Source organism: Legionella clemsonensis (assembly GCF_002240035.1).
Lineage (GTDB): Bacteria > Pseudomonadota > Gammaproteobacteria > Legionellales > Legionellaceae > Tatlockia > Tatlockia clemsonensis.
In genome coordinates, this window is the sequence record NZ_CP016397.1 from 1,567,843 (window position 1) to 1,625,513 (window position 57,671).

Here is a 57,671-nt window from a genome sequence, read left to right on the forward strand (position 1 = left end):
ATAAGGAAATAAATAAATTATGCCGAGACCACTTACGGTCATTGCATATACATGCCAACTGACGTGAGTGAGCTCAGGAAGTTGAGCTAAAAAAATAAGAATTGCGAGGGCATTCACGAATCCGGTCATGACTGAACGGGAAACGAAACGCATTAAATTTCCAAGTCTCAAATAGCCAAAAATTATTTGCAAAAGTCCCGTAAGGAGTGTTGCTGCAAGTAAATATTGTAAGCCGCTAGATTTCACCAAGGTAACCATTAGCAAAGCCATGGCTCCTGTCGCTGCTGAAATCATTCCTGTTCTGCCGCCTACAATGGCGCTTGCTGTTGCTATTGCAAAAGATGCATATAAACCAACTTTAGGGTCAACGCCAGCAATAATAGAAAACGCTATAGCTTCGGGAATAAGAGCTAAAGCTACAACAATACCTGCTAATAAATCCCCTCGTAGATTGCCAAACCACTCTTGGCGTGTCGAAGAAAACCACATTTTTTATCCTTCTTAGGTAATACAGAGTAACCCAATGAGACACGGATTATTTTATTTTTAAAATTGTTTCTCGATGAGCTTTATGAAGAAATATGCCGATTAAAACTAAGGTGGCGTGAGCATGTGAGTATGGTTTGAATAAAAGATAGTCATTGTATATGAAATAAAGGCATAATCAAGCTATTTTCATACTTTCCAATCCCTCAAATCTTGAAGGGTAGGAATTTACACGTTAAAAGGAAAAATTCATTTTATCAAAATAATTGGTTAAAAATGGTAGCTAATCTCTGGGTAATATTACCCATTTAACATTCTCCTGACAATGCGAAAATGCTGGCTGGTTCATCTCTTGACTAACTTAAGCATTTTTATGGTTACTGAATTTCATTTCTTTGCAAATATGCCATATCACCTGCTGGTAGAGATTTACTTAAGCCTGCCCGCCAGCAAAATCCTTGAGTCGAGCATAATAAATAAAAATCATCGTATGGCTGCCATAGAAGCTTTATTTAAAAAAAATGATAAGGAAGCAAGACATATTCAAGCCAGGCTTTTAAAAAAGTGGGCGAAAGAGCAGACCATTAATATACCGCAAAATGACAATATAGTTTGGAATGCCATTCGCAGAAATTCCTGTAATACTATTTATCGTTGGTATGGTCTTGTCCTCCTTGCAAGAAAAAAAGGAATTAGTTTAAATCTTCCAGATCATCTCTTAACCCACTCTCTTACTGCTTGTCAAAAGCTTGAGGGGGAGCGTTCTGTTCAAAAAATAGCTTTGGATTTTCTCTCTTGTTTTGCAGTGACAGCAAACACAGAACAACTACAAATCCTTATAAATGCTGTCGCTGCTCAATCACATTGGCCTTTTAAATTTTCTATTTTGAAAAGAATTGAAGCAGTTATCCCTCAAGAAACACTGAACACTTTTGTTCAGGAGAGTATTAAATTTGTTAAAAATGACGCCTCGCCTTTAATTCCTGATGAAGAAGATTGCTTTATGAGGCACTATTTGCCCCGGGTTAATAAACAAGAGGCTTCTGAATTATTACAGTTCATTTTAAACGAAGAAGCGTGTGAAACTCATGAACAACAGTATGTGGTATTAAGAAAAAAATTGCAGGCCTTGAGCTATATTGCAAAGCAGTTAAGTCAAACCGATTTGGGTTTGGCCTTTGATTTTGTATATAAAAACCTCGACTCTACCTTGAGTATCCCAAGTTTGTATTATCCTTCCACTATTAAAGATATTGCATGGAGCATCCTCAGGACATTCATGCCTCGATTAAACCAGAAACAGCTTGCACAAGTGATAGTTAAAATTAACAGCATGCTCAATAAGGATAGTTCTTTACTTTCTCTCGTGGATGCCGCATGCATCTTGTGGAGGCTTACTAATAGAACAAATGTCCTCTCAACTCACCCCTCTTTCCCAAAGATAATTAGCAATCTTCAATTATTGGTTGATGCTAATTTTCAGGATTCGCGATTACTAACTATTTTCTTTGATATTTTGCCTTTGATTGCTTCCTATATTGATGAGGAGAGGCGACAATCAGCGCTCAAAACGATTAAGAAAGCAATAACTGGCGAAATTCTGGATTATTCCAATAGTTACCTTGTTACCGGTATCCTTGCTGCCCTTTCCTCTTTTAGTAACTATCTTAATGAAGAACAAGTGAATGAATTTTTTAGTATCGCAAAGAATTTCAGGGATTCAAATTATGAATTTGCATTAAAAATTTTTATTGCTTTAGCTAAAGTGTTGGACTCTGCAAAAATTAATGAAGTTATTGCATTAATTACAAGCAAAGAGAAGTCCAATTATATTACTGGTTTGCAATTTCAATTTTTAACCAATGCAGCTCATCAGTTGGAAAAGCAGCATCTGGAAATAGTTAAACAATTCATTTTAGAAAACTCTTCTTATCCTTTGGTAATGAGGGATGAGCATCAGATTTTCCTTCGAGCAATGGATCAAAACGATCTGCAAATAATTTTGGATAAAGCAATTAAACTTCTTGAGCCTAAGGAGGATACTCAATGTGTTTCAACATGGGATATCCGAGCAGCCTTAAGTAGGATAAATATCTTGAGTAGCTACCTCAGTAAAAAGCAAATACAACAATCTGTGGAGAAAATTAATCCTATAATCTCTCAAAACTTTAAAAAATTAGAGGGAGCAGAAATTAAGCTTTACTTAGAATATATAATGCTTGTTTTTGATAGAGGAGATTTAAAAATCCAAGCCTCAATGATACAGAACCTGCTTCATATGTACCGAAATCATGGAAGTTATTCAGTTAGAAATGCCTTAATAAATACACTGACCTGCTTCATTGTTCGGGGTAACATTAAGCAAGAAGATATTAAAGACAAACTGCCAGAGCTTGAAAACAAGTTCATCAACTGTTTCTTAAACTTGTACGATCAAATCAAACAGGCTGAGACATTACCCCAGATTAAGTTAACGCTTTAGCTCCTTCGTTTTCATATCCGTCTCTTTAAATAAAATTCTGTTTTATCTATGGGTAAAATTACCTATTAAAAAACTATTGAAGCAATGCGAAAATAGTACATATTTTAGGATTTTGGATTAAAACTTAAACGGACTCTTATGACTGCTCACTTTGCTTTTTTCGACAATATACCCGATCACGTTTTGATAAATATCTACTTCAATATGCCAGCCAATAATATTCTTAAAGCGGGTATGGCAAATAAAAGACATCATGCAGCCGCTATAGAAGCCTTGTTTAAAAAAAACGATGAGCAGGCACAAGCTATCCAATTGCTACTTTTCAAGAAATGGTTAAAGGAAAATCCTTCTGTAAGTATTCCCCGAAATGACAATACTATATGGGATGCAATTCGCAGAAATTCATGCAGCATTGATTTTCGTTGGGCTGGACTTGCTGTGCTTAGCAAAAAAAGAGGAATTGATTTAACAATTAGAGATGATTTCTTTACATTTCTTTCTAAGTATTTTTTTAATATGGATAAGCAAGCAGCTACTTATGCACTTCATCGGAAAATGGCCTTGCATTTTTTTGCTTGTTTTATTGAAATAGCAACTCCTGATCAACAGCCAATCATTTTTGGAATTCTTATTAAGGCTCTTTCCGATAGCGATAAAAGTATAGCAAGTTCGGCATGCCAAATTCTTCGAAACATAACGAAAGATTTCCTTACAACTAATTTTGATTTCTTTGCACGTCAGAGTATAGAGATAATTAAAAGCGACACATCTTTAACTGAGGCAGAACGCCATTATATAAGCTATTTTTTGCCACAACTTAATAGAGAAGACCGCTTAACTCTATTGCACTTTATTGCTGCTCAGGAAAATTCACCAGAAATACAGCAGAAACAGTTACTGGCCTGGCAGTACCTTACAGACAAAACCAATGATGAGCTCAAATTGGCCTTTGCTTTTGTGTGGAAAAGTTTAAATTCAACACAACCCATTTCTATCAAAAAACAAGCCTGGGAAACACTCTCGGTACTGCTACCTCAATTATCCAAAATACCTCTTAGGCAATCAATACTTGAAATAAACAGTATGCTTAAAACGGGCTCAACTGAATTGGTGCAACAAGTGTTAAAGACCGTATTAAAAAGGAATATACCTACTATAGCTTCTCATGCACTTTTTCATAAGATTTTGAAAACATTGCTAAATTTTATTAAGAATAATCGAGGCGGAGGAGTTGCTTCCTGTTCCCTTAATACCCTGGCTCTTGCAGCTAATCATCTCGATCAAAAAAGCCGGCAAAAGTCAATTAAAGTAATTATAGATACTATAAACACTACTCAGGAGGATAACATACGTCATGCTGCTTTTGACGCCCTTTCCTCTTTCGGCCCACATCTCGATGATGAACAGATAAGTTCACTGTTTGACCAGGCAATGAATTATGCTCGCTCGCTTGAATTTTTTGATTTTACATTGCAAATTTTCATCGCCATCATTGATAGGTTGCCCACCGAAAAAATTGCTCAGGCTATTGAAATTGTGGCGCTAAAAAATATTAGTAATTTATCAGCTATTGTTTCTTTAAAATTAATTTTTTACACCCGCTTGGCCTCAAAATTGGAAGAGCGATATTTGGACAAAATTAATCAGACTATCCTGGAAGGATTTGAGCAATACGCTCCTGATTTGGCCATTAGTGTGCTTCAAATTTTTCTTCCCAGACTGAGCCAGAATCAATACCAGCTATTCTTTGACAAGGCAATGGCTTTCTTTGACTGCAAAGAGTGCGGAAAATGGCAATCTGGCTTGAAAATTATCCATAGCATGAGTATCTATCTAAGCCCCCTGCAAATACAGCAATATCTACGGAAAGTGGGGCTTGCAATTTCTGAAGAATTGGATGCTGAAAGTACTGCATGGTATTTAAAAAATAAAGCCCTCCTTTTTGACAAGGTAAATCCAGAAATTCAGACACTAATGGTAGACACGCTGTGTCAGGCAGCTCATCATTTGGATTATCTGGTGAGAAGTACTTCAATACATGCTCTGAGCTATTTAATCGTTAGAGGCAATGTTAGTAGCAAAAACATTAAACACAAATTACCTGAACCTGAAAGTGAGTTTCTCACTTATTTTTTAAATGCCTGTGAGCAAATAAAACAAGCTGACGCATTGCCTACCATAAGTTATGGGATTTCCTATTAATCCTGCACTTGCTTAATCTTTAAGGTCATTAAATAATCTTTTAAAGAGATAAATTTTGCTTTTCTATGAGAAAACCCAATGTCCTATGTTTTATTCCCTATTTTCTGATAATTTATCTTTTATCGGGGATAACTCAGGCTGAAACTCAACCGCCTTCTCAAGGTAATTTTGCATTACCCTCAGCGCAGCAGCCTGGCCCTTTCACTTCTTTTGGCCAAAATATAATTGATAAAAATCAGCTACAGCTTTTTGTTGACTTCGATTATTTAAAAAGTGTGGATGAATACTCCGTGCAAGTACCCTTTAATGCACTTTATGGTTTATCTGATCAAGCTTCATTTTTAGTGACACTACCATGGACTGTGAACTATGTAGATAAATTTTACCACTCCTCTGGAGTCGGAGACATAAGCTTTCAAGTTGAATATGTGCTCTATGAAAAAAGCAATGCAAGCTATGACGATCAAATTACTCTTGTTAATGGTTTAACACTCCCGACAGGCTCTTTTAAAAAATCTCCCACGGATACAGGAGCAACAACTGTTTTTATAGGAACCACTTTTAGCAGAATGTCAGTAAATTGGCTCTTGTTTGCTTCTCCCGGCATATCATGGGCTACCAAAAATAAGAATATACAATTAGGTACAGAATATTTATACCAATGTGGTATAGGTAGGAATTTTCACAGTGTTCCCGGTCAATATATATTTTTTCTTTTAGGTGAATTAAATGGTACTTATACTGAAAAAAATAAGGTTAGTGGTTACTCTATTCCTGACTCCGGAGGTAATATTATTTATGCCACGCCCTCATTATGGTTTTCGACCAAACAATGGTTCATTCAGCTAGGAGTATCCTTCCCTGTTAGTCAATATTGGAATGGAGATCAAAATAAAAATAATTACGTCGCATCAGCTACGACAGGATGGACCTTTTACTGATAAGTTCACTAAGCAGAATGACGTCTACAATTATTATAAAATGCTTGTCTGGAGTTACAATGATTGAAATCATTTCTCTACCTGGAAAAGTTGACGTAGAGAATGAAAACAGGAAATATAAGTTTGGATGCTGTGAAGCCAGACATGCTCGCCCTACTCAAGAAGATGCTTTAGCCTGGTGTGTTATTGACAGAAAAAAAATAAGACATCTGACACCACAAGAGTTAGGAAAACGCTTATGGACGACTTACAAACAACTCGATGAGGAAGTGAACTATCTAGTGGAGAAAAGTGGAACCACCGCTTCTACTATTGTCTACGATGGCCAACATCATCTTTTAGTCGCCACATTGGCCGATGCAGCTTCATTTATAATCCTTTATGATAAACAAGGGCAAGTTGTAAACGTAGCCCGGTTAAACTCGGTGATTCATAAACCCAATTTGCCCGCGGAAAAAGAGCGAATAAAAAAGCTTGGTGGCTTTATTACTTACGATGGAAATGCTTATCGAGTAAATGGTGTTTTAGCTGTATCTCGAGCTATTGGTGATTATGCTATTAAAGGTAAAGTCGCTGAAAAATTAATATCCTCAAACGCTACAATAGATATTGTTAATTTAAATACTTTATTAAGTCAAAATAAGCTTGTGGATAAATTACAGGTTATTACAACTTGTGACGGTTTCACTGATGCTGCGGGTTATGAAGCAACTAAAAGTGTACAAGAAAGCTACCTTGCTAATACCTTAGCCAATCTTAATGATGGCAAGCCTGGGCAAAAAACAGAGAAAGAGATTGCAAAGTATCTGGTTCAAAAAGCAAAGCGCCACTCATGGGACAATATATCTGTAGGTGTACAATCGCTAATATCCGGGCAACCCATTCTTTTAGGGGTTTACGATGGTCATGGCGGAAATCAAACAGCACGGTTTGTAGCTCAACACGTGGCACATACTTTTCTTGACCAATGTCTTCTTTCCAGTATTGATTACGCCAACCAAAATTTAAGTACTAACAACAATGAGACGGCCTATAGAAGAGACAATGAAAAGGGTATTTAAATCATTTTGTATATAATCAGCATACGCGGCAAGCAGATATTTTCTTTCTAACTCAGGATTAAGCCCTACCAGTTCATTAAACTTGGCACGAATATCACCTGGTTTAACTTTACAACTATCCCGCTCTTCTCCTGAGAAAAACTCAGTCCGAGAGCCTCATCGGTTATCCAATCAGCAATATTCGTGAAACCATGATTACATTCTACTGAGTCAGCTAATATTGTTCCTCTATTGAGAAGAAAATTTCTGAAATTGAGGGCTTTTTTGCTCAAAATTAGATGCTTTTACCCCTGAAAGTATAGTAAATCGCTTGGGGATTTCGTTGTGGATAAAACTGCCTAACGAGTAGTGTTTATTTTCATCAACGATCTGGTTTTTCTCTAAACAATATTGCATTTTTACGTTAAAATAGAGCACTTATTATGCGGATATTAATAAAATGCCAGTTTCTCATATTTTACTTGCTCTACTAGTTGCTCTTGTGTGGGGCATTAATTTTCTTTTTGTAAAGTTAAGTCTTGAAGAAATATCCCCGTTGTTTCTCTGTACTTTAAGATTTCTATTGGCCAGTATTCCTGCCGTTTTTTTTATAAAACCTCCGGCAGTACCTTTTAAACTTGTCCTGTCTTATGGCCTGATAATGTTTGCTTTACAATTTTCCTTGCTTTTTCTTGGAATGCATGCCGGTATGACGCCTGGAATGGCCTCTTTACTAATTCAGGTACAGGTTTTCTTTAGTGTATTTTTTGCCTCCGTATTTTTAAAAGAGCAACCCAATCCCTTACAAATTCTGGGTGCTCTTGTAGCCTTCATAGGCATTGGCTTAGTCGCTTTGCATTTGGATAGTAATATTTCCGTGTTAGGTTTTATTTTAATATTAGGTTCAGCTGCAACCTGGGGAATCGGTAATTTAATTACTAAAAAAGCAACCAAAGTTAATATGATTGCTCTCGTAGTATGGGGCAGTTTTGTTGCTATTATACCAATGTTTCTCATAACACTGACCTTTGAAGGAGCTACCAGTGTGATCAACACTTACAATCACCTAACGTGGCGTGGCCTCTCTTCTTTAGCTTATATTGTTTATATTTCCACTTGGGTAGGATACGGCGTTTGGAACTGGCTGGTAAGCCGTTATCCAGTAAGTATGATAGTGCCCTTCACACTGTTAGTTCCCGTTGTTGGAATTTTAAGTTCCGTCATTATTCTTGGTGAGCCTTTTCAGCGTTGGAAACTGGCAGCCGGATTACTCGTGATAAGCGGTCTTTGTATTAATGTACTGAGTAACCGGTTATTGAATATAAAGGTAAGTCGAACAGCTATAGAATAAGACGATTTTGTCTCGCAAATTTTTTGATTTTTATTGTCTATAATTTTTAATTACTACGGAAGAAATTCTGAGTCTCTAGTTAACTGGAAGTTAATCTATTGACTCATTAGACAAGGAGCGGAAGCAACTCTAATTTTACTTGAGTTAACCGAATAGTTATGAAAATACCAGTCCAATTGAAAAATATCGGTGGCACTATTCCCGAAGGTGACATTGCCCTGCAAGTTTCCTATTTTACGAAAACTGACGAGGAGGAACTTCGTCCTCAAAGCGATTTTTATACAGCCCCCGCTTCAGGTGAAATCTCGATCAATTTAGGGTCGAATCTGGCTCGCAATAAGGAGGTGTTTTTTGGTGTTGTTTTTAAGACAAATAATATTCTTGCACAAACGACTACTCCCGCTACCCGTCTAAAGGAAAATGTCCCTGTCACTATAGAGTTTGATTACAACCCTCTTGTTTTATCCGAACCTAATCCTGAAATGATTTCACCCAAACCACAGTTTGTTTATGGACGCTTACTTGAAAAAAATGGCAAGAGAAAATTGGAAGATGTGCAAATAATTTTTGAAGCCAGTCGAGCTCCGGAAGAGCCTTTAGTTCCTATTGCCAGCGTCCGCACGGAAGCCAATGGCTATTTTTTCATTGAATACCCACAAGGAACCTTTACTGCAGCTATAGCGCGCGTCGGGTATGCAGTCAAAGAAAATCTTGTGCCTATTCGATTAGAGGTTGTTCATGTTGATGATGAAAGCACTGCCAATGTTTTTCCTAAAAACGTTATTTTAGTTGTTGAATTACTTGAAAGTGAAGAAATTGCTGACAAAGAAGATTGTGGATGTCAATCCTTAGATATGCATGAGACAAAACGAGTGCTGGAGGAGTATTCTTTTTACAGTCTTGTACGAACGACAGAACCTGAAATTTTAGGCTATGTGTTGGAAGATGACGATGACATCACATTGGATGATATTCTCACTAAACATCCCATCCGCATTTGGGAAATCATTGATCCTATTATCAAACTACCTGCCTTTAGTCATCTGTCGGCGCGGGCTCGAATAAATTTACCAGAAGTTAATGAAAGAAGTAATCGTACAGAGGTAGTCACGAGAGGCAATGGTCGTCGTGCGACTGAAACAACGGCTAATGTTTCTGATGACAATGAGTTGGTGAAAACGCTAAGAACTATAAAAATCAATCGAAATGTATTAGAAAATTTTTTACAGAAAGAAACAAGCATTACCAAAGATAATATTGTTGATCTTATTGAGATGAATGAAAGTCATCGTTTTAGGAAAATGGTAGCACATGCAGAAACAAAACCATTAGGACGCATTATTTTGAATACTGAAAACACAGTGGATTGGGATTTGGAACCTACACTGTATCAAGCTGTTTCTGTAGCACATGGTCATTTGTTGCACTTTAAGTCGGAGTGGATTGCCGATGGCTACTCTTTGGGAGACTTACTTTACAGCTTGCCCTTAGCCCCTGGGCAAAAGAAACAAATTGTTGTTTTTGATTGGGAACGACGAGAATCAGCCACCAATATTCAAGCCTTAGAATATGAGGAAAGTTTGTACAATTCACTAAGTCGCGATAGAGATATCTTTGAAATTACCAAAGGTGTTATCGAGGAAAAGATTTCTGGGAAGTCCAGTGCCACTACAGCCAGTGCAAGCGCTGGCATCGGTGGCGTTATCGGTGGCATGCTTTTTGGCGTCTCTGGCGGTGTTGGACATTCTGGGTCTAGTGCCTCACAAAATAGCCTAAGACAAACTTCTGCGAGTGATTTACAAAAAATAAGAGACAGGATTATGCAATCGGCTAATGCTGTTCGTAGTCAACGCTCTTCAGTCATACAAACAGTTTCACAGGGAGAGCGCTTTGAAGTCTCTTCCGAAACAGTAGCTAATTATAATCATTGTCATGCGGTTACTATTCAATATTTTGAAGTCTTACGCCACTTCAAAGTTCGTCAACGCTTTGCGGAAGCAAGAGAATGTCTCTTTGTTCCTCTGCTGATGAGTCAATTTGAACTGAACAAGCTACTGCGCTGGAAGGAAAGCCTTCATGCAGCACTGCTTAATCCCTCACTATCTAAGGGTTTTGAAGCAGCAGCACGCATTAAAAATAAATGGATTGACAGCAATTTTCCTGCTGGCACTTTCGCTTCTGAAAAGATTCTCAATGCCTCAGGTAACTTTCAAATTAAATTTATTATCCGTAGACCTGAAGATAAATCGGTAGAAGTTGATGACTACTCCAAGCCTATTTATGGTGGGCAAAATATGATTATTGGCTATCAGAAGAAAATGGTTGAAGACATTAATGAAGCAAATTGGCAAAGCCTGACTCCATTTCTAGGGGCCGATACACCTAAAGGTTTTTACGATCATCATTTAAAAAATGCCAAAAATAAAGACGAAGTTTTTCATCGCTTACTGGGAGAAAAAATAGCAACCTCTTTTGTTGGAGCCCTCACCTTTCATGTTGCCGATGAAACTGGTAATGAAATTTCATCAATGAATTTTGATACCACACTTACTTCTCGCTATCGCAAGGAGGGAACACTGAACGTTTCCGTGCGCTTTATGGGACCTTCTCAATTTAGTCGAGATAAGGTGCATTACATTAAAATTCGCTGCGGTACTAACAATATACTACCTGAGTTTTCATCAATAATAGTAACTTCAGGCTTTATCCGCTATAAAACAAGTCATTACGAAGGCTTTTTATGTCGTTATCAGAGTATTTATGATGATTTATCTCCCAGCGATGGAGTTACTCTCTATGCAGGACCAACTGTTGACGAACTGCGCGATCCCCGTAAAGATGATATAGCCCTAATTAATAATTTACTCGATCATCTTAACGATAATCTGGAGTATTATCATAAGGCTATCTGGCTTAGAATGTCTCCAGAAAGACGCTTCTTATTATTAGATGGAATCATTTTACCTGGTAAAGGACTAGGGCGAAGCTTAGCATCTCTTGTAGAAAATGAACTTATTGGCATCGTTGGGAACAGCCTAGTATTTCCCGTTGCCCATGGTTTAAATCTCGATCCAAATTTTGGTACAGCTGATTCATTAACAGATTACTATATGGTAGCAGCAGGTGATCCAATTAGTATTAGTATTCCAACCAAAGGAGTTTACGCAGAAGCGATGATGGGGGCTTGTAATTCCTGTGAAGAAAAAGATGAAAGTCGATTCTGGCGTTGGGAAGAATCTCCTATTCCTGATAGTCCTACCGCCATCAACCCTGTCAGTACAGAAAGTCGTCGCGCAGAACCAGGTAATTTGCAACCCGCAGCGTTTCCAAATCCTATGGTCAATATTCAAAATGCGCCGAACGCTCCTGATCCAACTGGCTTAGGTGCTACCTTATCCTTATTAGGTAAAGGTGATGCATTTAGAGATATTACCGGTCTTTCCCAAAATCAAACCAATGCACTTGAAGCGTTGAAGGCCTCTTACGACGCAACAAAGACTTTTGGACAGGAAGCGGCCAAATTGGAAGTTCAAAAAATGATGGATAAACGCTTGGATAATGCGATTAAGGCAATCAATAGTAATCCCAATTTGGATCCAAAACAAAAGATGGAGCTCACTGAAAAGGCACTGAATGCTTACCTGGGAGCAGGAGCCAATACTAACCAGCCGCCTAAAGATGCCAATGCTGACAAACTTCAAGAAGGCATTAATAAAAATTTGGATAAGGTTAGTAATAGTAAAAGTGGTGAAGTTGCAATTACCAAGCCTGATGGCACTAAAGTTAATACCAAATTTGATGGCGGTGGTACTTCTGGACCAACAATAGAGACGCGAATCGGTAAAGGTGGAATTAGTCCAATAAAACAGGAAAATAGTAATGCATGTTGGGCAACCGTAGCCACCATGATGTTGCGCTGGAAAGATGGTAAAAATTACACCATTGAAGAAGTGCTTGCTAAAGCAGGACCTCAATACCTCAATTATTACAATCAAAAAGCAGGTTTACCCTATACTGAAAAACAAAATTTTATCAGCTCGCTTGGCATGAAAGGTGAACCTCTTGCTAGCTATACCGCACAAAATTACCGCGACTGGCTCATTGAATATGGACCGCTATGGGTAACGACTGATGCTGATGAAACCAAGGGATTTTCTGCTCATGCACTCATTATCACAGGCATAAGTACTGATTTGAAATCGATAGAAATCATTGATCCAAATCAGGGTAAAAAACTGGTGCAATCCTTTGAAGAATTTTCGAATGCATTTAAAGCACTCATTACGGACAGTGATTTACAGCCCACAACACAGGTGGTTCATTTTCTTGAAAAAATAAATGCCAGTGAAGGCGCTGATCCAACTGAAGCCGATATCGTGAAAAATTTGAATGAATACAATCCCGCAAGCTCGGAAACCATCGTAATTAATATGGTAGAATTTAATACAGGTATCTCTGACATAACCAATTATAAAGATTGGAAAACAAACAGTTCAGTTGTTCATAATCGACGTAAAAACGCTTATCGTGATCCTTTTGGTATTAGGCATTTAGTGTTGCATGAAACAGCAGCGGAATCAGGTGATGGCTTTGACGATTCCAACAATGAAACCGCTCATATGTCTGTGAAGCGAGATGCCACTATCCTGCAATTTAATGATTTGGTTGAATTTGAGAATCACGGGTCCGGCATGAACACCACCAGTATTGGTATAGAATTTGTCAACCGTGGATGGCTATCATCTTCTACCAACAATGGCGGTGAAGGTATCCCTGCAAAAGAATCTTCTCTCACTGCCACCCAAAAAGAAACTTACAAGGAAGCAAATGGCTATTTATGGACATTTTGGGGATATGGTTTCAACATTTATCGTGTCCCCCCTTCTCTTGATCAACTTGAAAAAGAGGTGGAGCTTGTAAAATGGTTAACTGTCGATTTACCCACAAAATTGCAATCCATCAGCGGTATCTCCATCTACAATCTTTTCCCTTCTATTGATGATACCTGGCTGCAACTGGTGTCTTATGAAGAAGTAAAAGATGTCTGGACTTTTAAAGCTGCAGACATCCCTGCAGAGGCCGAACGCAATGACAAGAATTTTTTTGTAATGACCACAGGTTATGAATATCTAGAGCCCAATAACCTGAGTGGCAAGAGTGGTATTATTTCTCATAATGCCTTTTATAAAAATCATAATGATGGCTCCTTCCTAACATTGTATACCTGGCTTCGTCTGAAGAAAGACAAAACAAAAACAGAAGCACTAGATATCGCCAAAAAATTAATGAAAAATCACTATATTCATGTTTCTTTAACCAGTAATCAGGATAAGAAAATTATTCTGCTGAAGGTGAATGATACAAATTTAGTCTAAGCCAGGCGAGGGAACTTCGTGAAAATGAGGAGATGCTATTCCTATTACTCCATGATTTAAAAACAGTTTTATAAAGTCGAAATCTTTAAATATCAGAGATATACTGGAAACATGGATAGTAATAGGAATACATTGTTCTATGCCCAAATTGTTTCGAGAGAAAAGTCTGCTTCGGTTAAATAATCCCGAAAAACTTGATAACCTTTTTCGCATTGTTTCCCCATTAAATTGGCTAATTCTTTTAGGTTTGGCAATACTTCTCTTGATGATTGTTGCTTGGTCTATATGGGGTCGTATTGATACCAGGGTATCAGGGAATGGTATTTTAATTAGTGGTGGTCAAAAAATTTATGATGCTATTGCTGAAGATTCAGGACGTCTATTAACTGTTGACGTACAAATCGGCGAGCTGGTCAAAAAAGGCCAACAATTAGCCACACTTAAACTCCCTCTTCTTAATTTAGAATTAGAAAATAAGCAACAACTTCTTGTTACTCTACAAAGACAGCTTAATGATTTACAACAATTTATTCAAAAAGATTTTAAACTTGAGCAGGAAAGAAATGCAGCTCTACAGGCAAATTGGGCAAATGATCTGAAAAATGCCAATCTACATTTAGAATATTTGAGGAAAGCCCTTGAAGAACGCGAAAAACTAGTAGATAAAGTGATATCGAGGCAAGAATTAGCCTTATTAAAAAGTAACTATTTTAAAGAAATACAGGAGCGCGATGAAATCCAAAAGAAAATGACCGATAACCTCATCGAGTTTAAACGGCGTGCAGAAACTAATCAACAACGACTAAATGAGCTTAAAAATCGCATTCTGCAGGCTCAAATGGAGCTTGCACTTATCCAGAAAAAACTTAAAGTACATAGCATTATTGTAAGCCCTGTGGATGGCGAAGTAATTAATATCCTAGGTAAACCAGGTGAAATCGTTCAGGCAGGTAGTAAAATTATGGATATAGAGCCCTATGCAGAAACAGTAGATGCAGCTGTTTATGTACCTGCAGGGATGGGCAAAATTATTCTTCCTGGCATGGTAGCCCATGTTGTACCCAGTACTGTCAAAAAACAAGAGTATGGTAGTATTTTAGGGATTGTTGAAAATGTGGCCAGTTTCCCCAGCACCCATAGCAGCATGATGGCCGTTTTATCCAACGAAAAATTAGTAGAGGATTTTACAAAAGAAGGTCCTCAGCTCTATGTGCGTATTAATTTAATAGAAGCGAACACACCAAGTCATTTTAAATGGACTACCTCAAGAGGGCCTAATATGATTATTACAAATGGTACCCTATGCACTGCCGATATTGTTACCAAAACACAGCCCCCGATTACTTTGGTCATACCAGCGATTAAACAATTTTTAGGACTAGACTAAAGCATCATGTTATTTGACAGATTGATTAATCGAATAAAAAAAACCCCGACCATTCTACAAATAGAAGCTGTCGAATGCGGCGCTGTCGCGCTTGGCATTGTACTAGCTTACTATGGCAAATGGGTTTCCCTTGATGTGCTACGAAATGATTGTGGTGTTTCTCGAGATGGGAGTCGAGCTGACAATATCTTCCGAGCTGCTGAAAAGCATGGAATGGACGTTGAAGCTTACAGTATTGAACCAGAGGAAATCGTTTACTCTCAACTACCTGCAATTATTCATTGGGAATTTAATCATTTTGTTGTTTTAGAAGGAGCAAGCAAGCGTTCCGTTTATATTAATGATCCTGCCTATGGCTCACGTACCCTAAGCTGGGAGGAATTTGATGAAGGCTTTACAGGCGTTATTCTGGAATTAAAACCGGGTGTATCATTTATAAAAGCAGGTCATAAACCTAAAATTTTACCCAGCTTATTTAATCGTTTGCGTCATTCTCAGGCAGCAGTAAGTTTTATCGTGTTAGCTACTTTATCCCTGGCTATTCCAGGGATTGCCATTGCAGCACTTAATAAAATTTTCATCGATGAAGTGTTAGTACAACAACTCACTAACTGGCAGAGACCCGTTCTGTTGGGCTTAATCATTGCGGCAATTTTTAGCGGCCTTTTAACCTGGTATCAACGAATCATGCTTGGGCGCCTTGAAACTAAAATGGCATTGGTTAATGGTTCTGCCTTTTTCTGGCATTTATTGCGTCTCCCGATGTCTTTTTTTACTCAACGCTATCTGGGCGATATTTTTAATCGACTGCAATCCAGTGATGCCATAGCCAATTTAGTTTCCCAGCAGTTTGGCACAAATATAGTTAATTTAATGTTAGCACTGATTTATCTCCTTGTTCTATTCCTGCTTAGCCTACCGCTAACGCTTCTAGTTATATTCACTACTCTTATTAATATTGTAACCCTACTACTCATCGCCAATCGACGTGCCAGTGAAAGTCAACGTCAAACCAAAGCAATTAATGGCTTAATGAGTACTGCTGTAAGCGGACTACAATTGATAGAAACTTACAAAGCCTCAGGTGCTGAAAATGATTTTTTCCGTAAGTTTAGCGGGATGCATGCCAATCATTTACTAGCAGAACAACAATTAGGCTGGACAAGGGATTCTTCATCACTAATCCCTCTAGCGCTGGATTTACTTACCAATACCATTATTTTGGGAGTCGGTGCTTGGTTAACTATTCTTGGAGAAATGACCATTGGCACAGTGATTGGTTTTCAAATTTTGTATCGAGGTTTCATTTCCCCTATAAAAATGTTGGTGATGCTGGCTGGAAAAGTACAGGAAATTTCAGCTGATTTATTCACTATAGAAGATATTACCTCTCATCGATTGGCGCCACGTTATCTTAAGCCACAATCCCGTGAATTTCCCAAACATCATAAATTAACAGGTCATGTCGTTTTTGATAAAGTTACTTTTGGCTATAGCCCTTTAGCTAAACCTCTGTTGACTAATTTTTCATTGGAAATCAAGCCAGGAAAACGAGTAGCACTTGTTGGTAGTTCGGGAAGTGGTAAATCGACTATTGGCAAACTCTTATTAGGCCACTATGAGCCATGGACAGGTAATATATTCATTGACGATAGACCGCTGCAAAGCATCCCTAATGAAATAAAAACGCATTCAATTGCCAGTGTTGATCAAGACATTAACTTGTTTCATGCTACATTAAAAGATAATTTAACTTTATGGAATCCTACCATTGCTGACGAAGAAATTCTCAATGCCTGCAAAGCAGTTTTAATGCATGAAGCCATTGCTGGTGAGCGAGAGCAAGGCTATGAAAGTATGATGAATGAGGGAGGATCCAATTTTAGTGGTGGGCAACGACAGCGTTTGGAAATAGCACGTGCTTTACTGCAAAAACCGAGTATCCTCATATTGGATGAAGCAACTTCAGCACTCGATCCACAAATGGAACAAATTATTGACTCACATTTGCGACAATTAGGCTGCACCCTTTTAATAATCTCCCATCGACTAAGCACTATACGTGACGCAGATGAGATTATTGTGCTGGAAGAAGGCCAAGTCGTTGAGCGAGGAACACACAAAGATTTGTTAGCCATGAAAGGTGCTTATTGGCACTTATTGGCAAGTGAGGCTTAATAATGCATGAGGATAAATCAATTTTTCATTCTTCTGTTCGTGAGTTTGATTTACTTAAGCTGGATTATAACTATCTGATTATCAAAGGCAGCGTTAATCTTTTTTTGGTTCCTACAGAGGGCATCGAATCGGGTAAGCGATATCCCATAGGACGTTGGCAAGCTGGTGAGCTCTTAATTGGGTTAAAATTGAGTAAGATAAATTCAACCTGGCAACTGCTGGCTTCTTGTTCAGTTAATGCTGAACTCAATATGATTGACTGGAAAGACATTAATATTGAAGCGTTGCGTCAATGGCAGCAACATTTTATTGATTATCTGCAAGAGTACCACGTTGATTCTCCCAAGACATTACTGTTAAAAGAACAACAAAACAAATCTACAGCAGCCTTAAAATTTTATAGAAGCATCCATGAATTACTAATCCAGACGACTCATTTGATTCGGCAAACCGAAAAACACCGAGTAATCATAAGGAAAAAAATTGAAAATAGTTTACTCAAACGCGCCTATATGCAAATGCTTTCTACCTTGCAACCCCACACGATTATTGGCAAAGCGGGACGAAAAAATACTTTAACATTTTGTGTCCAACATGTAGCACAATTTTATCAGCTGACAATTCCTGAATTTCTTCACATTAAAACTATTGAAGAAATTACACAGAAAACAGGCATGCAAGTTCGCCAGGTGCAACTTGGCGGAAAATGGTGGCGCAGTGTCACCCATCCCGTTTTGCTCCAAAAACCAAATGAAACAGGTTTTTATTTAGCTCTTCCCAAATTAACTTATGGTCTGATCCTGATTAATCCACTGGAGGGAATAAGAAAAAAACTTACAGCGAAAGAGGCTCAATTTTTTGCATTAACCGCTTGGCAAATATACTGTCCACTACCGCCAAAAAAACTAAAAATTCGAGACTTAATTTCTTTTTCTTTTCAAGGCTGTCGGCGTGACCTCCTACGTTTAGTCATAGTAGGTTCTTTAGCAGCAATCCTTAGTCTTGTCCCTCCGTGGTTTACCGGTGTTTTATTTGAGCAAGTAGTTCCAGCGGGAGATTTTTCACAACTCAAGCAGATTGTTTTAGCTTTAACGGTAGCAGCTCTTTCCGCCAGTCTATTTGAACTTGTTCGTGCAATTACCGTACTTCGAATTGGAAGTAAATTAAATCTTAATCTTGAAATTGCCATTTGGGATCGACTTATCCGTCTTCCTGCTACCTTTTTTCGTGAGTTTACTAGCGGCGATTTAGCTAAAAGAGCAATGGCAGCCAGTAGCGTTCGGCAAATTATGGCTGGAGTAGTAATAAGCTCGCTTCTAAGCGGCGTTTTTTCACTCTTTAGCTTGGTCCTATTATTTTATTATGACAGAGGATTAGCTTTTACTGCCACACTCATAATTCTTCTCATTTGTATGTACACTTTGTTCATTAGCAAACGACAATTTTCCCATTACAAATCGGTCACTGCTATTAGCAGTGAGCTTTCCGGGATGGTCATTCAATTGCTCGGGGCATTGGAAAAATTCAAGCGACAGGCCGCGAAAAAACAGCGTTTTCTTTATGGGCGATAAAAAATAGCCAAATAAAAAATGAAACTTATAAGGCCAATTGGTATAATGCGTTATTATCCAGTTTAAATGCTTTATGGCTACCTTTATTATCTGTAGTCATTTTTGCCCAATTTATTAATCGTGAAAATCCTTTTGGCTTGGGTATTTTTCTGGCATTTAATGCTGCACTTGGCCAATTTGCTGCTGGCATGTTGGCAATGACTGACGCGATTAGCACGGTTATCAATAGTATTCCCATCATGAAGCACTTAACACCTATTATTGAAAATACGCCGGAAATCCATGCCGGAAAACGTGACCCAGGAACTTTAAAAGGAAAATTGGAAGTTGATCAGCTACGATTCGCCTACACTAAAGAACAAATAGTGGTTAAAAATGTATCTTTTTCTATTGAACCTGGACAATATGTTGCTGTAACAGGTCCATCAGGATCAGGAAAGTCCACTCTCCTACGTCTTCTGTTAGGCTTTGAAAAACCTGATCAGGGTAATATTTTCTTTGATGACCATGATATCAAGCAATTAAATATTCAACGAGTTCGTGAGCAATGTGGTGTTGTGCTACAAAACAGTTTTTTAATATCAGGCACGTTATTTGATAATATTGTAGGCTCTGCCCCACTAACTCAGGAAGACGCTTGGTTAGCTGCAGAAAAAGCTGGGTTGGCGGATGATATCCGGAAAATGCCCATGGGAATGCATACTGTGATTTCTGAACGTGGTGGGACATTATCCGGTGGACAACGTCAGCGTGTATTAATAGCAAGAGCTCTTGCTAAAAATCCGCGAATTTTATTTTTCGATGAGGCAACCAGCTCTCTGGATAATCTTACCCAGGCTATTGTTATTGAGAGTTTGGAGAGGTTAAATGTGACACGCCTTGTCATTGCACATCGATTGACTACAATTGAAAAAGCCGATTTAATATTAGTCATGCATCAAGGGGAAATTATTCAATCAGGCTCTTATGCTGACCTAATGAGGGAGGAGGGATTATTTCAAACCATGGCTAAACGCCAATTAGCCATTTAATTCTCTAAAAGAATGATGTACTTTGTGTTATAGTAATTTTCTGGTGTGATCACTTCCAGGAAAGAGCATTATAGTATATGTTGCATATCTTTTAAATTTAATGAAGGAATAGTAAGTTAGGCATGGATGGCTATGTATAAAACCAGAGATTTTGAATTTCCTGATGATTTAGTCCCTCATTTCAATAAAGCTAAACGAGTTGAATGGTGGTCAATTGCCTATCTTGTGTCAATTATCATTCTTGAATTTCTTGTTATGGGTAATATTCAAACCATGAAAACGGTATGGCTTGAAGACATTTTAAGTCTCACAGCGCCAATATCTTTCTTAGTGACCTCAAAAATTTTTGTACGTCCCTCAAGTGCACGTTTTCCCTATGGTTTTCACAATTCAGTAAAAATTGCTTTTTTACTTGGTTCTGCGGCATTAATGGTTATTGGCTTATTTTTATTGATTGATGGATTGCATGTTTTAATCAAACAGACACACCCTACTATCCCTTATATTACCCTTTGGGGCTACACAATCTGGGTCGGTTATCTAATCTTTTTGATTATGCTATATAAAATAGTGGCACCTTTTTTCCTGGGAAGGTTTAAAATTAAATTGGCTAAAATTTTACACGATAAAATATTATATGTGGATGGGCATACTAACCGGGCAGATTGGGTAGCGGCACTAGGGGCCATTTTTGGTGTTATTGGTATCAGTATTGGATGGTGGTGGAGTGATGCCTTAATAGCAATTTTTATTTCCTTAGGTATTATAAAAGATGGTTTTACTAACACAAAAAATGCTGCCTTTACTCTTATGGATGAAACGCCTACAGAAATTGACGGTAAAAAAGAAGATCCCATTATCAATACCACCCTGGACTACTTAAAACAGTTACCTTGGGTAAAAGAAGTAAAGCTTAGGATACGAGAAGATGGACGCGTCTATTTTGGAGAAGCCTTAGTGGTCCCTAAAACAGAAGAGAGTTTACTCATCAACATTGATAAGGCTATAAAGGAAATCCATCAATTGAGCTGGCGCATTCAAGATTTTTTAATTTGTCCTGTGGCAAAATTACCTTTATAAAAAATAAACCTTTCACCATAATAGGTAAAAAAATAACTATTGTGCTTAAAACTCAATACATTGCCCTGCATTTATAATTGGATGAGTTGTAATTATTGCAATCTTATGCCTCAACCAATTAATTGGTTACTTTTTAAAAAACGTACTCCTTTGCTGACTAACTCTTCTTTTATTTTCACAAAGGCGCTATAGCTAAGAGGAGCAGTAGCATCCTCTATTAAAGTACAGTGAAAACCTTCAGCTAACGCATCTTTAATAGTGGCATAAACGCAAATATCTGCGCATAGACCACAAAAAAAGAGCTCATGGGCATCTTTGGCTTTTAAATAACCAGATAAACCTGTACTTTTATAGTGACCGTTATCATAAAAGCCGCTATAACTATCAATTTCAGGCTCTGTTCCTTTTCGAAAGATGGCTTCAATTGGGCGGATTTCCAGCTTGGGATGAAGTTCTGCTCCAGATGTTCCTTGTACACAATGATCAGGCCATAAAGTTTGCTCTATGCCCTGCAAGATAATTTTTTCAAACGGTTTTTTACCTGGATGATTGGAGGCAAAACTTTTATGATTAGCGGGGTGCCAATCCTGGGTGGCCACCACCAGTTCAAAGCTAGGCAGTAGTTGATTTATAACCGGGATAATAGAGTCACTCTGGGGGACAGCAAGACTGCCTCCAGGTAAAAAATCATTTTGTACATCAAGAATAATTAATGTGTTCATAGCCTCTTATACTTTTCTATTAATGCATTACGTTCATCTCTAAGTTGTGAGCTTAACCCAACCTTATAAATATGGGGGTTATCAAATCTTTTATATTCTTCAGGTAGTTGGCTAAATCTCTCTTGGCTATATTGTGCTATATTGGAAAGTGCTGTTGTAGCTACTAACGACTTGCCATTTTCCATTACTTTTTGTAATAGAGGTTGCTTTTTAAAGTTTTGCAGATTTAGAGATCTTGAAACATCAAAAGGATGATGCATTCTGGTAATATTTTTTTCGCCCTCTATAACAATAGCATCTGCCCCAAAGAAAGCTTCTTCCTCATCAAGAATACGAAGAACCTGTTTTTTATTAGGCAAGGTAATTTTATTAATATTTTCGGATAACTTAATGCGTGGTTTATGATTCGCAAAGGCTAATTTGTACACACCGTCCAGTGCTGCATCAGGATGTCCTACAGCCAAATTAGTGCCCACGCCGAAAGCATCAATAGGAGCGCCTTGATCAATTAAACTTTTAATCACATATTCATCCAATTGGTTAGAGGCAATAATTTGCACCTGATGCAGGCCAGCTTCATCAAGCATTTCACGTGCGACCTTGGCCAAATAAGCTAAATCACCGCTGTCCAGTCGAATTCCCTTCAATTGCTGTCCTCTTGCTTGCATTTCTTTGCCAACCGTAATGGCATTAGGGAGTCCACTTTCCAGCGTGTTATAAGTATCCACTAATAAGACACAATCTTCGGGCCAGAAAGTAGCAAAATCGCGAAAGGCCTCTAATTCATTATCATAATGTTGTACAAATGAATGGGCCATTGTTCCTGAAATAGGGAGTTTATAGCTTTGCCCAGCGTAAACATTACTGGTAGCATTAAATCCACCTATAATTGCAGCACGACTTGCATAAAGCCCCCCAGTGCCTTGTGCTCTTCGCAAACCAAATTCAATTAGTTTGCGTTTTCCTGCTATATAGCGCATACGACTGGCCTTTGTTGCAATCAGTGTTTGAAAATTTAATAAATTTAGAAGAACTGTTTCTACAATTTGTGCTTCAATGATAGACGCCTCAATCGTTACAATGGGGCAAACTGGAAAAACTATTTCTCCCTCCCAACAGGAATAGATATTGCCTTTGAAACGAAAATTTTTTAAGTAGGCGAGAAAACCAGCATCAAAACCCTGCTCTTTAAGATAGTCAATTTCTTCTCTTTTAAAGCAAAAATTCTCAAGTAGACTCAATAAGTCATGTAGACCAGCAAAAACGGCATAGCCTCCATTAAAAGGAAGTTTACGAAAAAAATAATCAAATACGGCTTGCTCTTTTGATCCTTTTAAAAAATAAACTTGCGCCATAGTGAGTTGATATTTGTCGGTGTAGTTACCCGTAAGATTGAACATCTTTCAAAATCCTTTGATTTCCGAGGGTACTATTTTGTTGCCATCGGCTCTTTTGACGAAACAAAATGTAATTTTTGCCACCGCGCTGAGCGACTGGTTCTGTCTTTGACATCACCAGCCAGTTGACCGCAAGCAGCATCGATATCATCACCTCGTGTTTTGCGGGTAATGGTATTAATTCCTTTTGCAATGAGTTTATCCCGAAACGCATCGATAGTGGCTTGTGAAGAGCGTTCATATTGTGTCAAAGGAAAGGGATTAAAGGGAATAAGGTTAACCTTCGCAGGCACATCTCTTAGTAATTTAATGAGTTGTTCTGCATGTTCTGGTTGGTCATTTACCCCTTTTAACATCACATATTCAAAAGTAACTTTTCGTTTAGGCTCATTTTTAAAATAAGTTTTGCATAAAGCCATTAATTCAGCGAGAGGATATTTTCTATTTATTGGCACTAACTCATTGCGTAAACTATCATTAGGGGCATGCAAGGAAACGGCTAAGGCAACAGGACTCACCTCGCGCAATTTTTGCAATTCTGGTAACACACCAGAGGTACTTAAAGTGACTCTTCGTTTAGATAAACCGTAAGCAAAATCATCCATCATAATATCCATCGCAGCAACGACATTGTCAAAATTAAGCAGAGGTTCCCCCATCCCCATCATTACCACATTAGTAATTCTTTTGTCATGAATGCCTTGTTGCTGCGATAACTCTCTAACTGCGAGCCATACTTGTCCAATAATTTCTGCTGTACTTAGATTACGATTAAAACCCTGTTTTGCAGTAGAACAGAAGCTACAATTTAATGCACAACCTACTTGAGAGGAAACACATAATGTCCCTCTGTTGGTCTCAGGAATAAAAACAGTTTCTATACAGTTACCACAGTCAAGTTTTAACAACCACTTGTGAGTTCCATCGCTGGATTTCTGACAAGTGACTATTTCTGGCAAGCGAATTTCAGCTATTTGGGCTAGCTTTTCTCTCAGCGCCTTCCCCAGGTTACTCATCTGTGAAAACTCATGAAAACCAACCTGATGAATCCATTGCATCACTTGTTGTGCACGATAAGGCTTTTCACCTAAGTCACTAAAAAAGCTACGCATTTGTTGGTAATTGAAATTCAAAAGGTTGATTTTCTGATTCATTGATACCTCAGCAGTCAATTATCTTTTGCAAATTTCATGAGGCTCAAAGAAAAAGGCAATTTCCTGTGTCGCAGTTTCTGCACTGTCTGAACCATGAACTGCATTCGCATCAATACTGTCTGCAAAATCAGCACGAATTGTCCCTGGCGCAGCTTCTTTGGGATTGGTCGCACCCATCAACTCGCGGTTTTTAGTAATTGCATTTTCGCCTTGTAAAACCTGAATCATCACAGGACCAGAGCTCATGAATGATACCAGATCATTGAAAAAAGAACGCTCCTTATGCACGGCATAAAAACCCTCTGCTTCCTGACGAGTCAATTGCTTCATTTTTGCCGCAACAATGTTTAATCCTGCATTTTCAAAACGGGAATAAATTTGTCCAATCACTGATTTTGCTACTGCATCAGGTTTAATAATAGATAAAGTTAATTCATTTGCCATAACGTACTCCAATTACTTGCGGTTAAAAGCGCTGTATTATACACGAGATGTAAGTTCACTGGCTAATTAATTTTTTTCATGCCAAGTTACTCCATTAACGAGAGCCCCGCCATACTCTTCCTTCATTCCCAAAGCCACACATAGTCCTTACAACAAGCGCTCTTATTCTTGCTCACCAATAGCCGTGTCAAAATGGAGGGATTCACGGTTCTCTTCCGTTTGCACAGGATTAGCGCGATATTCTGGAAGTTGACGAATAAGTTCTGTTATTTTTAAGATTAAATTATAAAATTGCGTGCGAAAATTTCGCAGAGCAGAGGTCATCGCAGCTATTTTATCAATAAACTCATGCAATAAAGAGTCTGTTTCTGACATAAAATTTCGCAGTGTGGCAATTTGCTCAACAAATAGTTGCCTTAATTCCTCAGAAAGTTTTTGTTGAACAATTTTTTCAACACGAACCCACCCCTCTTCGTTTAAAGCTACATCTGATCCCTTACTGACATCCTGCGTAATTAATAAAATATTAATGGCTTGAATAACGACATTTTCATTTACAGAGATTTGCTGCAATTGCAAGGCGTTTTTAATTTTTTTTGCTGCTTGTAATAAAATTTTCTGCCATTCTTCAACCTGTTTTATAAGATGTTTTTGACTATCAGCGATTAGACGAGTATGCACTAACTCCTTCTCATGAAATTCCTCACCCAATTTTATTAGTACTTGACGCTCTTTTTCCAAATCCTCTCGTGTGTATCCCCCAGGAGAATCTGCACTTTTGCTTGATTCCCCTGACAATAAATAATCAACGAATAATTTTTGAGCGTACACCTGGTAATCATGAGCTTGTTGTAAAATAATGCCGTTTAATACATTTTTTAAAGGGACACGCACTAATTGGTGATAGAAAGTATTAGGGTTTTTTATGACACTAATTAAATCCTCTTGCTGAAGCCGAATATTATACCGCTCCATTATCCGTTCAACCGTGACCAAACCATAAGTTGATAACCACTCCGATAAGTCATTCTCTACTTCTGCTTTCTCTACACTCATTGCTCATCCAATATGATTTTGTAACAGTCTGTGATATAAAACGCACTATTTTTAAATAGTATAGTGTAACTTATCATGCTAAGCCCAATTGTCAGTGATTTGCAAATTTTAATTGATTTTCTTCGTGTTCCCACCCCCAACACGTGGTTAGAAGCAGCAGCAGAGAATTTACCTCTCCTTTTAATTGATCATGCCCATTGTGAGCGCAAAGCTGCAGCAACTGCCGTAAACTTTATAAGCAAATATCCAGAAAAGAAGGAATTGGTGGCAGTCATGTCACCGCTGGCTCGAGAAGAATTATTACATTTTGAAAAGGTCATCGACCTCATGAACCAACGTGAAATTAATTTTGGGCCATTACAACCCTCCAATTATGCTCAGAAAATGCATCAGCATGTTACTAAAGGAGGATGCAAGGAGCGTTTAAGTGATCAGTTAATTGTGGGAGCAATCATCGAAGCCCGTTCGTGCGAGCGTTTTCATTCCCTACTGTCAGTATTGAATGATCCTCAGTTGGAAAAATTTTATGCGTCTTTGGTGAAATCAGAATCCCGTCATTTTCAGAATTATTTACGCCTCGCAAAACTGTACGGAGGTGATATTGAGAAGCGTGTTAATTTTTTTCTGCTGATTGAAAATCAATTAATCGTTTCAGAAGACCAGGTATTCCGCTTTCACAGCGGAATACCCTTATCAAATCATCCTGAAAGCGACATAGTCACTTAAAGATTTTCTGGTGAGAACGCTCAGGGACCAGCTACTATTGGAGTACTTTTCTCCTCCAAAGTCATAGCAAATCTATCCGTTAAATAACGATGCAGACCATTGGTAGGATCTTTTTTCAGATTGTCAAAAACAGCTTTGTCAGTCACTAATTGGCCCGTTGTGTTATTTTTTAAAGTAAAACCTGCATCTGGGTTAGCACGATCGACTTGCAGGGTGTAATCATTGTCGTGGGCCCAGGCTGACAGTGCTGCATCAAAATATTTCTTTTCTTCAGGAGTAATTATGTTCTTATCGGCCGTAACTCCTGTTTTAATATGTCCAGTGTCATCCATGGTCACACTATAACTTATATCCGGTTGCGCTTTGCCATCTCTACTTATGTTTAAACTATCGCTATTGGATTTATCCCAAGAAATATTAGGCATGGCATCATTACCCATGGATAAATAAAGATACTCGTTAAAAGTCCGTAGGTAAGAGACAATGCTATTCATACCAGTAGCCCACTCCACAAATGCTTCTGAACGGCCATCAATCATTTTTTTAATGTCTTCTTCTACTTTTCTGCGCGCCTCATTCACTTCTGCAGAAGTTTGACGCTCATGTTTCATGGCATCATTTCTTGCTTTCATTTCCTTTGTAGCTTCTATATATTTTTGTTCATCAGATTGTTGCCTACGCTGAAACATAGCCTCACTAAATTTATCTATAGGCTCTTGCTTAGTTTTTGGACTCGGCATTAGACTGTCTCCCCTGAAAATCGCACAAAATTGAAACCATTTGTCTTATTATAACAAAGTAATTGAGGATTATTGTCCCAATCACTTAAAACATATTGGCTGTATTTATTTTTATTATACTCATAATTTCTTAAGCCAGGCTTATGCGTGTGGCCATGAATCAAAATATTTATATTCTGCGTTTGCATATGATTAAGCATCGTTGTTTCTACCACATTCATGTCTGATATACTTTTGCTCTTATTATTTTGACTGTGTTGCCTTACCTTATTGACCAGTCGCTGACGTAGTGACAGGGGTAAATGTAAGAACAGCTGAATAAACCAACGATTTCTTGTTAGTCTTCTAAACCATTGATGCGTGCGATCATTCGTACAATACCTGTCCCCATGGACCAACATTACTTTTGTATGCAATGAAATAATAGCTGGCTCCGCAAGAATCTCCATTCCAGCCATTTTTGCAAATCGCGTACCTACTAAAAAATCACGGTTTCCATGGAGATAATAAATCTTTACCTTTTGTTGAGAAAGCCAATATAATCGTTGCGCAATTGCCCGACTCCATGGCTCAAGTCCATCGTCACCTGCCCAGGCATGGAAAAAATCACCCAAAATATAAAGAACTCTGGTATTAGCAGCCGCCCAATCAATAAATGCATTAAATCGAGCATTTATTTGTGCTTCATTGGGATGCAAATGTAAATCAGAAATAAAAACAGCATCTAACATAAAGGTTCTATCTGAATATGATCGTCTTGTAAATAGATTTGACAAGGTCCAGCGTGCGGCTCGATAGCATCACTTAACCGATAAAAGCCGGCGATTGAAACCAACTCCGCTTCGAGAGACTGGCAAAAAATTCGCGCTTGTTTATCGCCAGAGATTCCTGCCAATGCCCTGCCTCGTAAGGCACCATAGACATGAATATTACCATCAGCAAGTAACTCAGCACCATGACTGACCGCTGCAGTAATCACTAAATCACCACCTTTACTCACCACTTGCTGTCCAGAACGGACTGGCGTTGTAAGTAATTTGGTTTTAATGGGTTCAACGATTGTCTCTTGGTCTTCAAATAATGGTTTATCATGTGTTGAAGAAGCATTTAATACCGCTAATCCTTGACATTGAGCCAACGTTGCTAAAAAAGGATCAGCACCCTGAACAGCAACAGGCAGGAGATGATTCTCACGCATGCATTGACAAAATGATTGCAAATCAATTTCCCCCTCTTCAAGTGCGCTGCAATCCAATACCACAGGGGTTCTATCAAAAAGACGTGGCGCTTTTGCAACAATCTCAACCAATTGCTGCTCAAAAAGAGACCGATCACGGCTCAATAATTGCAATACGGTAAAGGTATATAAACGGCCTTTAAGTTTAAAAGCCTGTGATTTCAATAAATTATCCGCCATAATCTCGATATCCATCACCCTGATTTTTGTTTATACTACCATGAGGGGATTAATAACAGAAGGATATAAACGTGGATAAAGTTTGGTTTGAACATTACCAAAAGGGCGTTCCTTATGATGTTGATATTAACGAATACCCATCTATTGTTGCTTTATTTGAAGAGTCTTGCCGTAAGTATGCATCCCGGGTTGCCTATGTCAATCTTGGTAGCTCATTAACCTATGCAGAGCTTGATAAAAAGAGTGCTCAGTTTGCTACTTATCTACAACAATTAGGTTTAAAAAAAGGGGCTCGCGTTGCGATTATGATGCCTAATCTACTGCAATATCCCATTGCTCTTTTTGGAATTTTAAGAGCCGGCTATATTGTCGTTAATACGAACCCTCTGTATACCAGTGATGAAGTGGCTCACCAGATGGACGACTCGGGCGCAGAAGCAATTATTGTATTGGCCAATTTTGCTAAAACAGTCGAAAAAGCACTGCCCCATACAAAAATTAAACATATAGTTATCACGCAAATTGGTGATATATTTCCCACAGTAAAAAAAATGCTAGTCAATGCCGTTGTTAAATATATTAAAAAGATGGTTCCTGCTTATCATATTCCTCATGCTATTAGCTTTAATGAAGCATTAAAGCAAGGTGAAGTAGGTCATTTGGAACCTGTACATGTTGATCATCAATCTATCGCTTTTCTGCAATATACCGGTGGAACAACAGGGATATCCAAAGGCGCGATTTTAACGCATGGAAATATGATTGCTAATGTATTGCAGGCATCCTCCTGGATAGCTCCTCTCTTAAAAGACGGTCAAGATACCATTGTAACAGCCCTTCCCCTTTATCATATTTTTTCACTGACAGCCAATTGTTTAACTTTTATAAGAGCAGGAGCTAAAAATATATTAATTACTAACCCACGTGATATAGCCCATTTTATTTCGGAAATTAAAAACAGTGGTTTTACCGCTATCACTGGTGTAAACACATTATTTAATGCATTGCTAAATCATCCAAAACTGCAGGAAATTGATTTTTCTAAATTAAAACTCGCCCTTTCTGGAGGTATGGCTTTACAGAAAAGTGTCGCTTTGAAATGGAAGGAGAAAACCAAAACAAGAGTTCTTGAGGCCTATGGTTTAACCGAAACAAGTCCAGCTGTAACCATCAATCCTATGTATCTTGAAGATTATAATGGCAGCATTGGGCTACCCCTACCTTCTACAGATATCGCCATTCGCGATAATGCAGGTAACGATGTTCCATTAGGTGAAGCTGGTGAATTATGTGTCAAAGGCCCACAGGTGATGGCAGGTTATTGGCAGCGACCTGACGAAACAGCTTTGGTTTTCACCTCTGATGGGTTTTTAAAGACAGGCGATATAGCGCGAATGGATGAAAAAGGTTATGTCTATCTTGTTGATCGTAAAAAAGACATGATTGATGTGTCTGGATTTAATGTTTATCCTAATGAGGTTGAACAAGTTATTAGTATGCACCCAGGTATCCTTGAAGTAGGTGTTGTTGGTGTTTTTGATGAAGAATCCGGGGAACGTGTTAAAGCCTGTATTGTTAAGCGTGATCCGAATGTAACCGCAGAGGAAATCATTGCTCACTGCCGAGAACATCTAACGGGCTACAAAATTCCCAAAATTGTCGAATTTTATGACGAATTGCCAAAAACAAATGTAGGAAAGATACTAAGACGCGCTCTTAAAACAGAAGAAGCTACAGCGGCTTAAATTCATTGTCCTAATCTGAAAGTTGGGCCTTGGCCCAACTTTTCATTTACTCTTTTAAATTACTTTATTCTTTGTATCACAAAGCTGCTTCATAATTCGAGCAGTAGCTCCCCATACCACATGGGAACAGGCCGTATATAAGCAACTTTTAAATTCAATTCCACCCCTATTTACCGTAATCTCCTGATAGTGTTCTAACTTTCTCACATCCTGTAATGGTACATTAAAAACATCAAGAACCTCTTCAGAATTAGCGGAATAAGGTTCTAATGCTTCAATAGTAGCGAACCAGGGATAAATAAGAAAACCACTTAGGGTAAGTTCTGGACTCATCAACCGGGGTGATTTTATCCGTGAGGAAGCAATGGCTAATTCTTCCTGTAGTTCACGAAGCGCTGTCGCAAGCAAATCTTTGTCACCTTCTTGCCAACGTCCGCCAGGAAAACAGACTTCACCGGGATGATTTTTTAACGTTAAGCTTCGTCGAGTGAGAATTAACGAATCATTGGATAAATTGTGAAGCACCAATACGGAAGCTACTCGATGTAAAGCAGTGTGATCAGGTGCTTTGAAGTCCATGTAGAATTGCTGCTATCTTGGTTAAACATTCACAGTATTCATCTTCCCAGTCAGAGTCAATAACTATTCCACCGCCGGCTGCCAAATGCAAAATATTGTTTCGAGCAATAACTGTACGGATAGCAATATTGCTATCAAAGCGACCATGGTATGAAAAATAGGCAATACTTCCACAATAAACTCCCCGAGCATACAGTTCATTTTCTGCAATAACACGCATAGATTCAAGCTTGGGCGCACCTGTGATAGATCCTCCGGGAAAACAGGCTTCAAACGCTTGTAAAGGTGATACTTCCGCTTTACGCTTTGCTTCAATATGACTTACTAAATGATGAATTGCAGGATAACTTTGAATTTCACACAAGGATGGAACTGAAACAGATCCAGAATGCGCAATTTTGCCTAAGTCATTGCGTAATAGATCCACTATCATAACGTTTTCAGCGCGATTTTTACTACTTTCTGCTAATTTTTTACGTAACAACTCATCTACAATAAGATCACTTGATCGTTTCTCAGATCCCTTAATAGGGGAAGCTAATAATAAATCATTATCCTGCAATAAAAAACGTTCAGGTGAAAAACTTAAAATATCTCCCTCTTCAGTCCTTAGAAACGCCGAATAAGGCACAGGATTTTTCAATCTGACCCTCTTGTACATTTCCCAGGCATCTCCCTCATAGGAAGCATTAAAAGGCTGGGTATAATTGACTTGATAACAGCGCCCTTCCTGTAAACTTTTATAGATTGCTTTAAAGGCATCATAATAAGCTGACTGAGTAATTAGCGGTTTAAACTCTTCCTTTAAGCTAAACATTTTATGTTTAACTTCATTTAATTCCCAAAGTGATAAAATTTCTTTGATCATCGCAGGAGTTTCTGGCTGAGTGTTGGCCGAAAATAAGCTAACTTTTTTTCGTGCATGATCTGCAATAATTGCCCAATCATACAGGCCAACATTAGCCAATGGCATTTCTTTCAGATTAGGTTGAGGCTGCGAATAAATTTCAAAAGAACGTGCTCCTAAATCATAAGACCAGTATCCAATTGCTCCTCCCTGAAATGGCAAATCAACAACAGACTCTCGAAAAGGCACCGCTTCCTGCATCTGTTTAAAGATTAAACTTGTACAAGAATCCTGTTTTAATTTGAATTGACGGTAAGGATAAGCACTCAAAATATCATAGCGACCCTGGCATTTATCGCTACTTTCAAGTAATACAAAGCCGGGTAATGCTATTAAATTTTGATAGTTTTTAAGTAAATCCTCAGAATATTGCAGATTAAATGTTGTAAAACTCATCACCAGGGGACCTTTTTGTACAATTTTTTAGAAAAAATCTTTACATAAGTGGAATATAATTATACATTTGGCATTATTTTTCTCAAATTAGGATAAAAGTATGAAAATTTGTTTCCCTTCGATTATCTATATTCAACACCCTTTTATTTGGATTTATGATCAAGAAACTAATCGAGCTGAGTGTACACTAAATTTAGCAGGGACAACTACAAACTACGACAAAGCTCTTTTACTTGAATGCCTGGGAAAATTTCATGGAATTACAATTGAGGACGACGTTGCTGTTATTAATGATATGGCCACTTTTATTAAAACACATCCCATGATGCCTCTTTACGAAGAGAAAACCCCACCTTTGAAAAGAACTATTTCCAAGCCTTCCTCAACTTTTTTTAGTCATTCTGAAAAGAAAGCGTCAACGACTGTATCCGCTAGCTCTACGGACCATTGCAAAGGTATACGGATTGAGAATTTTCTTAATCAGAAAAACTGGCCTACTGAATGGGGTAATACACTGAGTTGTTTGTCTTATTTTACTGATAAAAACAAATCAGATGCCCTTACTCGCAGTGTAGATTTGGTTTACTCTATGTATGATTTACCCATAAATTTGCAATATAAAAAAAATGAGAAGCTTTATCCAATAAAGCAACAGCAAATGGAAATTATTTGCTACCTTTTTAATGATGTTTTAGCGCCACTCTATGATGAAATTGATGAAGTATTACCAACAATGTTGAGCGCTTATCTGCGGGCCATGGTAAATCAAATAATGACAAATCAGCGCTTAAATTACGGTCCTACACCAACAGAGCGGTTGTCATCAATAGAACGTAAGGAAAAATTTCTTGATATCAACGAGTATGAATTCGCCGTTCACCAAGAATATATTGCCCGTGTCAATGTGATGCTAAGGGGATTACTATTTTTTATTTCACCAAATATGACCGCCACTTCTCTGATCCAAGATGAAGAAACTGCCAAGAGATTAGAATTATTGAGAATGAAACTTAATACGAGTACTAAAGAATTATTTTCAGAAAAACTTGATTGCTTAAGAAAGTTAAGTATTGAAGCTGGAAAAACTGAATACCGTTTTGATTTACTAATGCGTGAGTTATACGAAAAAATGGAAAGAAGATCAGCCTGTATAGGTAATGTCTATTCTTGCTTCAATATTATTTATAAATTTTTAAAGGAAAAACTGCCGAAAGAAAAAGATGCCCTCCATATTTCATTAGCTGACGATACCATGGCTCTCGTTATTCGAGCACTTGTAGACACGTATACAGGCAACTCTATGGCCAGAGGACATATTGGCATACCATCTACTGCTCACAAAGATATTTATCTATCGAAGCCCCTGGAGGAAATGTTAAGAAAAACGCTCGAAGAGAAATTAATTGACCTCAAGGTGAAGAAAAAAGAGTTACCAGGAAAACTCACTGAGATTCTCATGCAGCTTATTGAAATGGAATTAAAAGCCGTCCTTTCCCCAAGCAACTCAACCAACAGTAGCGAATCAGAGCTTGTGGAATCCTTTAAATTCGCCTGCGACTATTGATTAGCGTGACGCAGTTGTGGCCTCACTGCCGCAAATGCGTCACCACAGTGTATAACACCGATAGCAAAGGATAAAGTCGCCTCCTACTGAATAGAGTGAATAGAAGGAGCAAATAGTAATAACCTCTAGTTTTTAAGTGGAATTCTGAGTATCCTATGGCGGCGTTGTTAACAAGGAGACAGCCGTGACAACAGTCGCCCGTTTTGAAATACCTTTTGTCCAGTTCATCAATGAACAAGGTAAACCTTCAGACAATTTACCGTCCTTTACTGCCGATAAAGATATTTTGAAGGAACTTTACAGTATAATGGTTCGCACAAGAGCGTTTGATAAAAAAGCAATTGCTCTCCAGCGTACAGGAAAAATGGGGACCTATGCTCCCATTAATGGTCAAGAAGCAATTTCAACCGCTATTGGTCATGCGATGCATCAAGAAGATGTGCTAGTTCCCTATTATCGTGACTATGCAGCCCAATTCCAGCGTGGCGTAAAAATGTCTGAAATCTTAGCTTACTGGGGTGGTGATGAACGCGGTAGCGAATTTGCTTGTGGTTCAGAAGATCTTCCCATATGTGTCCCTATTGCGTCTCAATGTTTACACGCAGCGGGTGTTGCATTTGCCTTTAAATATCGCAAACAACCCCGTGTCGCAGTGGTCTGTATCGGTGAGGGCGGTACTTCTGAAGGTGATTTTTATGAAGCAATGAATGTGGCTGGTACCTGGAAATTACCTGTTGTTTTTGTGGTTAATAATAATAAATGGGCTATTTCTGTACCACTCTCAAAGCAAACTGCTTGTGAAACCATTGCTCAAAAGGCTATAGCTGCAGGATTTGCAGGCGTTCAAATTGATGGCAATGATGTACTGGCATGTCGGGAAATAATAAGCGAGGCAATTGAGAAAGCACGTCGAGGTGAAGGTCCAACGCTAATTGAGGCTTTAACTTATCGTCTTTGTGATCATACAACTGCTGATGATGCTACTCGATACCAACCCTGTGAAGAAGTAGAAGACGCCAAACTAAAAGAACCTATCAGTCGATTCAAGCATTACCTAGAACAACAGAATATTTGGGACGCAAAACAAGAGGAAATATTGCTTGAGCAAAGTAGCAAACTGATTGAAGAAGCGGTTAATGAATACTTAACTCGTCCACCGCAACCAATTAGCAGTATGTTTGATTATCATTATGCCGAATTGCCCGACTATCTTGTCGAACAGCGTGCAATAGCCCTGGAGGAAGCTGCCCATGCCTGATATTACCCTTGTTGAAGCAGTAACCCAGGCCTTAGCTTATGAATTAGCCAAAGATGATAATGTCATTGTTTTTGGTGAGGATGTTGGTAAAAATGGTGGTGTATTTCGTGCCACTGTGGGTTTACAAGAACGGTTCGGTGAACACCGGGTTTTTGACTCACCTCTTGCTGAATCAATGATTGCCGGCCTTGCCGTTGGTATGTCGCTTCAGGGCTTAAAACCTGTTGCCGAATTTCAGTTTATGGGGTTCATCTACCCAGCAATGAATCAAATTATTTCCCATGCCGCGCGCATGCGCAATCGAACACGTGGCAGATTACATTGCCCGATAGTGTTTCGAGCTCCCTTTGGTGGAGGCATTCGTGCACCTGAACATCATTCTGAAAGTACTGAGGCTTTATTCGCTCATATTCCTGGTCTGCAGGTGGTGATACCCTCCTCGCCCAAGAGAGCGTATGGATTACTGCTGGCAGCAATTCGTAACCCTGATCCGGTTATCTTCTTAGAACCGAAACGCATTTATCGACTAGTAAAACAACCTGTCGAAGATAATGGCAATGCGTTGCCTTTGGGTAAATGCTTTACACTGCAAGAGGGAGAGGACGTTACTTTGGTAAGTTGGGGTGCAAGCATGCATGAAACCATGCAGGCAACAAAGCAATTAGCAGAAGAAGGTATTTCCTGTGAAGTGATTGATGTCGCAACAATTAAGCCTCTGGATATTGAAACCATTATTGCTTCAGTTGAAAAAACCGGGCGTTGTGTTATTGTCCATGAGGGTGCCAGAACCTGTGGTGTTGGTGCTGAAATTACTGCACAGCTCATGGAGAATTTATTGTCTGATTTATTAGCCCCCGTACAAAGGGTGACTGGTTATGATACGGTAATGCCCTATTTTCAACTCGAAAAACATTACATACCCAGTGTGTCGCGAATTAAAAACAGTGTCATGAGCATAATGGAGTGATAATGAATATATTTAATTTACCTGATTTAGGCGAAGGTTTGCCTGATGCTGAAATTCATGAATGGTTTGTTAAAGAAGGTGATACAGTCGAAGTGGATCAACCTTTGGTCTCAATGGAAACAGCGAAGGCAGTAGTTGATGTGCCCTGTCCTCAAGCAGGAAAAATTATAAAATTATTTGGTAAGCCAGGAGATGTAATAAAAACAGGCGAACCCTTAGTGGGTTTTGAAGCAGCCGAAGCTGCACGCTCCGATAAAGGAACAGTTGTTGGTAATCTGGAAGAAAGCACTGACATCAGTGAAGATAATTTTATCATTGGTTCAAGCCAATCCGGTTCACCACGTGCCAAGACAACACCTGCTGTGCGTCTACTGGCAAAAAAATTGGGCGTAGATTTAAAGTCACTCAAGGGTACTGGTGAACATGGTGTCATTACCCGCGATGATGTGCAGAATGCAGCGAATGAAAAAGCACGACTTCCTGAAGGTTTTGAAGCCTTGCGAGGAGTTCGTCGTGCAATGCTCAATAGCATGGTTCAATCTCATCAGGAAATTGTACCTGTAAGCATTTTTGATGAAGCAGATATTGAATGCTGGCAACCACAAACGGATATTACCGTTCGTCTTGTAAGAGCAATTGTGGATGCTTGTAAAAAAGAACCTGCTCTAAACGCCTGGTTTAGTACAGAACATAGTGCTCGCAAATGTTTTACTGAAGTAAACCTTGGCTTGGCGATGGATAGCAGTGATGGTCTATTTGTTCCTGTAATTCACCATGCCGCCAAACTCAGTGATACAGAAATACGACAATTAATCAATGATTACAAAAAGGACGTCCAAAATCGCACTGTCGCAGCAGATAATTTAAAAGGCGCTACGATAACTTTATCAAATTTTGGTAAATTTGCCGGTCGATTTGCAAGTCCTATTATTGTGCCACCCATGGTAGCTATTTTGGCAGTAGGTCGTCTGTATGAGGGTGTTATTGTTAATCAAGATAAAATCGAAAAGCATCGTCTATTGCCTTTATCTTTAAGCTTTGATCATCGAGCTGTTACTGGCGGTGAAGCGACACGATTTCTGGGGGCAGTGATAGAAGCTTTGCAGAAGCCTTGAAATATCCTAATGTGTTGGGCCGCGAAAACGACCCAACTACAAAGCAGCCATAGTAGCCTTAATGGAGGCTACAACAATTAGGCAGATACAGCGGCTGAAACTTCTGAAACAGCTTTATCCAGGTCTTGAACATACTGGAATCGTTTGGTTTCACCAAAAAATGAAGCATGACCTGTTCGTAATTTTGAGCTGATTAATTTCACTCCTAAAGCAATACCCACTGTAAATAGTGCGGCAGTGATATTAAGTAAGAAAGGCTTCCAGAATGAACGTGATTTTGACATTACCTCATCATGGCTGTGTAAGCAGGTCATAAAGTCAGTATTAAAGTTTTGAAATTCTTCTTTGATCAACTTTTTATCTGTCTTGTCTGCTTGCTGCAGAACAAAAATATCAACTTTTTTGCATAACTCACCCGCTAAGTTCTCGGCAATATTTCCTTCTTCACCACCAATTTTATCACCATGTGTCTTAAGCAGGCCTATTTTGTGGTAGAGATTATTAATAACCTGCTGAAAATCCGTTGAAGCAGTTTTTAATTTTTCCAATGCCTCTTTATGAGTCGTTGCATGATAATCGTACGCAGGTCCATCTAGCTCCTTTATTTTAATAATTAATCGATTTATTAGGGACTGCATGGTAAGGCCGGAAAATTTTACTCGCTCCTTAGCAATATAATTTAAAAGCGATGTACTATCTCCTGTTGTAACATAACGCCTCAACTGATTGTATGTCAGCTCATCAAGAAATTTCTTCCTAAGGAATGCATCTTTACTACTTAACGAGTCTTTAAGCATATACTTTTCAGCACGATCTTTAATATAATTTTCTGACTCACTTTTAAAGAGCGCTTCTATCTTCCTTCTTGCAACTTCTGCTTTAATATTTTCCAAAGCACTTTCAACATTTTTTAATCCCGCAGTAAATCTCTCCTCTTCTTGCTCTATAAGCTCCATTTGAGCCATGGTAGGTAAAACAGATTCCCTAGCTGGATGTAATTTAAGAATGGCTTGTAATTTTTTTACATCGAGTTTAATGGTATTGAAATAAGCCTTAATGCTACTAACTGACTTTTCGAGCGCCTTATAATTATCGATTTCAAATGCCATTGGAAACTTTTCTTTCTCACGCTTCAATTCCTCCCCATAGGCGGTTAAAAGCGCTTTTATTTTTGTCAAGCAGTGGCTTTGTCTGGCAATAACAAGGTCTTCCAATACTTTTGTATGTCTAGCAGCATCATTCTCATTATTCTTTTGATCAGTTATTTGAGTTACTGTAGTTAGAAGCAAATCTACTTGCTCAAATGAAGAACCAATTGATTTTTGAAGGTTAATTAATTCCTCTAATGCCGTTACTAACTCTAAAAATTGCTCCTGGCATTTACTGTTCGGTGATGGGTCTATATTGATAGCTTGAATTTTTTCGGCAATTGTTTGACTTACCCGTTGATTGTTTTCAAATAACTCATTCATTTTACGAAGAGTAGCAACCTCAGTTTCGAGTGCTTTAAGCTCTTTTAACTTCAAATCTCGTATTTCAATGTCCTTGGCAAGCTGTTCTTTTTTCAAGACCAAGTCCTCATGATTTTCTACTATCTGCGCAAGTGGCTTTATAATTTCTTCAAGAGAACCTTTATTTTTATTATTTTGTTGGATAATTTTCAGTGCTTTAATTTCCTCATTAACAGCGATTTGTTTGGTTTGCATGTCCTTAAGCGCTGATTCTAAATCATGCGCAAATTTTGATTGAAGCTCTTTTTCTGAATCAACCTTAAACAGTGTCATTAAAGCTTCGCTTCCAACGCTAAGCTTGTAAATTTCTACTAATTCTTGCAGTTCTTTTAATTGCAAAATTTCTTTAATAGGATCTTTTTTCAACTTTGGAATTATTGAATGAATCCCAAAGGTATTATTCTCGTTTCTAATCGCTTCCACTGTGTGGTAGAAAGCAACAAGCGCTTTGCTTTCTGCTTCTAACCTCTTTATTTTATCGCTGAACTTAGATTCTTGTTGCGTTAATTTTTCTTCATCACTACTAATTTCTCTTAGCCAATCTAATGCTGCTTCTGGTTTCGATTGCAGTTGAGGTTTAGCAAATAAGTGATTGAATTTCTCTAAACTGTATGGCCTTAACTTAAGAATAACTTCTTTATGTTTTGTTATATCCCCTAGAAAATGTTCAATAACTACATGAAGTTGCTGTGTTTTAGTTGCAAAATCAGCTGTTGGGTTATCCCGTTCTTCTACCAACGCAGCAAGCTCTTTTTCAATTTGCTGTTTATCAGCAGAGCTTCTTTCCAGTAACTTCTCTTTCTCCTTCAATAAACTCAAACGCTGACTGTGGCTTGAAGCGAAAGTAGCCTTGTCTAACTGAAGAGAGATTGATTGCAATTGCTGTTCAATTAATTTTTGTGCTTCAACAATAGAATGCTTGGCTTCATGGAGTCTTGCATTACTGTCACTATAGATAGCCGTAATTTTGGCTTTTAGAAAGTTATGATCGTTAAGCGATTGATTTAATTCAAATTGCAAATTATCAAGCGTGGCCTGTTTTTTTTCTAACTCCACTAATTGTTTTTGCAATAGAGAGTATTTACTCTCTAATTGCTCAACATTATCAGATGCAGACACCGTCAAGTTTTCAAAAGGTGGAATATCTTGCGTCAACAAAGCCACCTGTGCCGAAAATTTAGCATTCCTCTGTTGATGAAACTGGAGAATCAATTTTTCTTTCCTGTTAGCAATTTCCACTAGGTAATCTCGAAGTCGCTGTTGTTGCTTTTCTACGTTTAGCTTAAGTTCATCTTGAACATGAAGGACTTGAAAAATGCTGTCACCTTCAATCAGCACTATGTTGGGAAGAGGATGATCAGTATAACTTGTATCTAAATCTGGATTGGACCTGAATTGCTCTATCAGGGTCGGATGTTCTGCTAGTAATTGCTTAAAAGGTAAATGATAAGCTCTCTTTGCTATCTCAGTAGCAAGTGTTCTTATTTTTGTTTCCTCAATTTCAAGCTGTTTAACAATCCCTTCTAGACTGATTTCTTCCTCTGAGTTAATTACAGCATCATCATTTTTATTAAGAGTGGAATTGTCTTTTAAAATAGCGTCAACTTTTTCAATTAATAGCGCGTTTTCTTCTTTTAAAAATGCACTAATCAGTTTCATTTTAGCCCGTTCACTTTTTACATGAAGCGAATCCTGATAATGCTGGAAGTAGTCAACTAATTTTGCTGAAAGAATAGAGGGCAAAAGATTAACATACTCACGATAAAACTGCTCATAATCCCTGGCTCCCTCTCCAGAATCATACATAAAGTTACTCTTGTTGCTTTCAACTCGAGAAATTTTGGGAAGCCCTGGTATTCCCGTGGAAATATGAAGTGCTGCTGGGTCAAAAAAGGATAATAAATCCTCCAATTCCTTTGGTACCTCTTCACATAATAGAAAAAATTGAGTTAGAAGGTTGTAAGCAGCAGGATGAGTCACTTTCAATTCGACTGTCAATTCATCTTTTATAAATTTTTCTCTGAAATGCTTGATAAACTTCGCCGTATCAATTGCTTTGTTTGTAACGGGATATTGATCAATAATCACTTCAATGTCGGCAAGATAAGGGGTTGCATCTGCGCCAGGTATAATTTTATTAAGACCAACAAGCGCGCTTTGAACTGCTTTTTTAAGTTTATCTCTAACGTGCTCGGCCAGTTGATTTGGATGCTCTTTTTTAGCCTGATTATAGCAACTAGTGAGAATATCCGGAAATTTATCTCTAAGCATAAGCTTATAAATTGCATAGCGCGTAGTATATAAAGGCTTTTTAATGCTCTCTAGCTCCTTTAAACTGCTTGCATGACGCGACAGACCAAAGATTCCGGGTTTCTTGCCTTTAGTAAACTCTGGCCCAATACGCTCAAAAAGGTCAATGAGTTTAATTAAGGCTTCAAACTGCTTTTTGGTAAATTTAGTCTCGAACGAAGTATTATCACGTTGCAAATCTGTAGCGAGCTGTTTATTAAGTGCCAGAATATGGGGTTTCAACTTATTTAAAAGCGCATACAAATTACTTTTTTCAAACGTTGTATACTGCTTATCTTTTACACCTCGCCCCATAGTTTCCTCAACAACGTAATAATGAGGACTTCATTTTATAATAATAAGCTTAAGCTAATATTAAGTTTAAAACAGAGTGGTGAATTTATTAACACGTGAGGTAACAAATTAAAGCTTTTGAAACAATCCCTTACGTGGCAATTCTAAGTGATTTGGTTGAGCAAAGCGGCCAGGCGACAACCCGCTATAGCCACGCGTTGTTCTGATGTTGTCTTTACCATTTGCTGATAGGATTTTGAAGGCTTTTGTCCCGGGTGAATTTGATAAGCTTTTTGCACAGCCAATTGATGAGATTCCTGTGCCCAGAATTTTGGATCAAGATTCATTTGTTGCACATGACAAGGCCAATGTTTTTCTATGCGCCGAGCCATTTTGCTCAATTGAGCTGCATTGTAATATTTGCCAGTATTTAACCAGCCGCCACCTCTATCCCAATAGGCATGTAAATTGGTGGCAATGGAATTGTTATTTAAAGGAAAAAGATTGCCTCCCTGATCACCTTTAGGATGCTCTATGCTGAATTGACTTGCTGCATGGAGAGGTTGATGGATATCGCCTATAACGTGAAGCAAGATACGTAATGTAAATCCTTTTTCAAAATCATTTACAGAACTATCCTGCATCAACTGTTTAGCAGCCATAATAGCTGTGACTGCATTTATTTCAGCAGGCTCAGTCAGCTCCGTGCCATCCAGGGAGAAAGGAATATTAATATAATGTCTTGGTCCCAACCAAAGATCATTTTGATAGCGCAAGCTGTCTAGCCACACCGCTGCATTGATCAAATTTTGAGGTCTGTAAACCTTATCAAGTGCATGATTATAATGATTAAGCACCTGCTTTGTATGCGAATTAAGGTGATGGTAGGCAATCTGAGCCACCAGGCGGTGTCCCAGCGAATTCCAGCTATAACTGTCACCAATTATAGCGAAAGTGGCTATTAACATTAAAAGAATTCGTCTAATCATGCACACATTATCCTAAATAAGGAGACCAGGCTGGTTCTTGTACATCACCCTCTCTCGCTGGAAGACGCAATTTGATGCGTCCATCGATTGATACTACTCCTAAAACACCCTGTTCATTATGGCGAGTCGCATATAAAATCAATCGCCCGTTCGGTGATACAGACGGAGACTCATCCATAGGTGCAAACGTTAATTGAGAAACATGTCCACTTTCATCCTGAACCGCAATGTTAAAGCTTTTGTCTTCTCGATGTAGCATCACGATGTATTTTTGATCCGGCGTGTAAGAAGCTCGTGCATTGTAATTTCCTTCATAGGTCACTCGACTCACTTTACCATCTGCCAGAGATAAACGATAAACCTGAGGTGCACCACCTCTTCCTGAGGTAAAGAGTAATGAGCGTCCATCCGGTGAATAACGTGGTTCAGTATCAATTGCTTCACCAAAGGTCAGTTGCTTCATATTACCCGTGGCTAAATCAACGCTATAGATCTTCGCCGCGCCGCTTTTAGATAACACAACAGCTAACTGTCGACCGTCAGGCGACCAGGCAGGTGCTCCATTGATCCCTGTAAAATCAGTTACCAAGCGACGACGCCCTGTTGCTACATCCACAGTAAATATTTGGGCTTTTTTCTTTTCAAAAGAGACATAAGCAATTTGTCGACCGTCAGGCGACCAGGCTGGTGACATCACTGGTTCTGTAGAAACCAATAAACTTTGTGGATTGTAACCATCCACATCAGCTACCTCCAGGAAATATTTAGCTTTTTCACCATTACGTTGGACCAAAATATAAGCAATTCGAGTTGAAAAAATTCCACGTTCGCCAGTTAATTTTTGATACACCTCATCACTTATATGATGGGCAAGTGGTCGTAACTCGTTGCTGCTAATTTGATAGCTTTTTGATAATAAAACACGTCCGTGGGCTACGGCATCAGCTAATTCATAGCTCACCTCATAGCGATTATAACCCGTGCGCCGAATATTACCTGATAATACGCTGTCAGCCCCGATCTGACGCCAGCTAGTAATGGAAGACTGGTCGTTAGGGTTCGGTGGAGGAATCACTTTAAATTGGCCTGAAAATTTTAAATCATTATTGACAATTTCAGAAAGTTGCTGCCCAAACGAATCAGAACCAAAGGAATCAATACCTATAGGTAGCGCGGAATTAATACCCTGCGTTAGCTCCAAATCGACAGCAAAGACTGTAGTCGATAACAACAAAAATAGTGGTGTTATAAACCGTTTAATAAACACTTTTACCCCCTAACATTCTCTGGACGTACAGTTAGACTGATGTCACGAAATATATCAAAAGTTTCTGGATCAGTCGGCACTGGTAGTGGTGATGCCTTATAAATGGCAGTTTGGGCGGAGCGATCTAAAATCGGATCCCCGCTACTGCGAATTAAACTGACTTCTAATACCGCACCATCCGGGGCTAATCTAATTCGAAACTGACTGGATAACCCTTGATTAACATTCTCAGGTAAAATCCAATGACGACTAATTGCATTGACAATTAATGCCTTATATTTATCCACTTCACCTGCTATATGTGCTCTTTTGGCATTCTCAGCGGCTTGTTGAGCCGCTGCTTGTCGATTTCTCTCGACTTGTGCAGCTTTGTCTTTTTCAGCTTGAGCCAAGGCTTCTTTCGCTTTTTCAGCCCTTTCTCTTTCAAGGCGAGCTAATTCTTTCGCTTTTTCTGCTTTTTCCTTTTCTATTTTTTCTTTTTCTGCTTTTAATTTTTCTTCAACCTGTTTCTTTTTCAACTGCGCAAGTTTTTCAGCTTCTTCCTGCTGCTTCTTCTGCAATTGCTGTTGCTTTTCTTTTAACTCTGCAAGACGTTTTGCCTCTTGTTCCTTTTGTAAGGCCAATTGTTTTAATCGCTTTTGTTCCTCTTCAATTTGTTTTTTACGAGCAATAGCAATTTTATCAGCCTCTTCCTTAAGCTTGGCAAGACGTTGCTGTTCTTGTAACCTCGCTTTGCGTGCCATTTCAGCCTGACGTGCCAATGCTTGCTGCCTTGCTTGCTCAGCCTTCAGTTGATTCGCACGCTCCTGTTTCAAACGATTTACTGTCTGCATAACCTCTTGATTGTCGACACTGACAGCTTTAACCACTTCTCTTGGTTGTGTCGTAGACTCAATGGGTAACGCTTTACTAGGCTCATTTTTTGCAGCCATTAATACTGGACGTTGACTGATTGATTCAGTCAAAAGTAACAAGGCTAAAAAGCAATGTAATCCTATCGCAATAAAAAAGGCTTTCCGATAACTTTCATCATTTATCATCCCAGGCTCTCCTGTGGTAAATCTGAAGAGTCTGTTAATAATCCGACCTGCTCTGCGCCAGCTTGTTTCAACAGACTCATAGCAGCTACAACTTTACCATAGTTAACCCCTTGATCTCCTTTAACCAAGACATTTACAGGCTGATTATTTTGACGTGCCAACTCCAGTTCAGCAGCCACGCGCACCATTAGCGCCTTCGGTTCAATGGGGTTTTCAGGAGTGCTGCTAATATTTAAAAAATAATCGCCTTGTTGATTGACAGAAACAATAATTGGTTCTCTATCAGTCGGCTTTAGTGTTTGACTGGCTGCCTTTGGTAAATCAACTGTAACACCTTGTGTTAACATGGGTGCTGTAATCATAAAAATGACAAGTAATACCAACATCACATCAATGTAGGGTACTACATTGATTTCAGCGATTGGACGGGAAGATGTCCGTTTTTTTCTTGCCATAACCATTATCCTCTTATTGGCGCTGTAGTCTGTTGCTCAATAAGTGAGACTAACTCTTCCTGAAATAAGTCATAGCGATCAAGCAGGGTATTAGCACGAGTTGAATAGCGGTTAAATGCAATTACTGCAGGAATAGCGGTAAAAAGGCCCAAAGCGGTTGCAACCAATGCTTCAGAAATGCCTGGAGCAACCATAGCAATGGTAGCTTGCTGTGCATGCCCCAATGCCTGGAATGAGGTCATAATTCCCCATACTGTGCCAAATAAGCCAACGTAGGGAGCAATAGAACCAACGGAGGCAAAGAAAGGAAGATGTTGTTCCAGTTGAGTCGCCTCTTTTGCATGATTGATTTGCATGGCCCGCTGGATGGGTTCAATTAATATATTGCCTAATTTACGTGAACGTATATATTCTTTAAAACCAGCGTGAAAAATAGCAGCTAATCCTTGTCGGATGTCAATATTGCTATCTATATCAGCATAGAGTTTAGTTAAATCACTGCTTGCCCAAAAACGTCTGGTAAAGGCGTCACATTCTTCTTTTTTACGCTTGAAATACCATGCTCTTTGTAAAATAAGAGTCCACGATATAACTGATGCAGCAAGCAGAATTAACATCACAGTCTTAACAACCAGACCGGCCTGCATAAAATAACCCAATACACTGGTATGGCTACCCACTTTTTCCTCCAACTTTTGTTTATCCAGGCGTTTAATGGGAATCATCACTTGTGGCAAAACAAGCTATAAGCCCAGTTATACTGCATGATGATAGCAATTTTAACAATTCAAACTTCAACTTCAAATAAATTTTTTGGTATTCGCTTGGGCTTCATCCGTCCGTCGATAGTGACCACTTGAATCAGCCCGTGACATAGTTGTTTACTATCCTGATTATAAAGGATTTGTTCAAACGTGAAACTACATGAGGTTTGCTCAGTAATTTTTGATACGACAGTTAGTAAATCATCCAGACGAGCAGGCGCTAGATACCGCAGTTTTACATTATGAATAGCGAAATGACAATCGTAAGTTGCCAACTTACTCAGAGACAGACCTGAGGCTCGTATCATTTCGGTTCTAGCTCGCTCAAAAAAGTGTAAATAATTGGCATGATAGACAATGCCCATCATATCCGTATCTTCAGTGTAAACTCGGAGGTTAAAATGATGCAGGTTAGTCATGGCAATCTATTCCTGTGCAACCATAGGAATGCCAAAATGTTGATAAGCCAATTGGGACGCCACTCGACCTCGGGGAGTGCGCATTAAAAATCCTTGCTGGATTAAATAAGGCTCCAGCACGTCCTCTATTGTCCCCTTTTCCTCTCCAATTGCCGCTGCGATGCTATCAATACCGACGGGTCCGCCATCAAAGCGTTCAATGACTGCAAGAATTAATTTTCTATCCATTAAATCAAACCCATGCTGGTCGACATCCAGCATTTCCAATGCACGTTTAGCGATCTCCAGGGTAATAATTCCTTTACCTTTCACTTCGGCATAATCCCTAACGCGACGCAACAGGCGATTTGCAATCCGCGGGGTCCCTCGAGAACGCATCGCGATTTCTTTTGCACCATCCTCATCCGCCTTCACACCCAATAATTTGGCTGAGCGTGATACAATATGACACAAAGCGCTAACCGAATAAAATTCCAGGCGTTGCACAATACCAAATCGATCACGCAAGGGAGAAGTCAGTAATCCAGCTCTTGTTGTCGCTCCAACGAGCGTAAAGGGTGGCAATTCGAGTTTAATGGAGCGAGCAGCGGGCCCTTCCCCTATCATAATATCCAGTTTGTAATCCTCCATGGCTGGATAGAGTATTTCTTCAATGATAGGGCTTAATCGGTGTATTTCATCAATAAACAGGACATCATTCTCCTGAAGATTAGTTAAGATAGCAGCAATGTCACCAGCCCGTTCAAGTACAGGACCAGAAGTTTGTCGTAAATTAACCCCCATTTCATGAGCAATAATGTTTGCTAATGTGGTTTTTCCTAAACCTGGAGGTCCAAAAATGAGCACATGATCCAAAGCATCGCGTCGATTTTTAGCAGCTTCAATAAAAATGCGCATTTGTAAACAAACAGCATCCTGACCGATATATTCATCCAGACTTAAAGGTCGAATAGCACGATCCAGCGCCTCTTCTGAGGCTGCTGAACTTGCACTTATCAAGCGATCACTCTCAAGCATAAAAGTCGTGGTTTATTATTATTGCAGCATTCTAACATAGGTTTTTGCTGTAAGCTTCTGCTAACTGAATGTGTCTGAAGACTGAATAAATTTTTCGTATAATTTCAAATACCTATGAGTAGAATCATCGATTTGATCCGAAAAAATGACTAAGAGCCGGGCTTCATGGGTAGCTCTTAACTCCAACAGCAGAAATAAACCTGTATCAATTATAAGACGAATTTTTTCATAGATCAGTGGCGCAGAATGATTGTATCTATACAATAACCATGTTTTATTCGTGCAAGTTAATTGTTGTAATTGAGGATGAGGGGTTGGCTTGCAAAAAATTCGAATGCACTGAAGTAGCAATAAAAATCCTGTTGCTGATTTAATTCCTATTGGCCAGTTACAATTAAGTAACACCAGTAAGGCACAACCATAAGTTATTACAGCAATACGCAAAAAATGTTTTGACCTACCGAAAATGATCGTGCAATTTAATAAATTCAACAATTTCAACTAATTCCTTTTCGGCAGGGCTTTCATAACCCATTAACCAGCTATAAAGTTCAGGGTCAATACAACCTAATAATTTATCAAATGCGTTGAGTTGCTGATCAGTAAGTTTATCCAGGTAAGTTTCAGCAAAACGAGTTAGGATTAAATCCAACTCGAGCATGCCTCGTCTACAGTGCCAGAGAAATTTTGCTTTTCTTAAAGGTGTAATCATTGCATTACCGATTGTCATCCCAGGGGATGTTACACTAAACTTCCTCTTTATCGCAATCTAATCTATCTAAAAATGAATTTAGCTAATTACTTAATCAATCATCGTTCCTATTCGTTTATCCCTCCCTTAGAGGATGCTTTTGTTCTGCAGCAACAAAAAAATTATTTGTTTGACTTATCCCATCTGGGGATGCTACGAATTGTAGGTGAACGCGCACAAGAGTTCTTACAAGGTCAATTAACGTGTGATCTACGCAAAGTTACACCAGACACAATGCGCCAGGGCGCGCAATGCAATTTAAAAGGAAGAGTTTTAAGTTTACCAGATGTCATTCACTGGCAGCATTTTCAATTGGTTTTACCTAAAGACATGCTCCTAGACACACAAAATTCTCTGCTTAAAACAGCCATGTTGTCTAAAGTAACCATTGAATCAGATGAAACTAACCTTATCTACGGTTTTTATTTAGCCAATCCGTATGATTTGTTACCTGGTAATGTGTCCCTACCCTCCAATCCTTTATCTGCCATAGGCACAGACGCATTCTATAGTTATTGCGTTCATGATAACTTTTATCTTTTTATCGTAAATAGTGAACATGCTCCTCGGTTTATCGAGCCCTTTGTTAGAGCAAATCAATATGCTGGGTCATTGCCATGGCATTATTTCATGCTTAAGCAAAAGCAGGTTCAAATTTATCCTGATACAAGAGGATTATTTCTACCTCATCGCCTTGATTTACACTTATCCGGATACTTAAATTTCGATAAAGGATGTTATAAAGGACAGGAAATTATTGCGCGAACCCATTATAGGGCCAAATTAAAACACGCTTTACAATTATTTATTATAGAGTCAACAGCATCTTTGCTTGCTGGTAAACGATTACTTGATAGCTCGAAACAAGTAGAAGTTGGTGAGTTAGTTGATTTTTGTCCTCTTGGAAATAATAACTTTCTTATTGCGGCGAGCATTCTACGAGAACACCCGCAACAAATATATTTTGAAGATCAACAGCAAATGATTATCCTTAAGAATCTCTGACCATTTCACCTGTTGTCTTGGTTTTTTTGCGTCGAGGCAACATGGTGAGCAACACATTATCTTTATCATAAAAATGATGCTTCAATGCCCCCATGATATGTAGAACAATCAAACCAATGAGAATCCAGGCAATGACGCCATGAACCTCTTCCATAAAATGCGCCAGTTGTTTATCAGGTTTAATCCAAGGTAACGATATTGAGAACAAGCCAAAATAAGCAGGTACTCTTTCTGCAGCAACAGACATTATCCACCCGCTTAAAGGCATAAGGATTAAAAAAAGATAAAGACTATACTGCACCAAACGAGAAAATACTCTTTCCCATACAGGGACTGAGTCTGGTAAAGGCAGCTTTCCTTGATAACCGACCCAAATTAAACGAAAAATCATGAGGAACAGAATAGTAATGCCTACTGATTTATGAACCATAAAGGCAGAGCCTATATACTGCTCAGGTAAGTCTTCTAAAAAAAAGCCTGCACTTAGCATCAGTATCACTAACAGGGCAATAAACCAATGAATAAATTTAAAACTTGGAGAGTATTCCTTAGCAGGTTCTAACATTTAGCTTCCTTATTAATTATGATAGCTGCATTTTACCTCTGCCAGCCCTACAATCAAGTCTGACAATACAACAAAAATACTATGAGAACAGCCTTGATCACACATTCCGCAGCTCAGAATGTTCACAGTCCAATAATCCTTGCAATTCATTTAAAGCAGTTTTATCGTTAATTTTAATTAAAGTAACCCAGGCGGCAATAACTTTGTTGTAGGTTAAAATACGCTTTAATAATTGTTTATTTTTCTCCTTTTCAGCAATAACGTCTTGTAGTTGCTGTTGCTTTTTCTCCAAGGATTGATAGTAATCTATCGCATTAACCAAAGTTGGATTATGTTTTTCCTCAGCCCATTGTTTAATAACCTGTAGCCTGTTTTTTTGATAATCTATTAAATCCTTGTCATTGTTCTTTGCAGATAAATATTGCAAGTAATACATGTCTAGCTGGAAGGGACGCTTATATAGTCCTTGTTTTATAATTGCTTGATAGAATTCTTGTTCGAATTGATAGCCCTTGGGATTTAAGTTGGTAATTTGTTCATTCCATTGTCTATTGATTATATTCTTATAAAGATTCATCATACCATCCCAGGTTGACTCTAACTCATCACCTTGTTCTTTAATTTGTTGCTCTAATTCAGTGATCTTTTTAGCTTGCAGCGCTATAGAAAGCTGTGCGAACTCTTTTGCTTCTGGAAGTAAAGAAAAAATTTTAGTTTCATTGGCTTTGGTTAAATCAATAAATTGATTTAAGTCCTGGTTGTTGATTGACTTAAGTTCATTTTTATAATTAGTAAATATTATTTGAATGGCTTGTTGGTTAAACTTAGCAATGCGAGAGGAAAACTGCTCTTTCATAAAATAATCGGCCCATAACAATAGATAATAATCAGAAGTACTGATAGGTATATCTACAGTCATGTCATCTAATATTGCTTGCTGATGAGCAGTAATTATATCTTTTGCGGGATCTTTTAATTTTTGAGCGTTCAATATGCCAGTCCCTGTATACGCTTCAGTGAACGATCGTTCATAGCCTTGATAAGTAGCCCCGTCAGCATCGGCTGTGCAACCTGAAGCATAATGGTCTGGGGGGGCGGCAGTAAACCCACAAATTTTGGGATTGGCACTAGGATAATTATTTTTAAGCTTGACTGATAATTGGTGAAAACCTCCGGAATAACATTGTGACATCACAAACACAATATGCTGGCTTGGAACTTGTTCAAGCAGTGAGCTGAGTTCATTTTTAGATAGGCAAGCATTATTAAAATGATTCTCATTAATAAAATTATTAATAAAAGGTTTGCTATAGTGCCATAAGTCAATGCAATTATTGCTATAGGGATCGGCATTTTTATCTTCGAAAAAACCATAGGGCATTCCATGATCGCTCACAAAAAGGAATAGGTTATCTTTAGATTTTAATGAGAGAATTTTAGGGGATAAAAAATAAGCACTGACTTGTTCCTTGGTGGCACTATGATTATCTGGAATGATACCAGTTAGCATTTGATCCGTTTTATCATATTTATCCGTTTTTGTATTGATTTTTTTATGAACGTCTAGAGGCAGTGGTTGGCGAAGTTCATTGTTTCCGGCTCCAAAATAGAGGCTTACGCTATTCTTGCCATATTGATTAACCAGGAATTCATAAAGCGTTTTCGTTTGTAAATACTGTGAGTAATGATTGAGCCCAGGATTGTCGCCACCTGAAAGAACCAAAATTTGACTTGCAGTATTGCCGATAATGGGATGTAAACAAAAGAAGAGAACCATTAATGAGTATTTCATAAATTCTCAAGCTGGAGAGTGGGATGACGCGTTATTATAAGGTAAATAAGCACTTGTTATCAAATTGCCAAAAGTGCGTGACAGGGCAATCACACTTTATATCAATATAAACAAGGCGTCATCCTGATTGATATTTAAGTAGGCATTAATAATGCTCAGTTATGCTACCTCTTTGGTGGACATCTGTATAGTTGTTTGCGTTAAGTCCAGTAACTCTCGAATGGCCACAAAAAACATGGTGTAATTTAGAGTAGGACTAGAACGTAAATCAGCAAGAACATGACGCCATCTATCAATGAGACTAAGATGATTCTCTGACCAAAGAGCTAGAGAATGCATAAAGTCTTTTTCTCTATCAGAAAAATTGATAATGCCTGCAGTAAGTTGTCGTTGTTGCCAATCCAAATCATCACGTAAGGCCTCTCTTGACAAAGATTCCCAGTGAGTTTCTGTAGGATGAGAAATGACTTGGGTGCGAATCCAGGCCAGATTGAGAAATTCACCAATACCAAAATAAATTTCCGCAACTTTTGCAACCCCAATTCCTGTATGATGACTTACTTCAATGACATCCAAAGCAGAGAATAAGGCGCGAGTTAACGTCAACTCGTGAGCAAGTTTCTTTGGGATACCTAACTCTATATACTCATCAAAATGCTTATCATACTGGGCACGGTTGCTTTCACCAAGGACTTGTGGGAAGGCTTTTTTAAATTCTTTAACACCGGGACCATAATGCTTCACAGCTTTACTAATATTTAAACCCATTCGTTGACTTCTTAAGAACCAGCGCGTTACACGTCTTAATAAACGCAAGTAAAGCATCATGAGTTCATTTTGTTTTTCTGCAGTGATGGTGGTGCCCAATGCGGCAATTTCATTCCAGATTGTTTCAAGATCAAGAACGCTTCTTGCGATCATATAAGCACGTACAATAGCAGAAACAGGTGCACCGGTTTCATCTTGCAATCGATAAACAAAAGTGAAGCCCATTTCATTGACAATAAGATTACTTAATCGGGTTGCAATAATTTCACGCTTTAGTGGATGATTTTGTATTTGGTTACTAAAGCGTTCTTGTAATGGTTTGGGGAAACAACCCACTAAGATTCCCTTTAAGAAAGAATCTTCTGGAACATTGGAAGCCAAAATTTGCTCTTTTAAAATAGTTTTGGTGTAACAGAGCAATACGGCAATACCAGGACGAGTCAAACCTTTGCCCATTAATTTACGCTCCATCAAAACTTTCTCATTGGGCAAGAACTCAAGCTCTCTATCCAGTTTGCCACTTCGTTCCAACTCGTTAATGTAGCGACTATGAAGTTCCACCGACTGTGCAGATTGCATGGCAGCAAGACTAATGGCTCGAGGTTGAGCAAAATTATCTCTCAACACCAATGCCGCCACTTCATCAGTCATTTCACTCAGTAATTCATTTCGCTGTTTGTCCGTCAAATCACCAGCAGCAACAATGCCATCAAGCAAAATTTTGATATTAACTTCTTTATCCGAGCAATTAACACCCGCTGAATTATCAATGAAGTCAGTAAAAATAAGGCCACCATTCAGTGCATATTCTACTCGCGCTAATTGGGTTAAACCTAAATTTCCGCCTTCACCCACTACTTTGCAACGCAGCTGCTTGGCATTAATACGGATGACATCATTTGTCCTGTCGCCAACATCACTGTGACTCTCTGTCTGTGCTTTGACAAAAGTACCAATTCCAGCACTCCATAACAAATCCACTTTTGCTCTTAAAAGTAGGCGTATTAATTCATTAGGTTCGATGGAGGCTTGTTTGATATCAAATACTTCTTTCATTTCTTTACTAACAGTAATTGATTTGGCACTTCGATTAAAAACACCACCACCTTTAGAAATAAGTTTCTTATCATAATCAACCCAGGTAGAGCGAGGCAGATTAAATAAACGTTCGCGTTCTTTAAAGCTTGTTTCCGGATCTGGATCTGGGTCAACAAAAATGTGCATGTGGTTAAATGCACCCAGTAATTTAATATGTCGGGACAGCAACATGCCATTTCCAAATACATCACCGGCCATATCACCAATACCAACCACAGTAAAGTCACTGGTTTGAATATCACGGTTCATTTCATAGAAGTGACGTTTTACAGATTCCCAGGCTCCTCTTGCAGTAATTCCCATTTTCTTATGGTCATAACCTACTGAACCTCCTGAAGCAAAAGCATCCCCTAACCAGAAACCATATTCCAGTGAAATTTCATTAGCAATATCTGAGAACGTCGCGGTACCCTTATCTGCTGCGACGACTAAATAAGGATCATCCTCATCATAGCAGACCGCATTGACGGGCCGGACAACCGTGCCGTGATTGTAGTTATCAGTGATATCAAGCAAACCGCGAATAAAGAGTTTATAACATCGAATACCTTCGGCCAGAATTTCTTCGCGCGTTCCACTAACAGGCAGCTGCTTTGGTACAAAACCTCCCTTTGCTCCACTCGGAACAATAACTGCATTTTTAACCTGTTGCGCTTTCATGAGACCCAATATTTCTGTGCGGAAATCTTCGCGGCGATCAGACCAGCGCAATCCTCCACGAGCAACGCGGCCACCGCGCAGGTGAACTCCCTCAACTTTGGGCGAATAAACAAAAATTTCAAACATCGGATAAGGTTTGGGTACTCCCGGGATTTCCTTACTATTTAATTTAACCGAGATATAACTTTTATTATTACCTTTTTTATCAATTTGATAATAGTTGGTCCTTAATGTTGATTGAATAATTTGTACGTACTGCCTGATTATTTTATCTTCGTCAAGGTTAGCAACATCATCAAGCGCCATAAAAATTTCATTGGCTATTTTACTGCACTCTTCCTCCCGATTATTTTCAAAAGTAGGATTAAAGCGTGTCTCAAACAAAGCCACCAATTTTTTAGCAATAGATGTATTATTGTTGAGCGCTGATTCAATATATTCCTGACTGAAAGTAAAGCCAATTTGTTTAAAATATTTAGCGTAAGTTCGCAAAACAGCGACCTGTCGCCAATCCAGCTCTGCCCCAAGAACCAATTGATTAAAGCCATCATTTTCTGCTTCCCCAAACCACACGCTGGCAAATGCATTTTGAAACAGGTCTTTAATATCATCTATTTCAAACTGCGTTCCACGAGTATATTGCAGTGCAAAGTCATTAATCCAGGTTTCTCTGCCATCTTCAAATTTTAATTGATAAGGCCGCTCACTAATGGCTCGCATGCCCAAACGTTCTACAATGGGTAATACATCTGAAAGAGGAATGGTACTATCATGTTGGTAAATCTTTAGGCGAAAATTTTCTGTTTTTTCATCCATTAATTTATAAAAGTTCATCACCAAAGGATTGGTTGGCGATAAGGTCTCTATATGTTTGACATCATAAACAGCTGTTCTTGGCGAAAAATTTGCAGAATAAGCTACAGGAAATGCATGTTTATAACGACTGTATAACCTATTTGCATTTTCTTCACCAAATGTTTCGAATAGGAAATGCTGCAAATCATCAGTCCATGTGCGCCCTATTTCAATTAAACGCTGTTCAATTTCCTTGAAATCCCATTGTGTCGTATCTTGTGGATTAGTGCGTATCATAAAATGAATACGCGCTAAAACTGATTCAGAAAACCAAGTTGAAAAGGTAATTTCATGAGAATTAAAGCTTTCGGCGAGTACTTTTTGCATTTCTTGCCGTAATTCCGTATTAAAACGTTCTTTTGGTACATAGACCAAGCAGGACACAAAACGACGGTAAACATCAACACGAGCAAACATACGAATACGACGACGCTCCTGCATGTAATAGATACCCATTGCAATTTCTAATAACTCATCTTCAGAGCCTTGAATCAAATCGTCACGAGGCAAGGTTTCTAATATATTTAAAAGTACCTTACCGGCATGTCCACGAGGATTGAGATTTGAGTTTTTCATGATTAAGGCCACTTTATGGCGCAGAAAAGGGATATGCTTAGGATTGGTATTATAGGCAGCTGAAGTGTACAGGCCGATAATCCGACGCTCCCCAATGACCTGACCTTTTTTATTAAAACGTTTAATGCCAATATAATCGGTATAGGCGCGTCGGTGCACAGTAGCCTCCGTATTGGTTTTAGACATGACCAAAATACGGGATGACAAAGTATGTTCCCTGGCTTCCGGCGTCATTGCAGAAATACTGCGGGCACTTGATTTGCTCATACTTTGACGAAGAACACCTAATCCTGTGTTCGGCAATGGCTGCAAAATAGTTTCCTGCCCCCTTTGCACCAATTCATAATCTCGGACCCCTAAAAAGGTAAAATGGTGATCTTCTATCCAATTTAAAAACGCTTTTGTCTCTTCAACTTCGGCGGGATCAAGAACCGAAGAAACCTGATCCAATTCTGCAATAGCTTCACGAACTTTTTTACGCATTGCTAACCAATCTTTTACGACAACGCGATTGTCTTCCAGGACGCGCTCAAAATTATTATGTAAATCCTCAAGAATCGAAGGATCTGTTTGTCGGTCAATTTCTATAAAAATAGCAGCCTCTGTCAATACCCCATCAACATCAACATCACCTTCTTTTTTACGTGGGTAAATGGCTGTAACCTGATTATTTTTATTTCTCTGCAGTCGTAAGCCACCCATGTGCATAATTAAATGAGAGACTAAACCGAGACGATTAATGACCATTCTTAATGAGTCGACTAAAAACGGCATGTCTTCTGTAATAATTTCGACCACGGTGTGTGTAGTTTGCCAACCATGACGTTCAAAATCAGGGTTATAAATGCGGATTTTTGTCTCATCAGGTTCGCGCTGCTGTATAAGAGACCAAAAATTAACCGCAGCACCATATAAATCTTCTATATCCCATTCTCGTAAATCTTCAAGTGCTACCGTACCGTAAAATTGGCGAACGAATTCGGCACAAAGGGAAGCCTGCTCCCCTTCCATCTTTTCCTTTAATCGCTCGACCACCGCATCAATGATTAAATCCTTACCCTCTTCAAATTTATAAGACATTCATTCACCTCATTTAGGCATGAAAATAAAAATTTGCCGCAAATTATATACCTCTATGCGCCAACTTACAGCCAGTATTTCATTAATTTAATCAAATTAGCTTTTTTTTAGCTTCCGTCTCAGTATCACCATTCAATTTTCAGCTGCCTAGTTAACTGCAACCGCTTTTATATTTACAAACTCCAAGATACCCTCTTTAGATAACTCACGTCCAAAACCTGAACGTTTAATACCACCAAATGGAACTCTGGGATCAGAAGCAACAAGTGCATTCACAAAACAAGCCCCTGCTTCAATTTCATACTGTGCAATATGTTCACCACGGTCTAAATCTCTAGTGAAAACAGCTGCTCCAAGTCCATAAGTAGTTTCATTGGCTAGCTGAATAGCTTCAGCCTCGTCCTTCGCTTTAGTAACAGCTACAACAGGGCCAAATAGCTCTTCATCAAAAGCGGGCATCCCTTTTTTTACATTTAGCAATAAAGTAGGTGGATAGTAAAAACCTTTGTGTTTTGGTATCTCACCACCCTCCATTAATTTCGCTCCTGATTTTACGCTTTTCACTACCTGATCATGAAGCGATTTTCGCAGGTCATCACGTGCCATAGGCCCAAAATTGGTTTTTTCGTCTAATGGATCACCCATTTTGTAATTGGCCATTAATGCCTTTATTTTTTCTACCAGTGCATCATGAACAGGTTCAACTGCAATAACACGTTTGGCTGCAATGCAAACCTGGCCACTATTATTTAGCCGTGAGGTGACAATAGCTTTAGCCGCCAAATCAAGATCTGCATCATGCAAGACCAGATAAGGATCACTGCCTCCCAGCTCCAAGACTGCTTTTTTTAAATGATTCGCCGCATTGGAAGCCACCGCAGCCCCTGCTTTTTCGCTACCAGTTAATGTCACCGCCACAATTTTATTATTGGCAATAACCTTTGCAGCCAAATCATTATCCAAAATAAAATGTTGAAATAAATGTTTAGGAAAACCTGCTTCTTCAAATAATTCAGCGATTTTGTTGCCTGTGCCTGTAGAAATAGGCGCATGTTTTAGAATAGCTGCATTTCCAGCCATCAGTGCGGGTACTGCAAAACGAAATACCTGCCAGAAAGGAAAGTTCCAGGGCATGATTGCAAAAACAATCCCTAACGGTTGATAA

Annotated in this window: 44 protein-coding genes (2 of these 44 only partly in view); 18 read left to right on the forward strand and 26 right to left on the reverse strand. The window is 38.7% G+C overall.

Features of this window, described 5'->3' with window-relative positions:
- On the reverse strand, nt 1-489 hold the 5' end (the start) of the coding sequence (locus clem_RS06795) for a SulP family inorganic anion transporter (protein ID WP_094090940.1). 996 nt of this gene lie to the left of the window's left edge; the window shows 489 of its 1,485 coding nt (coding positions 1-489); it begins with the start codon at nt 487-489; its stop codon lies beyond the left edge, outside the window.
- Nucleotides 490-976: 487 nt separating this feature from the next.
- On the opposite strand from clem_RS06795, the gene clem_RS06800 reads away from it, so the two are divergent.
- From clem_RS06800 to clem_RS06845, 9 genes are all read left to right on the forward strand, one after another.
- The gene (locus clem_RS06800; protein WP_232505586.1) at nt 977-2,968 is read left to right on the forward strand and encodes a hypothetical protein; all 1,992 of its coding nucleotides are present in this window, start codon (nt 977-979) and stop codon (nt 2,966-2,968) included.
- Between the two features lie 204 nt (nt 2,969-3,172).
- The gene (locus tag clem_RS06805; protein ID WP_232505587.1) at nt 3,173-5,170 is read left to right on the forward strand and encodes a hypothetical protein; all 1,998 of its coding nucleotides are present in this window, start codon (nt 3,173-3,175) and stop codon (nt 5,168-5,170) included.
- A 65-nt stretch (nt 5,171-5,235) separates the two neighbouring features.
- Nucleotides 5,236-6,111 carry a hypothetical protein gene (locus clem_RS06810; RefSeq protein WP_232505588.1) on the forward strand — a complete coding sequence of 292 codons (876 nt, stop codon included), beginning with the start codon at nt 5,236-5,238 and terminating at the stop codon, nt 6,109-6,111.
- Nucleotides 6,112-6,170: 59 nt separating this feature from the next.
- A complete protein-coding gene (locus clem_RS06815) occupies nt 6,171-7,172 on the forward strand; it encodes a PP2C family serine/threonine-protein phosphatase (protein ID WP_157698193.1) in 1,002 nt (333 codons plus the stop codon).
- A 439-nt stretch (nt 7,173-7,611) separates the two neighbouring features.
- The gene (locus tag clem_RS06825; protein WP_094090945.1) at nt 7,612-8,502 is read left to right on the forward strand and encodes an EamA family transporter; all 891 of its coding nucleotides are present in this window, start codon (nt 7,612-7,614) and stop codon (nt 8,500-8,502) included.
- A 158-nt stretch (nt 8,503-8,660) separates the two neighbouring features.
- The gene (locus clem_RS06830) at nt 8,661-13,877 is read left to right on the forward strand and encodes a papain-like cysteine protease family protein (protein WP_094090946.1); all 5,217 of its coding nucleotides are present in this window, start codon (nt 8,661-8,663) and stop codon (nt 13,875-13,877) included.
- Between the two features lie 139 nt (nt 13,878-14,016).
- Nucleotides 14,017-15,264, forward strand: a complete 1,248-nt coding sequence (locus clem_RS06835; RefSeq protein WP_094090947.1) for an NHLP bacteriocin system secretion protein — start codon at nt 14,017-14,019, stop codon at nt 15,262-15,264.
- A gap of 6 nt (nt 15,265-15,270) precedes the next feature.
- Nucleotides 15,271-17,442: an NHLP family bacteriocin export ABC transporter peptidase/permease/ATPase subunit gene (locus tag clem_RS06840; RefSeq protein WP_094090948.1), complete on the forward strand. Its 2,172-nt coding sequence runs from the start codon at nt 15,271-15,273 to the stop codon at nt 17,440-17,442.
- 2 nt (nt 17,443-17,444) lie between these two features.
- On the forward strand, nt 17,445-19,013 hold the full coding sequence (locus clem_RS06845; protein ID WP_094090949.1) for an ABC transporter transmembrane domain-containing protein: 1,569 nt from the start codon (nt 17,445-17,447) through the stop codon (nt 19,011-19,013).
- A 25-nt stretch (nt 19,014-19,038) separates the two neighbouring features.
- Here clem_RS06845 and clem_RS14795 read toward each other — a convergent pair whose 3' ends face one another.
- On the reverse strand, nt 19,039-19,254 hold the full coding sequence (locus clem_RS14795) for a hypothetical protein (protein WP_157698194.1): 216 nt from the start codon (nt 19,252-19,254) through the stop codon (nt 19,039-19,041).
- Here clem_RS14795 and clem_RS06850 point away from each other — a divergent pair.
- Both clem_RS06850 and clem_RS06855 read left to right on the forward strand, forming a co-directional pair.
- Nucleotides 19,253-20,044 carry an ATP-binding cassette domain-containing protein gene (locus clem_RS06850; RefSeq protein ID WP_157698195.1) on the forward strand — a complete coding sequence of 264 codons (792 nt, stop codon included), beginning with the start codon at nt 19,253-19,255 and terminating at the stop codon, nt 20,042-20,044. The genes clem_RS14795 and clem_RS06850 overlap by 2 nt on opposite strands.
- A gap of 132 nt (nt 20,045-20,176) precedes the next feature.
- Nucleotides 20,177-21,124, forward strand: a complete 948-nt coding sequence (locus tag clem_RS06855) for a cation diffusion facilitator family transporter (RefSeq protein WP_157698196.1) — start codon at nt 20,177-20,179, stop codon at nt 21,122-21,124.
- 110 nt (nt 21,125-21,234) lie between these two features.
- On the opposite strand, the gene pncA is transcribed toward clem_RS06855, so the two are convergent.
- The 5 genes from pncA to clem_RS06880 all read right to left on the reverse strand — a co-directional run bounded on the left by pncA (nt 21,235) and on the right by clem_RS06880 (nt 25,897).
- The gene (pncA, locus tag clem_RS06860; RefSeq protein WP_094090952.1) at nt 21,235-21,846 is read right to left on the reverse strand and encodes a bifunctional nicotinamidase/pyrazinamidase; all 612 of its coding nucleotides are present in this window, start codon (nt 21,844-21,846) and stop codon (nt 21,235-21,237) included.
- Nucleotides 21,843-23,246: a nicotinate phosphoribosyltransferase gene (locus tag clem_RS06865; RefSeq protein WP_094090953.1), complete on the reverse strand. Its 1,404-nt coding sequence runs from the start codon at nt 23,244-23,246 to the stop codon at nt 21,843-21,845. The genes pncA and clem_RS06865 overlap by 4 nt, the downstream gene beginning before the upstream one ends.
- Nucleotides 23,247-23,275: 29 nt before the next feature.
- On the reverse strand, nt 23,276-24,397 hold the full coding sequence (gene rlmN, locus clem_RS06870; protein WP_094090954.1) for a 23S rRNA (adenine(2503)-C(2))-methyltransferase RlmN: 1,122 nt from the start codon (nt 24,395-24,397) through the stop codon (nt 23,276-23,278).
- A gap of 18 nt (nt 24,398-24,415) precedes the next feature.
- Nucleotides 24,416-24,841: a nucleoside-diphosphate kinase gene (ndk, locus tag clem_RS06875; protein ID WP_094090955.1), complete on the reverse strand. Its 426-nt coding sequence runs from the start codon at nt 24,839-24,841 to the stop codon at nt 24,416-24,418.
- A gap of 162 nt (nt 24,842-25,003) precedes the next feature.
- A complete protein-coding gene (locus tag clem_RS06880; RefSeq protein ID WP_094090956.1) occupies nt 25,004-25,897 on the reverse strand; it encodes a hypothetical protein in 894 nt (297 codons plus the stop codon).
- A 75-nt stretch (nt 25,898-25,972) separates the two neighbouring features.
- Between clem_RS06880 and miaE the strand changes: the two genes are divergently transcribed.
- A complete protein-coding gene (gene miaE, locus clem_RS06885; protein ID WP_094090957.1) occupies nt 25,973-26,623 on the forward strand; it encodes a tRNA-(ms[2]io[6]A)-hydroxylase in 651 nt (216 codons plus the stop codon).
- A 20-nt stretch (nt 26,624-26,643) separates the two neighbouring features.
- Here the strand turns inward: miaE and clem_RS06890 are convergent, their stop codons facing one another.
- From clem_RS06890 to minC, 3 genes are read right to left on the reverse strand one after another with little or no spacing between them, the layout of a single operon-like run.
- A complete protein-coding gene (locus clem_RS06890) occupies nt 26,644-27,363 on the reverse strand; it encodes a hypothetical protein (RefSeq protein WP_094090958.1) in 720 nt (239 codons plus the stop codon).
- Nucleotides 27,363-28,094 (reverse strand): UDP-2,3-diacylglucosamine diphosphatase, encoded by a 732-nt coding sequence (locus tag clem_RS06895; RefSeq protein ID WP_094090959.1) that lies wholly within the window; start codon nt 28,092-28,094, stop codon nt 27,363-27,365. Before clem_RS06895 ends, clem_RS06890 begins: the two co-directional genes overlap by 1 nt.
- The gene (gene minC, locus clem_RS06900; protein ID WP_094090960.1) at nt 28,088-28,780 is read right to left on the reverse strand and encodes a septum site-determining protein MinC; all 693 of its coding nucleotides are present in this window, start codon (nt 28,778-28,780) and stop codon (nt 28,088-28,090) included. The genes clem_RS06895 and minC overlap by 7 nt, the downstream gene beginning before the upstream one ends.
- Nucleotides 28,781-28,851: 71 nt before the next feature.
- On the opposite strand from minC, the gene clem_RS06905 reads away from it, so the two are divergent.
- Nucleotides 28,852-30,525 carry an AMP-binding protein gene (locus tag clem_RS06905; protein ID WP_094090961.1) on the forward strand — a complete coding sequence of 558 codons (1,674 nt, stop codon included), beginning with the start codon at nt 28,852-28,854 and terminating at the stop codon, nt 30,523-30,525.
- Nucleotides 30,526-30,579: 54 nt separating this feature from the next.
- Here clem_RS06905 and clem_RS06910 read toward each other — a convergent pair whose 3' ends face one another.
- Both clem_RS06910 and pabB read right to left on the reverse strand, forming a co-directional pair.
- Nucleotides 30,580-31,104: an NUDIX hydrolase gene (locus clem_RS06910; protein WP_094090962.1), complete on the reverse strand. Its 525-nt coding sequence runs from the start codon at nt 31,102-31,104 to the stop codon at nt 30,580-30,582.
- The gene (pabB, locus tag clem_RS06915) at nt 31,085-32,410 is read right to left on the reverse strand and encodes an aminodeoxychorismate synthase component I (protein ID WP_408606884.1); all 1,326 of its coding nucleotides are present in this window, start codon (nt 32,408-32,410) and stop codon (nt 31,085-31,087) included. The genes clem_RS06910 and pabB overlap by 20 nt, the downstream gene beginning before the upstream one ends.
- Nucleotides 32,411-32,507: 97 nt before the next feature.
- Here pabB and clem_RS06920 point away from each other — a divergent pair, with 97 nt between their 5' ends.
- From clem_RS06920 to clem_RS06935, 4 genes are all read left to right on the forward strand, one after another.
- On the forward strand, nt 32,508-33,971 hold the full coding sequence (locus tag clem_RS06920) for a hypothetical protein (protein ID WP_094090964.1): 1,464 nt from the start codon (nt 32,508-32,510) through the stop codon (nt 33,969-33,971).
- A 184-nt stretch (nt 33,972-34,155) separates the two neighbouring features.
- On the forward strand, nt 34,156-35,229 hold the full coding sequence (pdhA, locus tag clem_RS06925; RefSeq protein ID WP_094090965.1) for a pyruvate dehydrogenase (acetyl-transferring) E1 component subunit alpha: 1,074 nt from the start codon (nt 34,156-34,158) through the stop codon (nt 35,227-35,229).
- Nucleotides 35,222-36,196 carry an alpha-ketoacid dehydrogenase subunit beta gene (locus tag clem_RS06930; protein ID WP_094090966.1) on the forward strand — a complete coding sequence of 325 codons (975 nt, stop codon included), beginning with the start codon at nt 35,222-35,224 and terminating at the stop codon, nt 36,194-36,196. Before pdhA ends, clem_RS06930 begins: the two co-directional genes overlap by 8 nt.
- Nucleotides 36,197-36,198: 2 nt before the next feature.
- Complete coding sequence (locus tag clem_RS06935; RefSeq protein WP_094090967.1) at nt 36,199-37,311, forward strand: dihydrolipoamide acetyltransferase family protein; 1,113 nt, start codon at nt 36,199-36,201, stop codon at nt 37,309-37,311.
- 77 nt (nt 37,312-37,388) lie between these two features.
- Here the strand turns inward: clem_RS06935 and clem_RS06940 are convergent, their stop codons facing one another.
- The 10 genes from clem_RS06940 to clem_RS06985 form a co-directional block, all read right to left on the reverse strand.
- Nucleotides 37,389-41,426 carry a hypothetical protein gene (locus clem_RS06940; RefSeq protein WP_094090968.1) on the reverse strand — a complete coding sequence of 1,346 codons (4,038 nt, stop codon included), beginning with the start codon at nt 41,424-41,426 and terminating at the stop codon, nt 37,389-37,391.
- A gap of 143 nt (nt 41,427-41,569) precedes the next feature.
- Complete coding sequence (locus clem_RS06945) at nt 41,570-42,394, reverse strand: S1/P1 nuclease (protein WP_094090969.1); 825 nt, start codon at nt 42,392-42,394, stop codon at nt 41,570-41,572.
- 7 nt (nt 42,395-42,401) lie between these two features.
- Nucleotides 42,402-43,655 carry a Tol-Pal system beta propeller repeat protein TolB gene (gene tolB / locus clem_RS06950; RefSeq protein WP_232505610.1) on the reverse strand — a complete coding sequence of 418 codons (1,254 nt, stop codon included), beginning with the start codon at nt 43,653-43,655 and terminating at the stop codon, nt 42,402-42,404.
- A gap of 8 nt (nt 43,656-43,663) precedes the next feature.
- Nucleotides 43,664-44,701, reverse strand: a complete 1,038-nt coding sequence (tolA, locus tag clem_RS06955) for a cell envelope integrity protein TolA (RefSeq protein WP_094090970.1) — start codon at nt 44,699-44,701, stop codon at nt 43,664-43,666.
- Nucleotides 44,698-45,156 carry a protein TolR gene (gene tolR, locus clem_RS06960; RefSeq protein WP_408606885.1) on the reverse strand — a complete coding sequence of 153 codons (459 nt, stop codon included), beginning with the start codon at nt 45,154-45,156 and terminating at the stop codon, nt 44,698-44,700. The genes tolA and tolR overlap by 4 nt, the downstream gene beginning before the upstream one ends.
- 5 nt (nt 45,157-45,161) lie before the next feature.
- Entirely contained in the window at nt 45,162-45,803 is a 642-nt protein-coding gene (gene tolQ / locus clem_RS06965) for a protein TolQ (protein WP_408606892.1), read from the reverse strand.
- Between the two features lie 140 nt (nt 45,804-45,943).
- A complete protein-coding gene (locus clem_RS06970) occupies nt 45,944-46,339 on the reverse strand; it encodes a YbgC/FadM family acyl-CoA thioesterase (protein ID WP_094090973.1) in 396 nt (131 codons plus the stop codon).
- A 6-nt stretch (nt 46,340-46,345) separates the two neighbouring features.
- Nucleotides 46,346-47,356, reverse strand: coding sequence for a Holliday junction branch migration DNA helicase RuvB (ruvB, locus tag clem_RS06975; protein WP_094090974.1), 1,011 nt, complete (start codon nt 47,354-47,356; stop codon nt 46,346-46,348).
- Nucleotides 47,357-47,416: 60 nt separating this feature from the next.
- On the reverse strand, nt 47,417-47,761 hold the full coding sequence (locus clem_RS15405) for a hypothetical protein (protein ID WP_408606893.1): 345 nt from the start codon (nt 47,759-47,761) through the stop codon (nt 47,417-47,419).
- 52 nt (nt 47,762-47,813) lie between these two features.
- Nucleotides 47,814-48,068 carry an FAD assembly factor SdhE gene (locus clem_RS06985; RefSeq protein ID WP_094092300.1) on the reverse strand — a complete coding sequence of 85 codons (255 nt, stop codon included), beginning with the start codon at nt 48,066-48,068 and terminating at the stop codon, nt 47,814-47,816.
- 72 nt (nt 48,069-48,140) lie between these two features.
- Here clem_RS06985 and ygfZ point away from each other — a divergent pair, with 72 nt between their 5' ends.
- The gene (gene ygfZ / locus clem_RS06990; RefSeq protein ID WP_094090976.1) at nt 48,141-49,112 is read left to right on the forward strand and encodes a CAF17-like 4Fe-4S cluster assembly/insertion protein YgfZ; all 972 of its coding nucleotides are present in this window, start codon (nt 48,141-48,143) and stop codon (nt 49,110-49,112) included.
- On the opposite strand, the gene clem_RS06995 is transcribed toward ygfZ, so the two are convergent.
- The 4 genes from clem_RS06995 to clem_RS07010 all read right to left on the reverse strand — a co-directional run.
- Entirely contained in the window at nt 49,099-49,677 is a 579-nt protein-coding gene (locus tag clem_RS06995; RefSeq protein ID WP_094090977.1) for a cytochrome b, read from the reverse strand. The genes ygfZ and clem_RS06995 overlap by 14 nt on opposite strands.
- Nucleotides 49,678-49,774: 97 nt before the next feature.
- Nucleotides 49,775-51,469: a hypothetical protein gene (locus clem_RS07000; RefSeq protein ID WP_232505590.1), complete on the reverse strand. Its 1,695-nt coding sequence runs from the start codon at nt 51,467-51,469 to the stop codon at nt 49,775-49,777.
- 159 nt (nt 51,470-51,628) lie between these two features.
- Nucleotides 51,629-56,506 carry an NAD-glutamate dehydrogenase gene (locus clem_RS07005; RefSeq protein ID WP_094090978.1) on the reverse strand — a complete coding sequence of 1,626 codons (4,878 nt, stop codon included), beginning with the start codon at nt 56,504-56,506 and terminating at the stop codon, nt 51,629-51,631.
- A 147-nt stretch (nt 56,507-56,653) separates the two neighbouring features.
- Nucleotides 56,654-57,671 carry the 3' portion of an NAD-dependent succinate-semialdehyde dehydrogenase gene (locus clem_RS07010; RefSeq protein WP_094090979.1) on the reverse strand. Its footprint extends 350 nt past the window's final position, so only the last 1,018 of its 1,368 coding nucleotides appear in the window; its start codon lies beyond the right edge, outside the window; its stop codon occupies nt 56,654-56,656.

Bases quoted from the DNA above. Each gene is read 5' to 3' on its own strand.
- clem_RS06935 (WP_094090967.1), top strand. From the start codon at position 36,199: ATGAATATATTTAATTTACCTGATTTAGGCGAAGGTTTGCCTGATGCT.
- clem_RS06970 (WP_094090973.1), bottom strand. From the start codon at position 46,339: ATGACTAACCTGCATCATTTTAACCTCCGAGTTTACACTGAAGATACG.
- clem_RS06855 (WP_157698196.1), top strand. From the start codon at position 20,177: ATGTATAAAACCAGAGATTTTGAATTTCCTGATGATTTAGTCCCTCAT.
- clem_RS06865 (WP_094090953.1), bottom strand. From the start codon at position 23,246: ATGTTCAATCTTACGGGTAACTACACCGACAAATATCAACTCACTATG.
- ygfZ (WP_094090976.1), top strand. From the start codon at position 48,141: ATGAATTTAGCTAATTACTTAATCAATCATCGTTCCTATTCGTTTATC.
- tolR (WP_408606885.1), bottom strand. From the start codon at position 45,156: ATGGCAAGAAAAAAACGGACATCTTCCCGTCCAATCGCTGAAATCAAT.
- clem_RS07005 (WP_094090978.1), bottom strand. From the start codon at position 56,506: ATGTCTTATAAATTTGAAGAGGGTAAGGATTTAATCATTGATGCGGTG.
- rlmN (WP_094090954.1), bottom strand. From the start codon at position 24,397: ATGAATCAGAAAATCAACCTTTTGAATTTCAATTACCAACAAATGCGT.
- pncA (WP_094090952.1), bottom strand. From the start codon at position 21,846: ATGAACACATTAATTATTCTTGATGTACAAAATGATTTTTTACCTGGA.
- clem_RS06835 (WP_094090947.1), top strand. From the start codon at position 14,017: ATGCCCAAATTGTTTCGAGAGAAAAGTCTGCTTCGGTTAAATAATCCC.
- clem_RS06985 (WP_094092300.1), bottom strand. From the start codon at position 48,068: ATGATTACACCTTTAAGAAAAGCAAAATTTCTCTGGCACTGTAGACGA.
- clem_RS14795 (WP_157698194.1), bottom strand. From the start codon at position 19,254: ATGATGGGAATACTATTGATAACCGTGCTAATCGCGTCAGTCATTGCC.
- ruvB (WP_094090974.1), bottom strand. From the start codon at position 47,356: ATGCTTGAGAGTGATCGCTTGATAAGTGCAAGTTCAGCAGCCTCAGAA.
- clem_RS06825 (WP_094090945.1), top strand. From the start codon at position 7,612: ATGCCAGTTTCTCATATTTTACTTGCTCTACTAGTTGCTCTTGTGTGG.
- tolA (WP_094090970.1), bottom strand. From the start codon at position 44,701: ATGATAAATGATGAAAGTTATCGGAAAGCCTTTTTTATTGCGATAGGA.
- clem_RS06930 (WP_094090966.1), top strand. From the start codon at position 35,222: ATGCCTGATATTACCCTTGTTGAAGCAGTAACCCAGGCCTTAGCTTAT.
- clem_RS06940 (WP_094090968.1), bottom strand. From the start codon at position 41,426: ATGGGGCGAGGTGTAAAAGATAAGCAGTATACAACGTTTGAAAAAAGT.
- clem_RS06995 (WP_094090977.1), bottom strand. From the start codon at position 49,677: ATGTTAGAACCTGCTAAGGAATACTCTCCAAGTTTTAAATTTATTCAT.
- clem_RS06845 (WP_094090949.1), top strand. From the start codon at position 17,445: ATGCATGAGGATAAATCAATTTTTCATTCTTCTGTTCGTGAGTTTGAT.
- clem_RS06880 (WP_094090956.1), bottom strand. From the start codon at position 25,897: ATGAGTGTAGAGAAAGCAGAAGTAGAGAATGACTTATCGGAGTGGTTA.
- clem_RS06810 (WP_232505588.1), top strand. From the start codon at position 5,236: ATGAGAAAACCCAATGTCCTATGTTTTATTCCCTATTTTCTGATAATT.
- clem_RS06910 (WP_094090962.1), bottom strand. From the start codon at position 31,104: ATGGACTTCAAAGCACCTGATCACACTGCTTTACATCGAGTAGCTTCC.
- clem_RS06815 (WP_157698193.1), top strand. From the start codon at position 6,171: ATGATTGAAATCATTTCTCTACCTGGAAAAGTTGACGTAGAGAATGAA.
- clem_RS06850 (WP_157698195.1), top strand. From the start codon at position 19,253: ATGAAGCACTTAACACCTATTATTGAAAATACGCCGGAAATCCATGCC.
- clem_RS06840 (WP_094090948.1), top strand. From the start codon at position 15,271: ATGTTATTTGACAGATTGATTAATCGAATAAAAAAAACCCCGACCATT.
- miaE (WP_094090957.1), top strand. From the start codon at position 25,973: ATGCTAAGCCCAATTGTCAGTGATTTGCAAATTTTAATTGATTTTCTT.
- minC (WP_094090960.1), bottom strand. From the start codon at position 28,780: ATGGCGGATAATTTATTGAAATCACAGGCTTTTAAACTTAAAGGCCGT.
- clem_RS06890 (WP_094090958.1), bottom strand. From the start codon at position 27,363: ATGCCGAGTCCAAAAACTAAGCAAGAGCCTATAGATAAATTTAGTGAG.
- clem_RS06920 (WP_094090964.1), top strand. From the start codon at position 32,508: ATGAAAATTTGTTTCCCTTCGATTATCTATATTCAACACCCTTTTATT.
- clem_RS06800 (WP_232505586.1), top strand. From the start codon at position 977: ATGGCTGCCATAGAAGCTTTATTTAAAAAAAATGATAAGGAAGCAAGA.
- clem_RS07000 (WP_232505590.1), bottom strand. From the start codon at position 51,469: ATGAAATACTCATTAATGGTTCTCTTCTTTTGTTTACATCCCATTATC.
- clem_RS06945 (WP_094090969.1), bottom strand. From the start codon at position 42,394: ATGATTAGACGAATTCTTTTAATGTTAATAGCCACTTTCGCTATAATT.
- ndk (WP_094090955.1), bottom strand. From the start codon at position 24,841: ATGGCAAATGAATTAACTTTATCTATTATTAAACCTGATGCAGTAGCA.
- clem_RS06805 (WP_232505587.1), top strand. From the start codon at position 3,173: ATGCCAGCCAATAATATTCTTAAAGCGGGTATGGCAAATAAAAGACAT.
- clem_RS06895 (WP_094090959.1), bottom strand. From the start codon at position 28,094: ATGTTAGATGCTGTTTTTATTTCTGATTTACATTTGCATCCCAATGAA.
- tolQ (WP_408606892.1), bottom strand. From the start codon at position 45,803: ATGCAGGCCGGTCTGGTTGTTAAGACTGTGATGTTAATTCTGCTTGCT.
- clem_RS06830 (WP_094090946.1), top strand. From the start codon at position 8,661: ATGAAAATACCAGTCCAATTGAAAAATATCGGTGGCACTATTCCCGAA.